Genomic DNA, 55,961 nt, shown 5'->3' with positions numbered 1-55,961 from the left:
CGTAGCTTTCCTCGATCACGATCATCGAAGCCGCCTTGCTGCCGAGGCCGTCCCTGAAGCCTTTCAGGTAGTCCTTGCCGTAATCATCGTTCTGGTAGAGCACCGCGATCCTGGCGTTCGGATGGTTCTTCAGGATGTACCTGGCGTAGATGATCGACTCGCTCTGGTAATTGGGCTGCCAGCCCATGGTCCAGGGGAAATCTTTCGGATCGTTCCACTTGGTGGCGCCGGTGGCGACGAAGAGCTGCGGCACCTTCTTCTGGTTCATGTATTTCTGGATCGCCGAGTTCGGCGGCGTGCCGAGCGAATTAAAGATGAAGAGCACCTCGTCGCTCTCGACCAGCTTGCGCGCCTGCTCCACCGTCTTCGGCGGAGAGTAGGCGTCGTCATAGGAGATGAAGTTGATCTTGCGGCCGTTGATGCCGCCCTCGGCATTGATCTTGTTGAAATAGGCCGCCTCCGTCTTGCCGATCACGCCATAAGCGGAGGCCGGTCCGCTGTAGGGCATGATGTTGCCGATCTTGATCTCGGTGTCGGTGGCGCCGACGTCGTATGCCTTCTGGGCAAGCGCGTGGCCGCTGCTCACGGCCAGCAATGCGACGGCGGCCGCAAAGGCCCCCAGCCGCAAATGGATGGCAGACATTGGGATCTCCTTGGGATCATGGTGGACGTGTCATGTTTTTTGGATTGGGAGCACTTTCCGGCTCCTGCCGGCATTGAATACCTTCCACCTGGTCCCGGCAACAAAAAGCCCCCGCGATGGAATCGCGGGGGCTGCAAACGGCGGATGCCGCCGCGGCTCCCTCAATGCCCGAGCGCGCCGCTCATGATGCGGCCGAACAACTCCCACTTGTCTCCCTTGAAGCGCATCATCTGCAGTTGCTTGATGGGCGCGAAGTCGGTCGGCGATGTGTTGATGGTGATGCCGGGCAGCAGCGTGTCGGGCGCAAACTCCCTCAGGCTCGCGGCCTGCTTCATGATGTTGGCACGGGTGAGATCGTCGCCGCACATCTGCAGCACCTTCACCATGGTTTGCGCCGCGCCATAGCCATAGACCGCCGCGTCGTCGCGCCGATCGGCTTCCGGATAATATTCCTGAAGGAACGCAAAGAATCGCTTCATGCCGGGATCGTTGTCCCATTGCGGGTCGGCGCCATCCTTGGCATAGGCCGCCGACAGGACGCCCTGCACATTCTCAAAGCCGGCCGGCTTCATCGCACCGCCGACGGAAGCGGAGACATTGGACACGATCTGCACCGGCTTCCAGTTGAGTTCCGCGACGTTCTTCATCGCCTGAGCTGCGAATTTCGGCATGGCGACGTTGATGAAGACGTCGACGCCGGCGGCCTTCAGCTTGACGATGTGGCTCTCCATCGACGGCTCTGACGTCTCGTAGCTCTCTTCGGCGACGATCATCGCCGCCTTCTCGCCGAATCCGTCCCTCAAGCCCCTGAGGTAGTCCTTGCCGAAATCGTCGTTCTGATAGAGCACGCCGACCTTGGCGTCCGGCCTCTCTTTCATGATGTATTTGGCATAGATGCGCGCCTCGCTCTGGTAGTTCGGCTGCCAGCCCATGGTCCACGGAAACTCTTTTGGCTGGTCCCACTTGCTGGCGCCGGAGGCGACGAAGAGCTGCGGCACTCCCTTGCCGTTCATGTATTTCTGGATCGCGAGGTTGGTGACCGTGCCGAGCGAGTTGAAGATCAGAAGCACTTTATCGCTCTCCACGAGCTTGCGCGCCTGCTCCACCGTCTTCGACGGGTTGTAGCCGTCGTCGTAGCTGAGAAAAACGATCTTGCGACCGTTGATGCCGCCCTCGGCGTTGACCTTGTTGAAATAGGCAGCCTCGGTCTTGCCGATCACGCCATAGCCGGAAGCCGGTCCGCTATAGGGCATGATGTTGCCTATTCTGATCTCGGTGTCGCTGGCGCCGGTATCGTACTTCTTCTGGGCGAGCGCACCGCCGGTGGTGGCGATGATCAGGGCGAGCACGGCTGAAAGGGCAGTCAATCGCAAAGGCACGGCAGTCATTCGTTTCCTTCATCCTCGAGATCATGATCCGATTAGACGGAATCGGATCATGATCTCATCTCTTTGTTTGAGCATGATCTTTTCGGAAAACCGGTTCCCACTTTTCCGGATCATGCTCTGGTGGATGCGTTTCTTGGAACCCCCACGGCGGGCATTGAATGCGGTTCTCGCACCGTCCGTCAACAAAAAGCCCCACGGCTTGCGCCGCGGGGCTTTGCGCTGGTCTCTTGCACTGCAACCTTAGTCGGCGGGGACGTCGCCGCTGATGATTTCGCCGAACAGTTCCCATTTCTGTCCCTTGAAGCGCATCATCTGAAGCTGGCTGATCGGGGCAAAGTCGGTGGCGCTGGTGTTGATCTTGACGCCGGGCAGCAGCGTGTCAGGCGTAAAATCCTTCAGGCTGGCGGCCCGTTTCATCACGTTGGCCCGGGTGAGATCGTCGCCGCACATCTCCAGCACCTTCGCCAGGGTTTGTGCAGCGCCGTAGCCGTAAACCAAACCGCTCTCGGTCTTGTCGGCACCCGGCATGTACTTGTCGAGGAATTCATTCCACTTTTTCATGCCGGGATCGTTGTTCCATTGCGGGTCGCTGCCGTCCTTGGCGTAGGCCGCCGAGAACACGCCCTGGGCGTTCTCAAATCCCGCCGGCTGCATCACGCTGCCGACCGAGATTGAGACGTTGGTGACGATCTGCAACGGCTTCCAGCCGAGCTCGGCGGTCTTCTTGATGGTCTGGGCGGCGAATTTCGGCGTGGCGTAGATCAGCAGCACGTCCGGATTGGCGGCCTTGATCTTGACGATGTGGGAATCGATCGTCGGCTCGGAGATCTCGTAGCTCTCCTCGAGGATGATCATCGAGGCACCCTTGGCGCCGAGGCCGTCCTTGGTGCCCTTGAGGTAATCCTTACCGAAATCGTCGTTCTGGTAGAGGATCGCGACCTTGGCGTCCGGCTTCTCCTTCATCAGCCATTTTGCGTAGATCTGCGCTTCGCTCTGGTAGCTCGGCTGCCAGCCTATGGTCCAAGGGAAGTTCTTCGGGTCGTTCCACTTGGTCGCGCCGGTGGCGACGAACAGTTGCGGGATCTTCTTGGAGTTGAGGTATTTCTGGATCGCGGTGTTCGAGGGCGTGCCGAGCGGATTGAAGACAACAAGGACTTCGTCGCTCTCGACCAGCTTGCGCACCTGCTCGACCGCCTTCGGCGGCGAGTAGGCGTCATCATAGGTGATGAAATTGACCTTGCGGCCGTTGATGCCGCCCTGATCGTTGATCATCCGGAAATAGGCGGCCTCAGTCTTGCCGATCGAGCCGTAGGCGGACGCAGGTCCGCTATAAGGGATGATGTTTCCGATCTTGATCTCGGTGTCGGAGGCGCCGGTATCGTATGTCTTCTGGGCGAAGGCACTGCCGGAAGCGGCAGCAAAAGCGATGACCGCCGCCGAAAGCACGGCGGTCCGTGGTTTGAAGGGCATTGTCTCTCCTAAAGTCTCTTTTCTTGGTTCTTCAGTTCTTCTTGAGTTTCGCCGCCAGTTGCTGGGCAATGAGGGCGACCTGCCGGGCGCCATGCGGCACCAGGTAGATGACGAGGAACAGGAGCACGCCGAACACGGCGCCGGAGAGACCCTTGGAAATGCCTTCCGCAATATTCGGCACGAAGATGATGAACGCGGAGCCGACGATCGAACCCGGCAGCCAGCCGACGCCGCCGACCACCATGCCGACGAACAGCGAGATCGCGAGCGTGATGGTGTAGCCGTCAGGCGCCACGAACTGCACCGCGATCGCGCCGAGGCCGCCGGCGATGCCGGTGATCCCGGCACTCACGCCGAATGCCAGTGTCTTGTACAGCGCGACGTTAACGCCCATGGCGGAGGCCGCGATCTCGTTGTCGCGGATCGACATGAGGGCGCGGCCCGAGCGCGAGCGCAACAGGTTCACCGAGGCGACATAGATCCCGATCGAGACCGCCAGTGTGAAGTAATAGAGCCACATGTCCTGTGACAACGGCAGGCCGAATGGCGCATCCGGCTTGGTCACCACAAGGCCCTGCACGCCGCCGGTCCAGTGCTCGAGGAAGCCGAGCTTGAGGAGCTGCGGCATGGCGAGCGCCAGAGCAAAGGTCGCGAGCGCGAGGTAGATGCCAGACAGCCGCAGCGCCGGCTGGCCGAACAGGAAACCCGCACCGAAGCAGACGACGCCCGCGACCGGCAGGGTCAGCGCGTAGTTGACGTTGAAGTGCTCCATCAGGATCGCCGTGACATAGGCGCCGATGGCATAGAACGCGCTCTGGCCGAGCGAGAACTGCCCGCTGCCGCCGGTCAGGATGTTGAGCGCCAGCACCGCGAGGGCGTAGATCAGGAGCATCGTCATCTGGAAGATGACGAAGTTCTTGACGAACAAGGGCGTCAGGATCAGGGCCGCCAGCACCACCAGCGAGGTGCCGTAGCCGAGCGTCATGGCACGCTTCGGAACCGCCTCGACGGCCGGGGCTTCGGTTACAACTTCTTCAGCCGCGCTCATGATCAGACTCGCTTCACGATGGGCCGGCCAAACAGCCCGGCCGGTTTGACGACCAACACGGTGATGATCAGCGCAAGCGCGATCGGCAGCTTGAGCTCGTTGCCGACGCCTGGAATGTAGGTGCCGGCAAGGTTCTCGAACACGCCGACCAGGAAGCCGCCGATCACGGCGCCGAGCGGCGAGCTAAGGCCGCCGAGCACCGCGGAGGCGAAGCCGTAGATCAGGACGCCACCCATCATGTTCGGCTCCAGGAACACCACCGGCGCAATCAGCATGCCGGCGATGGCGCCGATGGCGGAGGCCATGCCCCAGCCGAGCGCGATCATCCAGCTCGTGTTGATGCCGACCAGCCGCGCCGATTCAGGCAGCGAGGCAGCCGCCCGCATCGCAAGGCCAATGCGGGTGAACTGGAAGAAGAAATAGAGCCCGGCGAGCAGCAGCAGGGTGACGCCGACCATGCCGGCCTGGTGGGTCGAGATAAGCTGGCTGCCGAGGAACGGCGAGGAGCCGAACGGCGTCGGATATTGCTTGATGGTGAAATCCCAGATCAGGCCCGCGACCGAGTTGACGATCGCAAACAGCGCGATGAAGCCGGCGACGTTGGTCAAGACCGGCGCCTTCGCCAAGGGCTTGAACAACAGCCGCTCGATCAGGATGCCACCGGCGAAGGAAAGGATGACGGTGAGGATGAACGCCCCCCAATAGGGCACGCCCCATTGCATCATCTGCCAGGACATGAAAGTCGAGAACATCGCCATTTCGCCTTGCGCGAAATTGAGATGGTCGATCGCCTGGTAGATCATCACGACGGCGAGCGCCATGCAGGCGTAGATCGCGCCCGTGGCGATGCCGGCCAGGACTTGGTTGGCAAAAAGCTCCATGGTCCTCGCTCCCTCAGTAGCCCAGATAGGATTTACGGACGTCTTCGTTGTTGGCGACGTCCTTGGCGTTGCCGGACATCACGATGCGTCCGGTTTCGATCACATAGGCCTGATCGGCGAGCTCGAGCGCGAGCTGCGCGTTCTGCTCGACCACCAGGATGGTGACCTTGTCCTCGCGGTTGATCTTGCCGAGGATGCGGAACAGGTCGCGCACCACCAGCGGCGCCAGGCCGAACGACGGCTCATCCAGCAGCATCAGCCGCGGCCGCAGCATCAGCGCGCGCGCGACCGCGAGCATCTGCTGCTCGCCGCCCGACAGCGTGCCGGCCTGTTGCGTATAGCGCTGCTTGAGCACCGGGAAGTGGTCGTACATGCGCTCGATGTCGGCGACGATGTTCTTCTTGTCGCCGCGCGTGATGGCGCCGAGCTGCAGATTCTCCTCCACCGTCATGTTGGTGAAGGTGCCGCGGCCCTGCGGCACATGGGCGATGCCGAGGCGGACCACGTTCTCGGTCGAACGATTGCCGATCGGCTTGCCCTCGAATTCGACCGCGCCGGTCGAGCGCACCATGTTGCAGATCGCCCGCAGCGTGGTGGTCTTGCCGGCGCCGTTGGCCCCGAGCAGCGTGGTGAGCGAGCCTTCGTTCAGGGAAAAGCTGAGGCCGTGAAGCGCCTGGACCTGGCCGTAATAGGCGCGCAGATCCTTGACGTTGAGCATCGTCGTCATTGGTCCTTGCTCCCGAGATAGGCCTTGATGACGTCGGGGTCGGCCTGGACCTGGCTAGGGGTTCCCTCCGCGAGCTTGCGGCCGAAATTGAGCGCGACGACATGGTCGGCGGTCGACATCACCATGCCCATGTGGTGCTCGACCAGGAGCACGGTGATCTTGCGCTCGTCGCGGATCTTGCGGACGAGGTCGCCGAGCACATAGACCTCTTCATGGTTGAGGCCGCCGGCCGGCTCGTCCAGCAAAAGGATCTTCGGATCGGCCGCGAGCGCGCGGGCCAGTTCGACGCGCTTCTGGGTGCCGAACGGCAGGCCCGAAACGATGCTGTGCGCGACGTCTTCGAGGTCGAGATAGGCCAGGATATCGTGCACCTTCTTGTTGACCGAAGCCTCGGTGCGCCTGATCCAGGCGAGCTTGAGCGAGTCGCTGATGATGTCGCTGGAGGTGCGCGCGTGCGTCCCGACGCGAACATTGTCGAGCACCGAGAGATTGGGAAACAGCGCGACGTTCTGGAACGTACGACCGATGCCGATCTCGGCGATCTTGTGCGGTGGGCGGCTAAGGATGCTCGCGCCTTCCATCAGGATGTCGCCGGAGCTCGGCTGATAGAGCCGTGAGAGGCAATTGAAGAGCGTCGTCTTGCCGGCGCCGTTCGGTCCGATCAGTCCCAGGATCTGGCCCTGATGCATGTCGAAGGAGACGCCGTTCAACGCGACGATGCCGCCGAACACGACGCTGACGTCGCGAACCGCGAGCAGTGGCGCATGACCCTGCGCGAGTTGTGCCTGCGTCATCTCGTCTCGCCCGCCCGCTTGAGAGGGCGGAGAGCGCCGCGCGAATGATCGCGCCGGCGATGAAGAAGGCTGTCAGATGCCCTCGGCCACACGTGCAACTTTCCCTCCTGATCTCGACTTTTTGCTTTCAGCTTTTCTGGATTGCGGCGCTACCCCACCAAGCGCCTGCTCGATGTTCCTTACCATCGCGACAAGGCGAGGTCCAATATCGTCGAGCAACCGGTCTTCCGTAAAGCGGAATGCCGGCGCGCCGCAATTGAACGCATACGGACCGGTTCCGTCATTAAGCTGCAATGCGACGCCGACGGCGTGAACATCGTCCTGCCATTCGCCAGCAGAAATTGCAAAACCGCGCTTCGCTACCAATTCGCCCGAGCGCTCGATGCCGTCGCGTATCTTTGGCCAGCGGCTGCCGTAGTGGTCGCGAAGCTCGCGCAGCAAAGCGGCACGCTCATCGTCCGGCAGCGCCCAGATATAGGCGCGTCCCATCGCGGTGGTCGCTATTGGTATCCGCGAACCGACATCGAGCTGAACGCCGAGCGTCAGTCCATTCCGACTCTGTCCGAAATAGATCATGCTAAGCCGGTCGCGCCCGCCCACCGCAACCGCACCGCCGGTCGCGCGCATCACGTCCTCGCGATAGGGCTCGGACAAATGCCGGACGCCGAGATTGGCAAGCGCGGCATAACCCAGCGCCATGGCAGAGGGCGCGAGCTGGTACTTCTCGAAACGCGGGACGGGTGTAAGGTAACCGAGCTTGGTCAACGTGTAGGTCAACCGTGAAATGGTTGGCTTCGGCAAATTGGTGCGGGCCGCAATCTCCTGATTGCCGAGAAGCCCGTCATTGGGACGGAATGCGCGCAGGACTTCCAATCCACGGGAAAGCGCGACCACAAAATTGCGATCGGTCGCCGCCTTCTTTCCTGAACGCTTCATTCCCTGTCACTTTGTCGATCTCGTTGACAAGGGACGTGCTTCAAAATAACCCTCCCTGTCAAGATGTGGAATTTAATTTCGCAGTGCGAAATTAGCCACTAAACGCAAGAACTGCAAGAACGCCTTGCAAAAGAACACACTGCAAAAGAACACAGCATCCAAGGAGAGTCTCGTGAGCGAAGTCGTAAAACTCGAGCGGCATGACGACATTGGCATCGTCACGGTTAACAATCCTCCGGTCAATGCGCTGAGTGCCGCGGTACGCGGCGGCATCCTGGAATGCATCAAGAGCGCGATTGCCGATGCCGAAGTGAAGGCGATCGTGCTGACCTGCGCCGGCCGCACCTTCATCGCCGGCGCCGACATCACCGAATTCGGCAAGCCGCCGAAGCCGCCCGGCCTCAACGAGGTGCTGGAGGTGATGGAGAATTCACCGAAGCCGATCGTTGCCGCGATCCACGGCACCGCGCTCGGCGGCGGCCTCGAGGTTGCTCTGGCATGCCACTATCGCGTGGCGACCAAGGACGCCCGGCTCGGCCTGCCCGAAGTCAAGCTTGGCCTGCTACCCGGCGCGGGCGGCACCCAGCGGCTGCCGCGCGCGGTCGGACCGGAACTTGCGGTCAAGATGATCGTCGGCGGTGATCCGATCGGCGCCGCGGAAGCGCTCAAGAGCGGGTTGATCGAAGAGATCGTCGAGGGACCGGCCGCCGGCGGCGAAGCTTTCGCGCGCAAGCTGCTGGCGGAGAAGCGCCCATTGCGCAAGTTGCGCGACGACGACTCCAAGCTCGCTGCGGCGAAAGCCGACCGCTCGATCTTCACCAATGCCGTCGCCGCGATGACCAAGCGCGCACGCGGTCTGGAAGCGCCGTTCGCCGCCGCCGACGCGGTCGGTGCTGCGATCGACCTTCCGTTCGATGAAGGCCTGAAGAAGGAGCGCGAGACCTTCCTGAAGCTGGTCGCCAGCGACCAGTCCAAGGCGCAGCGCTATGCCTTCTTTGCCGAACGCGAAGCCGCGAAGATCGCTGGTGTACCAGATGGCACGAAGTCGCGGCCGGTCGAGCGTGTCGCGATCATCGGCGCCGGCACCATGGGCGGCGGCATCGCGATGTCGTTTGCCAATGCCGGCATTCCTGTGACGCTGATCGAGACCAGCGAGGAGCAGCTCAAGCGCGGCCTGGGCGTGATGCAGAAGAACTATGAGGCGACAGCGGCCCGTGGTGGTATCCCAGCAGATGCGCCCGCCAAGCGGATGGCGCTCATCACCGGCGTGGTCGGCCTCGAGAATGTCAAGGACGCCGACCTCGTCATCGAGGCGGTGTTCGAGACCATGGCGGTCAAGAAGGAAGTGTTCGGCAAGCTCGATCAATATGCCAAGCCGGGCGCCGTGCTCGCCTCCAACACGTCCTACCTGAACATCGACGACATCGCGAAGGAGACGAAACGGCCGCAGGACGTGCTCGGCATGCACTTCTTCTCGCCCGCGAACGTTATGAAGCTGTGCGAGATCGTGCGCGCGGAGAAGACTGCGCCCGATGCGCTGGTGACGGCAGTCTCGATCGCGCGCAAAATTGCAAAAGTGCCGGCGGTGGTCGGCGTCTGCGATGGCTTCGTCGGCAACCGCATGCTGGCCCAGCGCGGCAAGCAGGCCGAAAAGCTGTTGTTCGAGGGCGCGCTCCCGCAGCAGGTCGATGCCGTGGTGACCAAGTTCGGCATGCCGATGGGCCCGTTCGCGATGGGCGACCTCGCCGGCCTCGACATCGGCTGGCGCTCGCGCAAGGACCGCGGCATCAAGTCGGAGATCGCGGACGCGCTGTGCGAGGCCGGCCGCTTCGGCCAGAAGACCGGCAAGGGCTATTACAAATATGAAGCCGGCTCGCGCGCGGCACTGCCCGATCCGGAAGTCGAGAAGCTGATTGACGAGACGCTCGCGCGCCTCGGCCGCAAGAAGCGCGTCGTCAGCGACGACGAGATCCTCGAGCGCATGATGTACCCGATGATCAACGAGGGTGCGCGCATCCTGGAGGAGGGCATCGCGGCGCGGCCTTCCGACATCGACGTGGTCTGGCTCTATGGCTATGGCTGGCCGATCTACCGCGGCGGCCCGATGTTCTGGGCCGACACGGTGGGCCTGAAGCACATCGCCGATCGCCTCGCCTTCTATGCCAAGGAGACCAACGATCCCTCGCTCGAGCCGGCGCCGCTGCTCAAGCGCCTCGCCGACGAAGGCAAGACGTTTGCTTCGCTCGCCGCGGCGTCGAAGGCGGCTTGATGGGCCGTGTGCTCACTCGTTGTCGTTCCGGGGCGCGCGCAGCGCGAACCCGGAACCTCGAGATTCCGGGTTCGCGACTTCGTCGCGCCCCGGAATGACGGCGTATCTGGCTGGAGCATCATGACCCATCCCGGCGAACAGTTTTATCCGAAGGGCGTGCGTTGGGACGACCCGATCGCGCGCGGCACATTGCCTGATTTGCTGTCGACCGCCGCCGCAGCCTACGGCCCGAGGACGGTGATCGAATTCCGCGACCGGCCGATCGCCTATGCGGAACTGGAAGCGCTGGTCGAAACCGCGGCTGCCGCGTTCCTGCGCGCCGGCTACGGCAGGGATACCTCGGTGGCGCTGTTCCTCGGCAACACGCCTGACCATCCCATCAACTTCTTCGGCGCGCTGAAGGCGGGTGCCCGCGTCGTACATCTCTCGCCGCTCGACGGCGAGATCGCGCTCTCGCACAAGCTCTCGGATTCCGGCGCGCGTATCCTTATCACCAGCAATCTCTCGGCGCTGTTGCCGACGGCGCTGAAGTTCCTCGACAAGGGCCTGCTCGATCGGCTGATCGTCTGCGAGGACGATCATTGGGGCAAGATCGGCACACCCCAGACCGCGTTGCCCGACAATCCCGCCATCATCACCTATCGCCAGTTCGTCGACGGCGCGACCAGGCCGGCCAAATGGCCTGAGGTCAGCGCCGACGACGTCGCGCTGCTGCAATATACCGGCGGCACCACCGGCCTGCCGAAGGGCGCGATGCTGAGCCACGGCAACCTGACTGCAGCCGTGTCGATCTATGAAGTCTGGGGCAAGGCGGCCCGCGCGGAGCGCGACGCGATCGAGCGCGTGATCTGCGTGCTGCCGCTGTTCCACATCTATGCGCTGACGGTCGTGCTGCTGTCATCGATCCGGCACGGCCATCTGATCTCGCTGCACCAGCGCTTCGACGTCCAGGCCGTGATGCGCGACATCGAGGAGAAGCGCGCCACTGTGTTCCCGGGCGTGCCCACGATGTGGATCGCGATCGCCGCCCTGCCCGATCTCGACAAGCGCGACCTATCCTCGCTGGTGAGCTGCGGTTCCGGCGGCGCGCCGCTGCCGGTGGAAGTCGCCAAGATCTTCGAGCGCCGGGTCGGCATGAAGCTGCGCAGCGGCTGGGGCATGACGGAGACTTGTTCCCCGGGGACCGGTCATGTGAAGGAAGGGCCGGACAAGCCCGGCTCGATCGGCCTGATGCTGCCGGGCATCGAGCTCGATGTGGTCTCGCTGGATGATCCGAAGCAGGTCTTGCCCGTGGGCGAAGTCGGCGAGATCCGGATTCGCGGGCCGAATGTCACCAAGGGCTACTGGAACCGGCCGAAGGAAACCGCGGAAGCCTTTGTCGGCGACCGCTTCCTCACCGGCGACATCGGCTACATGGATGCGGACGGCTATTTCTACCTGGTCGACCGCAAGAAGGACATGATCATCTCCGGCGGCTTCAACGTCTATCCGCAGATGATCGAGCAGGCGATCTATACGCATCCGTCGGTGCAGGAAGTGATCGTGATCGGCATCTCCGACGACTACCGGGGCGAGGCTGCGAAAGCCTTCATCAAGCTGCGCGACGGAGCGGCGTCGTTCACGATCGACGATCTGCGCGCCTTCCTCACCGGCAAGCTCGGCAAGCATGAACTGCCGGCGGCGCTCGAATTCGTCGAGGAATTGCCGCGCACGCCGGTCGGAAAACTTTCCCGCCACGAATTGCGTCAGCAGAAGGCCGCTTCGGACAGCGCAACGAAACAACAACCAGAAACCGCAACAGGAGGTCGTTCATGACCGACGCCGTTATCGTCTCCACCGCCCGCACGCCGATCGGCAAGGCCTATCGCGGCGCACTCAACGTCACCGAAGGCGCGACCCTGCTTGGACACGCCATCGGCGAGGCGGTCGCCCGCGCCAAGGTCGACCCGAAGGAGATCGAGGACGTCGTGATGGGCGCAGCCCTGCAACAGGGCTCAACCGGCGGCAACATCGCGCGCAAGGCGCTGCTCCGCGCCGGCCTTCCGGTGACCGTCGCCGGCACCACCATCGACCGGCAATGTGCCTCCGGCCTGCAGGCGATTGCGCTTGCCGCGCGCTCGGTGCTGTTCGACGGCGTCGAGATCGCGGTCGGCGGCGGTGGTGAATCGATCAGCCTGGTGCAGAACGACAAGATCAATACGTTCCACGCGCAGGACCCGGCACTCCTGAAGATCAAGGGCGAGGTCTACATGCCCATGATCGACACCGCCGAAGTGGTCGCCAAGCGCTACAACATCTCGCGCGAGAAACAGGACGAATATTCGCTGGAGAGCCAGCGCCGCACCGCAGCCGCCCAGCAGGGCGGCAAGTTCAAGGACGAGCTGGCGCCGATCACCACCCAGATGGCGGTGACCGACAAGGCGACCGGCGCGGTCTCGTTCAAGGAGGTGACGCTGTCGCAGGATGAGGGTCCGCGGCCCGACACCACGGCCGAAGGCCTTGCCGGCCTGAAGCCGGTGCGCGGCGAAGGTTTTACCATCACCGCCGGCAACGCCAGCCAGCTTTCCGATGGCGCCAGTGCGACCGTCATCATGAGCGACAAGGAAGCGGCCAAGCGCGGCTTGACGCCGCTCGGCATCTTCCGTGGTTTCGTCTCCGCCGGCTGCGAGCCCGACGAGATGGGGATCGGCCCGGTCTTCGCCGTGCCGCGCCTGCTCAAGCGCCATGGCCTGAAGGTCGAGGACATCGACCTCTGGGAGCTCAACGAGGCCTTCGCGGTGCAGGTGCTCTATTGCCGCGACAAGCTCGGCATCGATCCGGAGAAGCTCAACGTCAATGGCGGCGCGATCGCGGTCGGCCATCCCTACGGCATGTCGGGCGCCCGGCTGACGGGCCACGCCCTGATCGAAGGCCGCCGCCGCAAGGCGAAATATGCTGTCGTGACCATGTGCGTCGGCGGCGGCATGGGCGCGGCCGGCTTGTTCGAGGTGGTGCACTAAGGCTCATTGCGTCATTCCGGACGGGCGCGAAGCGGCCGATCCGGAATCCAGAGGTTTGTTACTTCGAGATTCCGGGTTCGCGCTAACGCGCGCCCCGGAATGACAGATAATTCATCACAAGGAGGATCCGATGGATCTCGCTTTCACCAAGGAAGAAGTGGCATTTCGCGAGGAAGTGCGGGCGTTCTTCAGGGACAATGTGCCGCCGGACACGCGGCGGAAGATGCAGGAGGGCCGTCACCTCTCCAAGGATGAGATGGTCACCTGGTGGCGCATCCTGAACAAGAAGGGTTGGGGTGTCTCGCACTGGCCGAAGGAATATGGCGGCACCGGCTGGACATCCGTGCAGCACTACATCTTCAACGAGGAGCTGCAAGCCTATCCGGCGCCGCAGCCGCTCGCCTTCGGCGTCAGCATGGTCGGTCCGGTGATCTACACCTTCGGCAACGAGGAGCAGAAGAAGCAATACCTGCCGCGCATCGCCAGTGTCGACGACTGGTGGTGCCAGGGCTTCTCGGAGCCGGGCTCGGGCTCGGACCTCGCCTCGCTCCGCACCAAGGCCGAGCGCAAGGGCGACAAGTGGATCATCAACGGCCAGAAGACCTGGACCACGCTGGCGCAGCATGCCGACATGATCTTCTGCCTGTGCCGCACCGATCCCAGCGCCAAGAAGCAGATGGGCATCTCCTTCATCGTGTTCAGCATGAAGTCGAAGGGCGTCACCGTTCGGCCGATCCAGACCATCGATGGCGGCTGTGAAGTCAACGAAGTGTTCTTCGACAATGTCGAGGTTCCGATCGAGAACCTGATCGGCGAGGAGAACAAGGGCTGGGACTACGCCAAATTCCTGCTCGGCAACGAGCGCACCGGTATTGCGCGGGTCGGCGTCTCCAAGGAACGGCTGCGCCGCATCAAGGAGCTCGCCTCCAAGGTCGAATCCGGGGGCCGGCCGGTGATCCAGGATCCGACCTTCCGCGAAAAACTCTCGGCCTGCGAGATCGAGCTGAAGGCGCTGGAATTGACCCAGCTTCGCGTCGTCGCCGACGAAGGCAAGCATGGCAAGGGCAAGCCCAACCCGGCATCGTCGGTGCTCAAGATCAAGGGCTCGGAGATCCAGCAGACCACGACAGAGCTGTTGATGGAAGTGATCGGCCCGTTCGCCGCGCCCTATGACGTGCATGGCGACGACGGCTCGAACGAGGCCATGGATTGGACCGCCCAGATCGCGCCGAGCTACTTCAACAACCGCAAGGTCTCGATCTACGGCGGCTCCAACGAGATCCAGCGCAACATCATCGCCAAGGCGGTGCTGGGGCTTTGAGGCCGCAAACTCAACTGTCGTCCCCCGCGCAGGCGGGGGACTCAGTACGCCGCGGCGATCGTGGTTCACGATGACCGCCGGTGGGTACTGGATCCCCGCCTTCGCGGGGATGACGATGGGAGATCAGGGCAGCAACGATGCCCGCGTGATTTTGGAGAAACGGTAACATGGATTTTGATTTGTCCGAGGAGCAGCGGCTTCTCAAGGAAAGCATCGACGGCCTGCTGACGGATTCCTACGATTTCGAGCAGCGCAAGAAGTACATGCAGGAGAAGGGCGGCTGGAGCAAAGCCGTCTGGAGCAAGCTCGCCGAGCAGGGCCTGCTCGGCCTGCCCTTCACTGAGGCCGATGGCGGGTTCGGCGCTGGCGGCGTCGAGACCATGATCGTGATGGAAGCGCTCGGCAAGGCGCTGGTGCTCGAGCCTTATCTTGCGACCGTGGTGATCGGCGGCGGCTTCCTGCGCCATGGCGGCTCGGCCGAGCAGAAGGCCGCGCATATCCCTGGGATCATCGACGGCAGCAAGACGTTTGCCTTCGCGCAGCTCGAGAAGAACTCGCGTTACGACCTGTTCGACGTCGCCACGACCGCCAAGAAGAAGGGCTCGGCTTACGTCATCGACGGCGAGAAGTTCGTCGTCCTCAACGGCGAGAACGCCGACACGCTGATCGTGACCGCGCGCACCAAGGGCGAGCGGCGCGACAGAAACGGCATCGGCGTGTTCCTGGTGCCGGCCGACGCCAAGGGCATCAGCAGGAAGGGCTATCCGACCCAGGACGGCCTGCACGCCGCGGATATCACCTTCACCGGCGTGGAAGTCGGCAGCGATGCCGCGATCGGCAACCCCGAGGATGCGCTTGATCTGATCGAGCGCGTGGTCGACGAAGCCCGCGTCGCGCTGTGCGCGGAGGCGGTCGGCGCGATGGACGAGTCGCTCAAGGAGACCGTCGAGTACATCAAGACGCGCAAGCAGTTCGGCGTCGCGATCGGTTCGTTCCAGAGCCTGCAGCACCGCGCCTCCGACATGTTCGTCGCGGCCGAGCAGGCCCGTTCGATGTCGATGTTCGCGACCATGGCTGGTGACTTCGCGGACGCCAAGGAGCGCGCGAGCGCGATTGCGGCGGCCAAGGTGCAGATCGGCAAGTCGCTGAAGTTCGTCGGCCAGCAGTCGATCCAGCTCCATGGCGGCATCGGCATGACCATGGAGGCCAAGATCGGCCACTACTTCAAGCGTCTCACCATGATCGAGAACACCTTTGGCGACACCGAGTATCACCTGCGCCGTGTCGCTGACGCGGGCGGGTTGATCTAGTCTCCGCCCGCTCGTGACTTGGGAGGCTGCAGCCGCACAATGACCGTCATGCCCGGGCATCCACGTCTTGGCGGCAAAACAAGAGCGTGGATGGCCGGGTCAAGCCCGGCCATGACGGTGTGGCAAAATGCGAACAGAACAGAAGAGGGAAACAACAATGAAGAACACCCCGTTCGATCTCACCGGAAAGGTCGCTGTCATCACCGGCTCGAGCCGCGGCATCGGCCGTGCCTCCGCCGAACTGCTGGCGAAGCTCGGAGCCAAGGTGGTGATCTCCTCGCGCAAGGCCGACGCCTGCAAGGAAGTGGCCGACGGCATCAACAGTAACGGCGGCGATGCGCATGTGATCCCCTGCAACATCTCGCGCCGCGAGGAGGTCGAGGCGCTGATCTCGGGCGCGACCAAGCATTACGGCAAGATCGACATCCTCGTCTGCAACGCTGCGGTGAACCCGTATTACGGCCCGCTGCTCGACATCAAGGACGAGGCGTTCGACAAGATCATGGGCTCCAACGTCAAGAGCAACATCTGGCTCTGCGCGCTGGCGATCCCGCAAATGGCCGAGCGCGGCAATGGCTCCGTCGTGATCATCTCCTCGATCGGGGGATTGCGCGGCTCGACCGTGATCGGCGCCTATGGCATCTCGAAGGCGGCCGACTTCGCGCTCTGCCGCAGCCTCGCCGGCGAATGGGGACCGAAGGGCGTGCGCGTCAATTGCGTCGCGCCGGGGCTGGTCAAGACCGATTTCGCCCGCGCGCTCTGGGAAGACGCGGAGCTTCTGAAACGGCGCACCGCCACCACCCCGCTCCGCCGCATCGGCGAACCCGACGAGATCGCCGGCGCGGTGGCCTATCTCGCCTCCGACGCCTCCACCTTCATGACCGGCCAGACCATCGTCATCGACGGCGGCGTCACCACGGCGGCGGTGTAGCGGCTCTCCCTCGCCCCGCTCTTGCGGGGAGAGGGTCGGGGTGAAGGGCTGCCTCCACGAATTCCGAACACCGTGAATGCGGCGCGTCCCCTCACCCGGCGCTGCGCGCCGACCTCTCCCCGCAAGAGCGGGGCGAGGTTAAGCAGCCCGCCCGACCTGAGATATTGACCTTCCCGCGCCAATCCGCTCCCTTGGCGCAACAAGCAATCACGTCCGGGAAGGAGCGCCATGTCCTTTGTGCTGGCCATCGATCAGGGCACCACGTCCTCGCGCGCCATCGTGTTCCGCAGCGATATCTCCATCGCGGCGGTGGCGCAGCAGGAGTTCCCGCAGCATTTCCCTGCTTCCGGCTGGGTCGAGCATGAGCCGGAGGACATCTGGACCTCGACCATCGCCACCTGCCGCAATGCGCTGGAGAAGGCGGGCCTGAAGGCGAAAGACATCGCCGCGATCGGCATCACCAACCAGCGCGAAACCACTGTGGTGTGGGACCGCGCTACGGGTCAGGCGGTGCACCGCGCCATCGTCTGGCAGGACCGCCGCACCGCGGACTTCTGCGCCAGACTGAAGGCCGAAGGCCATGAGCCTGTGATCTCGGCCAAGACCGGCTTGATCATCGACCCCTATTTCTCGGGGACAAAGGTCGCCTGGATCCTTGACGGCGTGCCCGGCGCGAGAGAGCGCGCCGAGCGCGGCGAGCTCCTGTTCGGCACCGTCGATTGCTACCTGCTGTGGCGGCTCACCGGCGGCAAGGTGCACGCGACCGACGCCACCAACGCCTCGCGCACCCTGCTGTTCAACATCCACACCGGCGAGTGGGATGACGAGCTCTTGAAGATCCTCGGCGTACCGCGCTCGATGCTTCCGGAGGTGAAGGACTCCTCCGCCAAATTCGGCGACAGCGTCCCCGACCTGTTCGGCGGCAGCATCGCCATCGCAGGCATCGCCGGCGACCAGCAGGCCGCAACCATCGGGCAAGCCTGTTTCGAGCCCGGCATGATCAAATCGACCTATGGCACCGGCTGCTTTGCGCTGCTCAACACCGGCACGACGCCGGTGAAGTCAAAGAACAAGCTGCTGACCACGATCGCCTACCAGCTCGGAGGCAAACGCACCTACGCGCTGGAAGGCTCGATCTTCGTCGCCGGAAGCGCGGTGCAGTGGCTGCGCGATGGGCTCGGTATCATCAGGCAGGCCGCCGAGACCGGGCCGCTCGCCGACAAATCCGATTCGATGCAGAGCGTCTATCTGGTGCCGGCCTTTGTCGGCATGGGCGCGCCCTACTGGAATCCACGCGTGCGCGGCGCACTGTTCGGCCTCACCCGCAACACCGGCCCGGCCGAGCTCGCGCATGCCGCGCTGGAAAGCGTCTGCTACCAGACCTACGATCTCTGGGCCGCGATGCGCGCCGACTGGCCGGATTCGACGGCAGCCAATATCGTGCTCCGCGTCGACGGCGGCATGACCGCGTCCGACTGGACCATGCAGCGATTGGCCGACCTGCTCGACGCCCCGGTCGACCGCCCGATGATCCAGGAGACCACGGCGTTAGGGGCCGCCTATCTGGCCGGCCTGCAGGCGGGCGTGTATCCCGAGCCGACAAGATTCGCGGACAATTGGCGATTGGAGCACCGCTTCAAGCCCGCGATGAGCCAGGCCACGCGCGAACGCAAGCTCGCGGGTTGGGCGCGCGCGGTGAAGGGCGTGCTGGCGAGCGACGAGGGGGAGTGAGCAGCCCTCTCTTCTCCGCCGTCACCACTTACTCCACCGTCATCACCCGCGAAGGCGGGTGATCCAGTATTCCAGAGGCAGTAGTGATTGAGCCGCGAGGCCGCGGCTTACTGGATACTCCGCCTTCGCGGAGTATGACGGAGCAAGGGGTTGGACCTCAATTCGCCATCATGCGTTGCGGCAGCCAGGTGGCGAGCAGCGGGAAGGCGATCAGGATCACGAGACGGATCAGGTCGGTGACGACGAAGGGGATCACGCCCTTGAAGATCGTGGAGAAAGAGACGTCCTTCACCACGCTCTTGATCACGAACACGTTCATGCCGACAGGCGGATGGATCAGGCCGAGCTCGACCGTCATCACGATGATGACGCCGAACCAGATCGGATCAAAACCAAGGTGCATGATGACCGGGAAGATGATCGGCACGGTCAGGATGATCATCGCCATGGCGTCCATCAGGCAGCCGAGCACGAGATACATCACCATGATGACGGCGAGGATGCCGTAGCTGCCGAGCCCAAGGCTGGTGAGGAACTCCGTGACCTTCTGCGGGGTCTGAGTCACCGTGAGGAAATAGCCGAAGATCAGCGCGCCGATCAGCACGGTGAACACAGCGGCCGCGGTGCGCGTCGCCTGCAACAGCGAGTTCAGGATCTTCTCCTTGTCCAATCGTCCGGTGAGAATGCCGATCAGGAACGCGCCGGTGGCGCCGACGCCGCCGGCCTCCGTCGGCGTGAAGCGCGGCAGGAATGGCAGGCCGTAGAGGCCGCCAATGACAAAGATGAAGAGCAGCACCGGCGCCCAGATGTCGCGCAGGCCGGCGAAGCGCTCGCGCCACGGCATCCGTTTGCCCGTCGGCAGGAATCCGGGCCTGAAATAGCCGATCAGCGCGATGGTGATCATGTACATGGTCATCGCGAGCAGGCCCGGGATGATGCCGGCGATGAAGAGCTTTCCGATGTCCTGCTCGGTGATGATGCCGTAGACCGCGAGCACAGTCGACGGCGGCAGCATTGCGCCCAGCGTGCCGCCCGCCGCGATCACGCCAGTGGCAAAGGATTGCGGATAGCCGAAACGGCGCATCTCCGGATAGGCCACGGCCGAGAACGTCGCGGCGGTCGCGACCGAGGAACCGCAGATCGCGGCGAAGCCGCCGCAGGCGGCGACAGTGGCGATGCCGAGCCCGCCGCGGAGATGGCCGACAAAGCCGTTGGCGGCGCGGAACAATTCGCGGCTCATGCCGGAATTGCTGACGAAGGTCCCCATCAACAGGAACATCGGGATCACGCCGAAGGTGTAATCGGTCACCGTGCGCATCGAGGTCTGGCCGACCAGTTTCAGCGCCGGCGTGGCGCCGACCAGATAGCTGAAACCGCAGACGCCGACGAGGCCCATCGCCATGCCGACTGGCACGCGCAGCAGCATCAGCGCGAACAGCGCGACAAAGCCGAGGATGGCGACGGCGTCGGTGCTCATCGGCGCTTACTCCGTCGCCTTGATCTTGGGATCGTGCATCTCTTCCGGGTGGAAGATCAATCTGTAAGTGCGGATCGCGATCAAGAGCACGGCGGAGACGTCGCCGATCCAGGCGAGCGCGAAGAACGGCCAGGTCGGCATATGCAGATCGAAGGTCAGGACATTGTCGTTATAGGTGCCGCGCACCTTGTCGAACAACGTCCAGGTCTGCACGGTGACGACGAACAGCAGCACCAGTGTCGCGAACACGTCGATGAGGCGCTGGTATCTCGGCCCGACATTGGCCCAGACCAGGTCGACGGTGATGTGGGTGCCGCGATAGGACGTCGCGGCGATGCCCCAGAAAATCAGGATGCCGAGCAGCATCCGCCCGATGTCGAAGGAATCGGGAATCGAGTAGTTCAGCGTGTTTCGCAAGAGCACCGCGAGGAAGATATTGGCGGCGACGATGCCGACGAATCCGGCCGCGATCCATTCGATCGTGTCGATGAAACGGTCCATGTAAGCGCGTTTCATATACGGGGCGTCCTATGGCTTGGTATCGATCGTCTATCCGCAAGCTCGGTTCACCTCTCCCGCTTGCAGGAGAGGTCGGCATTAACGCCGGGTGAGGGCTCTCTCCACGCGGACGGTCCCATCGCGGAGACACCCTCACCCCGGCCCTCTCCGGCAAGCGGGAGAGGGAGAACTACTGCGCGAGCGCGTTGTACTTCGTGAGCGAGGCCTTCAGGTCGGCCATCGCGGCGTCCGCGTCGACGCCGGTCTTCTTGACGCCGTCGGCCCAGGTCTTGACCAGCGGCTCGGCCGCCTTCTTCCACAGCGCGGTCTGCTCCGGCGTCAGCTTGTAGACCTCGTGACCGGACTCGGCTTTCACCTTGTCGATGCCGGCGTCCTCGAACTTGCCCCAGTGCTCGCCGACGATGCCCGCCATCTCGGTCGAGCAGTTCTTGTCGATGGCTGCCTTCTGGCGGTCGGACATCGCGTTGTACTTGTCCTTGTTGATCACGAAGACGAAGGTCGTGACGTAGAGCGGCGCTTCCATGTCGTATTTCGTCACCTTGTCGATGCCGAACAGCACCAGCGAGCCCCAGGGAAAGGTGACGCCGTCGGCCACGCCGCGCTCGATGATATCCCGCACTTCAGGCGCGGAGGACTGCACATTGGTGCCGCCCAGCGAGGTGACGAAATTGGCCATGGTGGCATGGGCGGGGCGGATCTTCAGGCCTTTGACGTCCTCAGGCACGACGATCTTCTTGGTGCGCGAATGGAACGAAGACGGCGAATGGACGAAGGCGAGGCAGTATTTGACGTCCTTCATCTCCTTCTCGGCATATTTGCGGTACCAGGCATCAAGTCCCATCGAGCCGCCCTTGGCGTCCGAAATCAGGAACGGCAATTCGCCGGCGCCGACGATCGGGAAGCGGCCGGGCTGGTAGCCCGGATTGACATAGGTGACATCGGCGATACCGTCGCGCGCCATGTCGTAATGGTCGAAGGCCTTGCCGAGTTGCTGCGCCGGGAACACCTTGCCCTTGATGGTGCCGCCGGAGTCCTTTTCCACGGCCGTGGCCCAGTCCTCCAGCGACTTCTGCAGCGGATGGGACGCCGGCACCCAATGCGAGATCTTCAGGTCGAAATTCTTCTCCTGCCCGAACGCAGGGGTCACGCTGGCGGCCAGCAGCAACGCCAGAACCGTCTTCCTCATCGGCATCCTCTCCCTCTTTGCAGGCCTTTGGCGGCCCTTTGCGATTATTGTTATATGATATAATCACCATTGCAAGCTGACGACAGCGACCCGCCAGGCGGTATAAGCTAAAGCCTACAATATCGGGAGGAGCAAATATTGCGGTCAAAGGTAGCAATCATAGGCGCAGGTCCGGCAGGATTGTTGCTTGGGCAACTACTTCACGCCTACGGGATCGACAACGTGATCCTGGAACGGCAGACGCCGGACTATGTGCTGGCGCGGATCCGCGCCGGCCTGCTGGAGGAGGGCACGGTCAGCCTGCTCGACGAGGTCGGCGCAGGCCAGCGCGCCCATCGCGAGGGGCTGATCCATCACGGCTTGGAACTCGCCTTCGGCGGCGCCCGCCATCGCATCGACATGCACGCGGCGACCGGCAAGACGGTCATGATCTACGGCCAGACCGAGGTGACGCTCGACCTGATGAACGCGCGGCAGCAGGCCGGGCTCACCACCATCTATCAGGCCGCCGATGTCCAGCCGCATGATTTCGACACCGACCATCCGCGCGTCTCTTACGTGAAGGACGGCAAAGCAGGCGAGATCATCTGCGACTTCATCGCGGGCTGCGACGGTTTCCACGGCGTCAGCCGCGCCAGCGTGCCGGATTCCGCGATCAAGACGTATGAGCGGGTCTATCCGTTCGGCTGGCTCGGCATCCTCTCGGATACCCCTCCGGTTTCGCACGAGCTGATCTACAATAACCATGAGCGGGGCTTTGCGCTGTGCACGATGCGCTCGATGCACCGCAGCCGCTATTACGTGCAGTGTCCGCTCGACGATCACATCGACCAATGGCCCGACGAACGTTTCTGGGACGAGCTGAAGCGGCGGCTCGACCAGAAGGCGGCGGACGAACTCGTCACCGGTCCCTCGATCGAAAAAAGCATCGCGCCGCTGCGCAGCTTCGTCGCCGAGCCGATGCGCTTCGGCAGGATGTTCCTGGCCGGCGACGCCTCGCACATCGTGCCGCCGACCGGCGCCAAGGGGCTGAACCTCGCCGCCAGCGACGTGCACTACCTGTCGCAGGGCCTACGTGAGTACTACGACGAGAAATCTTCCGCCGGCATCGATGGCTATTCCGCCAGAGCGCTGGCGCGGGTCTGGAAGGCGGTGCGCTTCTCCTGGTGGATGACCTCGATGCTGCACAAATTCCCGGACCAGGGCGAGTTCGGCGCACGGATCCAGCTCGCCGAGCTGGAATATCTCGTGAGTTCCCAGGCGGCGTCGACGTCGCTGTCGGAGAACTACGTCGGATTGCCGCTATAAAATTGTAGGGTGGGCAAAGCGCAGCGTGCCCACCATCAGCACTCCGCTCGCGATGGTGGGCACGCTGCGCTTTGCCCACCCTACGGGCTACGCCGTCATTGCGAGGAGCGAAGCGACGAAGCAATCCATGCGCCCACGCGGGGAGAAATGGATTGCTTCGCTTCGCTCGCAATGACGACGGAGTGTTTCAAACATCCGCGCAGATGCCGTTTAAAACTTTGTATGCGGTGAAACTGTCATCGACATCGCGTTCAATGGCGCCGAGATCATCAGACATACGGGCCGACCATGAGCACGGATACATCAGTCATTGCCGACATTCCGGAAGGCTTTGAGCCTCACTTCCGCAAGAGCCCGCTCACCGATCCCTGGGAGCCGCTTTATTCGAAGCGCATCGACAGGGCGGTGATCATGGGGCTCAGGCTCGCAAAGGCGCACACCAACTCGCGCGGCCTGATCCATGGCGGATTGATCGCGGCGCTCTCCGACAACGCGATGGGCTATAGCTGCGCCCAAGTGATGGGCTGGACATCCTCGCTGGTAACGGTCTCGCTTGCGGTCGATTTCATTGGCACCGCGGAGATCGGTCAGTGGCTCGCGGTCGAGACCGACGTGATCAAGACCGGCAGCACGATCTGCTTTGCGCAGAGCCTGGTGAAGGCGGACGACGTCATCATCGCGCGGGCGAATGGGACGTTCCGGGTGATGCCGAAGAAGGACGTCGTTCCGGAACGCGCGTAGCGCGAACCCGGCACGATTACCGTCATCCGAACCGCCAGTCCGCGGTCTCGGCGACGAGATCGATGAAGGTGCGCACCTTGGCCGAGAGCAAGCGCGAGGTCGGATAGACGATGTGGATTGGCAGCGGCGGCTCTTCGAATTTCGCCAGCACGATCCTGAGCCGCCCTGCCTTCAGCGAAGCAGCCGCCTGATAGGCGAGCACACGCGTCAGCCCGCCGCCGGCTTCGGCGTATTGAATCGCGGCATCGGCGCTGTTGGATGAAAAGCGCGGGCTCGACGAAACGCGGACCTCCCGCCCTTCCTCGACGAAGCGCCAATCCGGCGCCGCCGACATGGCGCCGAACTGAATGGTGTCGTGCGCTGATATATCCGAGGGCCGCTTCGGCTCGCCGCGAGCATTCAGATATTGCTTCGACGCCACCACGATGCGCCGCATCTCGCCGACATGGCGTACAACCAGCGTCGAATCCGGCAGGTGCCCGATCCTGACGGCAAGGTCGACGCCCTCCTCCACCAGGTTGATCATGCGGTCGGACAGCCTGAGGTCCACGCCAACGTCGGGGTAGCGCTTCAGATAGGCCGTGACCATGGGACTGACATGCAGGCGGCCGAAGCCGACCGGCGCCGAGATCACCAATCGCCCGGCCGGGCGCGTGCGTTCGCCCTCGACCGCCTCCTCTGCCTCTTCGAGATCGGCAAGGATGCGCCTGATACGCTCGAGATAGCGCGAGCCGGCATCGGTCAGGGTCACGGACCGCGTGGTCCGCTGCAACAGCCGCGCGCCGAGCCGCTCCTCCAGCGCCGCGATCAGCCGGGTCACGGCCGATGGCGACAGCCCGAGCTTTCGAGCGGCGGGGGCGAAGCCCTGCAGATCGGCCACGGCGACGAAGGCCTGCATGGCATCAATACGGTCCATCGCATTATTGCATAATGCGCAATAGTGAAGTGTCAATCGCCTTGATTGTTCGACCGGGGAACGGTCCCATCTTCCACGGTGAAACGACGCTTTGGCGCTCCATGCCAAGAGGCTCAAATGTCAGACACCCAGACCTATCCGAGTGACGTCGCTTTCACGCCGGCGGTGAAGGCGATCCAGGCGCGCAAAGGTTCGCGCGAGGCCTATGCCCAAGTCGAACGGCGCGGCTGGCGCACCGAGATCGACGAGAATCTCGCGGCCTTCCTCGCCAACGCCAACAGCTTCTATTTCGCGACGGCGTCTGCCGATGGCCAGCCCTATATCCAGCACCGCGGCGGACCGAAGGGGTTCATCAAGATCCTGGACGCCAGCACCATCGCGTTCGCCGACTTCAGCGGCAACCGGCAGTACATCACCCAAGGCAATCTGTCGGAGAATCCGAAGGCGTATATCTTCGTGATGGATTACGCGCATCGCAGACGCGTCAAGCTCTGGGGGGAAGCGCGCCTGGTCGACGACGACCCGGCGCTGACGCAATCGCTGATGCCCAAGGATTACAGGGCGCGGGCTGAGCAGGTGATCCTGTTCAAGATATCCACCTGGGACACCAACTGTCCGCAGCACATCCCACAGAAGTTCGATGCCGCCGATGTCGCTGCGGCATTGGCCGCACGCGACGCACGCATCGCCGAGCTCGAGGCGGAGCTGGCTGCATTGAAAGCCGAGCCCCGGAGCTTCGGTTCTGATTGAATCAGAACCGAAGCTCTGGTCTTTTGTTTTGACGCGTTTTCTTCACGCGAACCGGTATCCACTTCGCTCGAAAACGCTGCGAGCTGCAACCTCATCGTAGCTAGGCCGCTTCGCGCACGGGCGACCAGGCGAACCCCGGATAATATTGCCCCATCATCCGGTCGACATAGTCAGTGAGATTCCTGAACTTCTCGGTCCGCGCGCGTAGCGGAGAATCGAAGAACGGGGTCAGGATTCCCGCAAGCGCCCCGAACGCGGTGGCATCCGTGCCGCACGGTGTGTCGCCCATCAGATACGGCTTGTCGCCGAGTTGCACGGAAAGCGCGAACAGCGACCGGATGGCAAGGTCGATATCCTCGTCGGGCGCATGGCGGCCGAGGCCAGACAGCAAATAGTTCTCCGCGACACGGAACTGCGCGTCCTCGCGCAGTTTCTCGCGCAGATGCTCCGGCGCGCCGTCGAAGAAATGCGCAGGCCCCTTGGCGAAATTGATTTCATCCACCCAGCGTGCGCCGACCAGGGCCCAATAGACATGGTGCTCGATCATCCGTTCGAACGCCCAGGCCTGCGCGCGCGCCTGTAGGCTCAAGGGCGCATCGAAGTCAAAGCCGTATTTGCCTTCGATATGCGCGCGGATGAAAGTGGAATCGGCGATGGTCTCCGCTTCGTCACGGATATAGGGCAATTGCCCCTTGGGCGAACTCGGCGGCATCGCCCTCTCCTTGCAATAGGCAAGCCCGGCCATTTTCAATTGGACCTCGGTCTTGGTCACGAAGGGGCTGATTTCCGGCAAGCCGAACCCCGGGCCGAAGCCATGGAGAATAATCATCTGGAGCCTCCCAATTTCCAAAAAACGGCACCGAGCCTAGCGGCCCCCTGCTGCCACCATGGTGTCAGCAGGGGTAAAATGGGTCGCCAAACGAACCCGTTTCACGAGGCGGCGGCTGCGGAAGACCACGTGCCTCCCGCCCGCCGTCAACAGGGCGGCGATCGAACGCAGGGCCAGTTCGATGAGCGCCCAGCGGAGGTCGCAGGAGACGGTGTGGATTGTGACGAGCTGTTCCAACGCAAAGGTTTGGGCTCGCCTGAACCTTTCAAGACGGCTATCGAGGCCGGCCTTACTAAGATGATTCAGCATGGACAAATTCCCTTCAGTTGAGATGTTGTCCCGTTATAACCACCCCCTGCTGCCAACATTCTGTCAGCAGCGGCGAGGCCGACCTCGGGAAAATCGACGGCCTGGAACTGACTAGCCAAGAGACCAGCGAGAGAGACCGACCAAAGAGAGCTGCCATGAGACGCGCCGACCGGCTGTTTCAGATCATCCAGGTGCTTCGGCGCACCCGCAAACCGCTGACTGCGGATGCGATCGCCGCCGAGCTCGAGACATCCAAGCGCACGATCTATCGCGACATCGCGACCCTGATCGAGCAGCGCGTGCCGATTCGCGGCGAAGCCGGCATGGGCTATATCCTGGAAAAAGGATTCGACCTGCCGCCCTTGATGCTCACGCCCGACGAGATCGAGGCCTGCGTGCTCGGCGCGAGCTGGGTCACGGGCCACGCCGATCCGGCGCTGGCGCGCGCCGCGCAGGATTTGATGGCGAAGATCGCCGATACCGTGCCGGAGCGGTTGCGGCCGTTCGTGCTCGAACCCGCAAGCCGCGCCCGTTCAGCCTGGAACCGAGAGCCCGACCGCATCGACATGGTGCGGACACGCGCGCAGATCCACGACGGCAAGAAGATCACCCTCAACTATCGCGATGAACGCGGCCGCGACACCGAACGCACGATCTGGCCGATCGCGGTCGGCTATCACGAGGCGGTGCGGATCCTGGCGGCATGGTGCGAGCTGCGAAAGGATTTCCGCAGCTTCCGCACCGACCGCGTGCTCGACGCGGTCTATCATGAGGAGAAATATCCTGAGAGGCGCGACCTGTTGCGGGCGCGCTGGCGCCGCAGCCTGGTCTGGGAAGCGCCGAAGGACATCTGATGGCGATCGAAAATGCGACCGAGAATCCCTGCCAGGCCTGCGGCGCGTGCTGCTTCTACTCGGAGAACTGGCCCCGCTTCACCACCGAAGACGACGCGGCGCTCGACCTGATCCCGCTAGAATACGTCAATGCAAGGCAATCCGGCATGCGCTGCGACGGCGACCGCTGCTCGGCACTGTCAGGCAAGATCGGCGTGGCCACGAGCTGCGCGATCTATGCGATACGGCCCGAGGTCTGCCGCACCTGCCTGCCCGGCGATGCGGAATGCGCGATGGCGCGACGCCGGCACGGACTGCCGGTGTTGGCAGGTGAACCGTAGCCCGGATACGGCAGGAGTCCCTCATGGTGAGGAGGCGCGAAGCGCCGTCTCGAACCATGAGGCCCAGATCTCGCCCGCGGCCCATCCCTCGAGACGCCGCTTTGCGGCTCCTCGGGATGAGGGAGAGTTCGTGACTAGGTGGAGCTTAGACCGTCACAGTCTCGGCAACCTCTTCCTCGTCGAGGTCGTCGACGATCGGCGCGAAGGTCGCCAGCGGCTTAGTCGACAGCGTGATCGGCTTGCGGCCGCCATGCGAGGGCGCTGCGGAGCGGGCCGGCTGGCGGGACAGTTTATAAAGGTTGTTGCCGACGTGGCCGCCGAAATAAGCGAGCTCGCGTTCGCTGCAGCTTGCGGCGATCGCCACTGCCAGCGAATGCAGATGATGGCGGCGATAGCAGAACAGCGCCAGCATTGCCCGGACATCGGACGAGACGCTTTCGACGAGGGCCTGAAGGCCAGCAGGATTGGCGCGGTACATCTGTCCGAGCAGCTCCTCGCGGACCGGGCAAACGTCGTTCTCGAAGGCATTGCGGCTTGAAAACATTGCAGTTCTCCCTGGTCCGGAAGATGCCGTGCAATTCTCTAACGAAGGGTTAACCACGGGCGCCAGTAGTCATCCGGGGCGATTGCGATTTTTGAGCGAATCAGAACGGCCTCCGCTGACGCTCGGGAGCGCCCCGTCATTCCGATGCGCAGCATCGAGCCCGGAATCCATTTCACTGCTTGAACATGCGGCCCAATGGATTCCGGGATCGCGCCGGCGCGCCCCGGAATGACGACACCTCCGCCTGCCGGCACAAGAGAACGCGGACGCAACTCAGTTCACGGCCATGAAGATCGAAAGGCCGAAGCCCGTCAGGTGATGCAGCGCCTGATCGACGCCGATCAGTGACCAGAACCACGGGTGCTCGGTCGTGACGCCGAAGGTCGAGGTGGTGATTCCCTTGGCGCGATCCACCGCAAGGTGGATGAAGAAATCGATGAAGGCGACGAACCAGAATCTTGGCGCGATCACCAGGATCAGGAGCAACGAGGTCGCAAGGTGCACGAGACAATGCGCAAACAAAGGCAGCGCCCAGCCGATCTTCTGATCCTTGCCGATCGCCATCCAGGAATTCTGCAGAAAGAAATCCGCCACGATGTGCTTGGCGGTTAGCAGCAGCATCCATCCTACCAGCGCTGCAACCGGGACCGACGACGACATGGATGGAAACGACAAAGCTGACGCCCTTCGCTGCGACTGATGGAAAATGATGGAGAGAAACCGGACCTGGGCGTCAGCGCAACTTCTTCTTAAACCCGCAATATTCAAAACTTGCGGCCATTTATGGCATCTCCCGCGCCCGAATGCACCTCTCGGTCCTCCGAAATTCATATGGTGTGGCCCTACGGCGATAGTGCTGCGGCATCGCCGCGCAGGCCACAAAGGTTAACAGTCGACGGCCATCTGTAGTCGGGACAAAGCCGGACATCGTTCAGGCCCGCAGCATCGCTCGCCCAACATGATCGCGACCTCCTGAACGCGACGGAGTTGCGTTGCAGCAAAAAAACTCGCAAAAACAAATAGATAAATACTCCAAACAGAGCAAACGAAACAGGCGTTTCAAGAAGATTTTGCGAGGTCACGCGAACCGCCCCCGCGTCGCCGTGCAGGGACCGGCTGCCGGGTCTGAGCGCCGCCATTCCCGGGCTCAGCCACCAGTACACCCGCCTCCAGGCGTCCGTGATACGAAGCGTCAAGCGATCACCGACCGGGCGGCATCATTCGGTGGCATCGAGCTGACGACCTTCGCGCTCCATATGCAGATAGTTGGCGTTGAACAGGCCGGCATTCATCAGGCGCCGAAGATCCGGCACGACAAGCGTCTTGCCTTTCAAGACGATTAGGTTCGCCGAACGCAATTCCTGCAGGGTGCGGTTGACATGCACCTTGGACAGCCCGCTGGCGTCGGCGAGATCGGCCTGCGTCAAGGGGAAGTCGCAACCGTCGCCGTTGGTGAGACCGGCAAGACGTAGGCGGAAGAACAGCTCGCACAAAAGATGCGCCATGCGCTCCAGCGCCGTGCGCTGACCCAGGTTCAACGTCCATTCGCGCTGGATCGCGGCATCGACCAGGCTTTCCCACCAGAGCGCCGTCACGATGCGCGGATATCCGACGCTGATCTCCTCGAAGAAATCGCGCGACAGGTCGGCGATGGTGCAGTCCGTGATCGAGCCGATCGAATGGTCCATCTCGCGCAGGATGAAGACGTTGAGATCGCAGCTATCGCCCGGCAGGAAAAAGGACACCACCTGCCGTCGCCCGTCCTCCAACTGCTTGTAGCGGCATGCCCAGCCGGCAACGACCAATTGCACGTCCTTGGGCCTCTCGCCTTCGCGCACGATATCGACCCGGGGACCGAACTTGCGCAGCCGTTCCGATGCCGCGCGGGTGAGGTACGCGCGATCGGCCGACGACAGCCGCACAAACTGCTCAAGCTTACGAACGAGTGGACTCAAAGGGACAGTCTCCCCGCTAATAAGTCGAGTAAGGATAGGACCGATTTCAATAACCTATGTTATTCACTCTCAAGTAGCTAATTATATATCATACTCTATCAGGTTGCGAGTAGTGACGCCTAAAATGCGAGTTTCTTCAAGGACCCCAGCACATGTTAATGCGCACGCGGAACCCTGTCTGTGACGATCGGCGGTGGTGCAGTCGGGGAAATGTGATGCAGGAATACCGGGCCTATCTGTTGGGAATCGACGGCCACATTCGCGAGCGGATGGAGCTGGAAAGCGAGACGGACGAGGAGGCGGTCGCCAGGGCACGCCAGCACTTCAATGGCGGTACGATCGAGGTCTGGCAGGGGGTGCGTATCGTCGCCAAACTGGACGATGGCTCCGAATGAGTGGACGCACTCGCATCAAGCCGTTGTGAAGCGCCGCGCCGCAAGAAACCCAACGCGAGTTCGTTCCTATCCCGTCGGCGCGTCGCCGCTGTCGTCAGCACCCATGCCCGAACCCGGCGTCTTGTTGTCCTCGGTGAGCTTGGGATCGCGGGTCGCTTCCTTCGAAACCGAATGCTTCGGATCCGTCTTGTGCACGGTCTGAGCGCGCCGCTTGTCGGCAGGCTGCTCTTCGCCCTTGTTGTCCCTGACGATGCCTTGGCTCGAACGTGTCATCGGCTGCTTCCCTAAAGCATGATCCGGAAAAATGGAAACCGGTTTTCCGAAAAGATCATGCGCAAACAAAGAGATGAGATCATGATCCGATTCCGTCTAATCGGATCATGATCGAATGCCTCGACGGCCCCGGCGACCTCTTTCGCCGGGGCCTGTCATCGGAGTGCTTCCGCCATCCTCCGGGGACGGATAGCGGAAGCAACAGGCTTACGTCCGGCCGCGGCAAACGTTCCAGTCGCCGAAGATTTGCATCTTTGGTTTGATCGGCTTTCATAGGTTAAGGACGCTGTCGAGGCGTCAGACTAGCTTCGCTTCCAGATCGGAGGCGGCATGAAGAAGAAGCGAAACAGATCGCGGCCGACCGAGCCATTCGAGGTCCGTTTGCAGAAATTCGCCCGTGATGCCCGCGCCGCTGCGCGCCGGTTGCCGCTTGGCCGCGAGCGCGATGCGTTAATGAAGAAAGCCAGGCAGACCGAGAATGTACTCGATGTCAGCGCCATGCTGGCCGTCCGCCATGCCGATGCGGCCAATGAGAGGTGAGATCAGGGAGGGGCAAATGATCGAGGGCAAATTTGATTCGAAGACCTTGGCAATCATGAACGCCGCCTTGGATCGGATCTGTGAGCAAACGCAGCATGGCGAACGGCACTCGGTTCGCAAGAGAATCGCCAGACGGATCATCAGATCCGCCGAGGGCGGCAAGACCACGCTGACGGACCTGATCGCCGCGGGCGAGCGAGCGCTCAGCAATCTGGCTCCCGCCGCGAAATAACGGCTTTCGCAGGAACGCTATCCACTTTTCCGGATCATGCTCTAGCCGGCCGTGGCACTGGCTCCGGCAGGCATTCGGGCGCGGATTTCCGCGATCTTGCGCTTCAGCGCCGCCTGCCGCGGATCGGGCATCGCTGCCGCGCGTGCCTCTGCAATGGCCCCGGCGAGATCAGGCAAGGCGAGCATGCCATCGAAGGTCGGTTTGGCAAGGTCGTCGATGATCGTGTGCCAGTCGGCGAGCCCGTGGCGGTAGCTCGCGCCATAGCCTTCGATCATCGTCGCCGTCCGGATGACCGCGAGAGCAGCGGCGGGCTGCTTGGCCAGGCTGCGGTTGATCATGTGCAGCCAGCGCTCCACCCAGACCCGCTCCTTGGCGTAGCGAATCGAGAACAGGCGCCAGCGCTTGAGGCCGGCCTCGAGCTTCAGGCGACGGACGCTGAAGCGGTTTTTGGTGGAGAATTTGACCTTGACCGTCCTTCGTGCCCAGCCCTGCCACTCCAAAATATCGAGCACCGGCGCGGCGACCGCGGCAGGCAGAGCATCAACCAACTCGTCGAATCGGAATCTCCTGATATCCACCGATCCAGCCCGCGCACCCTTCTGCTCGAGCTCGAGCAGTTTCAATTGCGCGATCCGGATCGGATCCTCATAGGCCATGCGCTGCATCATCAACTGCGCGATCTCGGCGAGCATCACCTCGTCGACGTCGCGCCTGCCGACGAAGCGCCGCAAGCGGTCGACATAGAGCTGGGCGTAGCCGGCGCTCTGATAGTCGATCAGGAGGTGGATGGCATCGCTCGCGACGGCTGCGACGCTCTCCGGCAATCCCTCGGGAAGCACCGGCGGCGTGCTGTCCTCGTCGCCGAGGAAATCGGCGAACAGATAACGCAACGAGGACAGGATGCCGTCGTCGTCCGCCACGGTCGCACTCTCGCTCGTCATGCCGGCTTCGGCTCTACCGCCGCCACCTGCTGGGCCAGCCGCTGCTCCAGCGTATCGATATTCTGGAACAGCCGCGCGCTGGCAAGCCTGAGGAAGTAGAAGCCGAAGGCCGGGTTCTGCACATAGAGCTGCTCGACCTGGTCGTAGCTCACCGAAAGGATGACGCCGCCCTGGACGCATTCCAGCGTTTGCGTGCGGACGTTGGACGGCGACAGCATGCCGAGCTCGCCGACAATAGCGCCGACCGGCAGCTCGATGCCGGACTCGACCAGGCGGAAGCGGCCGCTGACGATGTAGAACATGCTGTCGGCCTTCTCGTCCTTGTAGAACAGGACTTCGCCAGCGCCGCATTTGCGCTCGGTCATGAACGGCTTCAGCCATTCCATCGAGAGATCGCTGTTGACGGATTTCCTGACGTCGCGGACGAGCTGCAGCATCTGGTGCAGGCGATAGGTATTGACCAGCAGCATGACTATCTGGACCAGAATGACCAGATAATTATGGATCGGGATGGCCGTGATGATCAGGACAATGTTTGCGAGAATGCCGAAAACGCGCAAGGGAATCATTGTCCGCATCGTGGTGGTCGCGATCACGAAGATCGACGCGAACAAGGTGCCGGCAGTCCCTGCGTGCTGAACAAGATGTGAGGTATCCATAGGAAACCAACCAATTTCTAAGCATTGAATGTCGCCGCGATTTCATAATCCGGGGCCGCCCCGCACGGCAGCCTCTCCCTGATATACGGGAAATGTCGCTCTTTTGTTCGCGAATCTCACGACTTTGTCAGGCCAATCAGGCGCCGGCCAGGGCGCCTGGCATGCCCAGACGGGTGAGACCGAGGCGGAATGCAGCCATTTGCCAGTCGTCATTGACGGGCTGGGCAAGGAAAGGCACCTTCCGGCAACCGGTGTGGATTAGCACGTCCGCGAAGCAGCCAACAGGCCCGGACTCGCCGCGACGTCGACGCCAAACCGGCGCGAGTTGGAGAACCAAAAATGGAGCGAACCATGTCTGACGCGGCAGAGACCGCAACCCCGCCGCTGCTCGAGATTTCGGGCCCTCGCGCCACCATCCGCCTCAACCGTCCGAAGCACATGAACCGGCTGCAGGCGGAAGATCTCGTCGAGCTGGTGAGACTGTTCGACCGCGTCGAGGCAGATCCCGCCGTCCGCGTGCTGGTGCTGACCGGCACCGGCCGCGCCTTTTCCGCCGGCTACGATCTCAATTCGGTGGCGGCGCGCGCCGGCGCTGCCGGCGACGAGCAGAGCACGGGTTCCGCGTTCGAGGGCGTGGCAAACCGGCTCGAAGATCTGCGCGTGCCCACGATCTGCCGGCTCAACGGCGGCGTCTATGGCGGCTCGACCGATCTGGCGCTCGCCTGCGATTTCCGCATCGGCGTCGACACCGCGGAGATGTTCATGCCGGCCGCAAAGCTCGGCCTGCATTATTACCCGAGCGGGATCAGGCGTTACGTGTCGCGGCTTGGCGTCAACAATGCCAAGATGCTGTTCCTGACGGGACGGAAGATCGGCGCGCCGGAGATGCTGCAGATCGGCTATCTCACCGCCATGGTGGGCGAGAGCGAGCTGGACCAGGAGGTCGACCGGCTCGCGAGCCTGCTCGCCGCCAATGCACCTCGCGCCATGGCCGGCATGAAGCGCGCCATCAATGAGTTCGCTCACGGCGAGTTCGACAAGGAAGCCGCCGACGCCCGTCATCGCGAGAGCCTGCGCGGAACGGAGATCAAGGAAGGCATCAAGGCGCGCGCAGAGAAACGGCCGGCGAAGTTCTGACCGCCGGCTGGCCGCCGTGCGCAAACGTCAGTGGCACAAAATCCGCAACCAGCCGGTCGAGGGCGGCGACTGGGTCGGCTGCGCCCGGGCTCTGCTTGAACACGGCCTGCCGCGCGCTGTGCCAATTCCCGGAGATTCCGGACGTGTCCTGATCGGGGGCGTCAAGAAGACGTTCTCCGAGGAGGTGATCGAAGAACTGCTTGGCCACCACACCTGACGTCCAATGTGCAGCTCTTCACCGGATTCGCCCGGAGCAGGAGGTTAACCAAGTTTTAGCGCTAGCCATGTCGATGATCCGGCTGGGGCACTTGTGAACACCGAGGGAGAAAGTTCCTCCATGCTCAGAAACGGTACCTATGCGGCGTGGTTCAAGACCCCGCTGGGCCAGGGCACCGGCATCGCCCATGTCGAAGACGGCAGGATCTGGGGTCATGACAGCATCACGACCTATAACGGCTCCTGCGAAATCGACGGGGATCGCTTCACCGCCACATTATCGGTCAAGAGACACACCGAAGGACATGCAACCGTCTTCGGCGCCGATGACCTTACGCTTCGGCTTGAAGGAACGTGCGCCGACAAGTTGGGGCGTTACACAGCGACCGCGGAGCAGGTGCCTGGGGTGCTCCTTGAAGGAACGCTGATCCTCAGCGAACCACAGCCGCCCGCACCGGAGCCGATCGGGCCGACACCAAAATTCGACCCTGACAAGCTGCCGAAAATTCCACCGCGCACCCGCTGATCGGTCGCCCGATCACCTGCGTCGACGGATTACTCGTCCAAGAACGTCACGGCATCCGCAACGGTCGCCCTTGAGGTCCGATAGCTGTTCACCTTGTGGCCATGGTCGGCGTAGCCGAAGGAGATGCCGCAGACGACGCGGCGGTCGTCGGGCAGATTGAAGTGACGGCGGATCAGGCCGGAATGGCGGGCGAGCGCGGCCTGCGGGATGGTGCCGAGCCCGAGCGCCTGGGCGGCCAGCATGAAATTAGAGACATAGGCGCCGCAATCGATCGCACCATAAATGCCGAGCGGCTCGTTGGTGTGGATAACAGCGACATGCGGCGCGCCGAAGAAATTGTAGTTCTCCAGCGCCTGCTTTGCATACGCGGCCTTGTCGCCTCTGATAATGCCGAGCGTGTTGTAGAGCTGGAAGCCGCTTTCGCGGCGCCGCTCCAGATAAACCCCGACATATTCGCGCGGCGGCGCGAAGTCATGGTCGTCCTTGGTGCCGGAAGCCGCCTCGGCATAGATCAATTTGCGGAAGCGTTCCTTGGCCTCGCCGCTCGCGATCAGGACCTGCCAGGGCTGGCTGTTGCACCAGGACGCGGTGCGCTGCGCCACGTTGAGCACATGCTCGATGATCTCCCGCGGCACTTCGCGCGGCAGGAAGGCGCGCACGGAGTAGCGCTCGTTCAGCAGCTCCTCGAGCACGCCGATGCGATCTTCGGTCGTGTAACGCGGGCTCGGCGTTTTCGCATCCATGGTCAGCGTCCTTTGGTTGGGATCTTGTTGAACGGCACGTCCTTGTCGACCCTGATGTCGCCGGGCAGGCCAAGCACGCGTTCAGCGATGATGTTGCGGAGGATTTCATCGGTGCCGCCGGCGATCCGCATCGATGGCGAGGTGAGCAGCATCTGCTGGAACTGGCCGTTCGCGACTTCCTCCGAAGCGCCCGTGAGCGCGCCGGCGGCGCCTTCCAGATCCATCGCGTAAGTCGCGATGTCCTGCAGCATCGAGCCCGCGACGAGCTTGCCGATCGAGTTCTCCGGCCCGGGCCGCTCGCCCTTGGAGAGCGAGGAGATCGCGCGGTAGCTGGTGTATTTCAGTCCGCTTGCCTTCACGGCCCAGCTCGCAAGCTTCGAGCGCACGGCGGGATCGTCGATCGCGAGCCCGTCGTCCGTCATCAAATTGGAGCAGAACTCGAACATTTCGGGGAAGCCGGTTGCCAGCCGCGCGCCGATCGACATGCGTTCGTTCATCAAGGTGGTCAGCGAGACGTTCCAGCCGTCGCCGACTGCGCCAAGCCGCTGGCTGTCCGGGATCACCACATCGGTGAAATAGACCTCATTGAACTCCTGCATGCCGTTGGCCTGCTTGATCGGGCGCACTTCGACGCCTTTGCTCTTCATGTCCAGGAAGAACATGGTGAGCCCCTTGTGCTTTGGCACGTTGGGATCGGTGCGCGTGATCAAAAGCCCGTAATCGGAATAATGCGCGCCCGAGGTCCAGATCTTCTGGCCGTTGATGATCCAGTTGTCGCCCTGCTTTTCCGCGCGCGTGCGAAGCCCTGCGACGTCGGAGCCGCCGGCCGGTTCGGAGAAGAGCTGGCACCAGATCTCTTCGCCCGACGCAAGCTTCGGCAGATAGCGGCGCTTATGCTCCTCGCTGCCATAGGCCATCACGGTCGGCCCGCACATGCCCTCGCCGATCTGGAACGGCTGGGTCAATTTGCCGTAGATGCCCTCTTCCTGCTGCCAGATCACGCGCTCGATCGGGGTCGCGCCGCGGCCGCCATATTCCTTCGGCCAGTGCAGGCAGGCCCAGCCGGCCTCCGCCTTCTTCTTCTGCCAGGCCTTGCCGACGTCGACGATCTCGGCCTTCTCCAGCCGAATGCGGCCGAGCGAGGATTTCGACAGTTCCGCCTCATATTCCTTGGGCGCATTGGCCTCGACCCATTTGCGCGCCTCGGCGCGGAAGGCGGCTTCCTGCGGGGTGTCGTCGAAATTCATTGGCGCTTCCTTTGTTCTTGTCATTCCGGGGCACGCGAAGCGTGAACTATGATGCGCAATTGCACATCGGAGAATCTCGACCCACAACCTCCGGATTCCGGGTTCGCCGCTGCGCGGCGCCCCGGAATGACGGCTAGGCTCTTCCCTTGGTCGGTATCTGGTTGAACGGCACGTCCTTGTCGACCCTGATGTCGCCGGGCAATCCCAGCACGCGTTCGGCGATGATGTTGCGCATGATCTCGTCGGTGCCCCCTTCGACGCGGGTGCCGGGCGCGCGCAGCAGCATCGCCTGGAATTTGCCGGCGAGCTCGGCATCCTCCGGCCCGCTCACGACGCCGGCGGCGCCCTGCAGGTCGAGCGCGTACATCGCGACTTCCTGGATCATCGATCCCGCCACCAGCTTGCCGATGGAATTCTCCGGACCCGGCCGCTCGCCCTTCGACAGCGCCGAGATCGCGCGCATGCTGGTGTATTTCAGCCCGCTCGCCTTGACCGCATAGTTGGCAAGCCGCGAGCGAACGCTGCGGTCTTCGATGGCGGGGCCATCCTCCAGCATCAGGTTATTGCAGAACTCGAACAGCTCAGGGAAACCAGTCGCGACACCGGCGCCGATCGACATGCGCTCATTCATCAGCGTGGTCAGCGAGACGTTCCAGCCGTCATTGATCTCGCCGAGCCGCTGATGATCGGGAATCCTGACGTCGGTGAAATAGACCTCGTTGAAGTCGGACTGCCCGCTCGCCTGCTTGATCGGCCGCACTTCGACACCAGGGCTCTTCATGTCCAGGAAGAACATCGTCAGGCCCTTGTGCTTGGGCACGGTCGGATCAGTGCGGGTCAGCAGGATGCCGTAGTCGGAATAGTGCGCGCCTGAGGTCCAGATCTTCTGGCCATTGATGATCCAGTCGTCGCCCTTCTTTTCCGCCCGGGTACGAAGCCCCGCGACGTCGGAGCCGCCGGCGGGTTCGGAGAAAAGCTGGCACCAGATCTTTTCGCCAGAGGCCAGCGGCGGCAGATAGTGGCGCTTATGTTCCTCGCGAGCGAATGCCATCATGGTCGGGCCGCACATGCCGTGGCCGATGATGAACATGGCGGAGAGCCTGCCGAACGGCCCCTCCTCCTGCTGCCAGATCACGCGCTCGATCGGCGAGGCACCGCGGCCGCCATATTCCTTCGGCCAGTGCAGGCAGGCCCAGCCGGCATCCGCCTTCTTCTTCTGCCAGGCCTTTGCGACCTCGAGGATGTTGGCATCCTTGAGCTGGGTGCGGCCGAGCGAGGATTTGCGCAGCTCGTCCTCATATTGCTTCGGCGCGTTCGCCGCGATCCAGGCTCTTGCCTCGGCGCGGAACGCAGCTTCCTGCGGGGTGTCGTCGAAGTTCATGGACGTCGTCCTTTTTTGACCCGTCATTCCGGACGATCCGCGCTTCGCGGATCGATCCGCAATCCAGAGGTTAGTTACGTCGAGATTCCGGGTTCGCGCTTCGCGCGCCCCGGAATGACGAGCAAGAATTTACGCCGCGTTCTTCTTGCGCATGCGGTCGATCAGGGCATCCTCCCAATAAGAGAGGCTGCCGAGGCCGAGCGCGGTAGCGTTGGCGCGGCGATAGTACATGTGGCAGTCGAACTCCCAGGTGAAACCCATGCCGCCATGGACCTGGATGTTGTTCTTGGCGCAATGCTGGAACGCCTGCGTCGCGCTGATCCGCGCGGCCGCGGCGGCTTCCGGCAACTCCGCGGCATTGGTCGAGAGCGCCCAGGCGCCGTAGTAGCAATTGGAGCGCGCCAAGGTCGCCGAGACATACATGTCGGCGAGGATGTGCTTCACCGCCTGGAACGAACCGATCGGCCGGCCAAAGGCGATGCGATCGAGCGCATAATCGCGCCCCATCTCCAGCGCGCGGTCGGCGCCGCCGACCTGCTCGAACGCCAGCAGCACCGCGGCGCGGTCGAGCACTTGCGTGATGATGCCCCAGCCTTCGCCGGTGGCTCCGAGCGGCTCGGCCTTGGTGTTGGTGAAGGTGATCTCGGCCTGGCCGCGGGTCGGATCGATGTTGGTCAATTCCTTGACATCGACGCCGCCGCCCTTGAGGTCGACCAGGAACAGCGAAATATCTGCATCGCGTCCCGTCGAGCCGGTGCGCGCGGCGACCACCGCGAAATCAGCGATAGCCCCATCCGGCACTGGCTTCTTGGTGCCGTTAAGCGCACCGCTAGATGCAGCGAGCTTGATTGCCTTTGGCGACGGACTGCCTTTGCCCTCGAACAGCGCCAGCGTGCCGATGGCTTCGCCCGCGGCGATCTTCGGTAGCCATTTCTGCTTCTGCGCATCGCTGCCGGCGAGCATCAACGCTTCGGCCGCGAGATAGACAGTCGAGGAGAACGGCACCGGCGCCAGCGCCCGGCCCATCTCTTCCGCGATCACGCAGAGCTCAAGATGGCCCGCGCCCGCGCCGCCGAACTGTTCGGGGATCGCAACGCCGAGGAAACCCATCTCGGCGAGGCCCTTCCAGAGGTCCTTGTCGTAGGCGGCCTTGCCATCGAGCACAGTGCGCACCGCTTTCGGCGGACATTGCTCGCTAAGGAATTTCCGCGCCTCGTCGCGCATCTGCTTCTGTTCGTCGGAGAAATCGAAATTCATGGCGTTTCACTCGGGTTGATGATGCGTGACAAGAGACTGTCATTCCGGGGCGCGCGTAAGCGCGAGCCCGGAATCCATCGCGCCGCGTGCGCAAGCGGAGAAATGGATTCCGGGCTCGATGCTATCGCATCGCCCCGGAATGACGAGGGGAGAGAGGTGATCTTCATTGCAGCACGATCACGTCTTCGCATGGTTGATTAGCATAGAGCCGCTCCACCAGCGCCGCGCGGCGCTCGAGGCCGGCGCGCTGGTTGATGTAGCCCTTGTCGGTGAGTTCGTTGCCGTCGATCGAGGGCGGCTCGACCATCAGCATCGCGCGCGAGATGCGCCGGCTGCTGGCGCCGGCGACGGAAGCATTGTGCGCCTCCAGTCCGCGCCTGAAACAGTCGATCACCTCCGGATGCTTCACCGCATCGTCGAAGGTTGCGTTGGGATCGCCCATGATCTGCCGGCAGGCATGAAGATTGGGCCAGCCGAGCAGGCCGATAAAGGGGCGATCCTGGCCGGCCACCAGCGCGTCGTGCGCCACCGGCGTTGCGGCGGCGATCGCATCGGTGCGGAGCGAGCCGACATGCACGAAGGTGCCGGTCGTGAGCTTGAAATCCTCGACCACGCGGCCGGCGAAGATGATGCCCTGCACGGGATCATTGGGGTCGACGAACACGCCGGCGTCGCCGATGCAGTAGAAGCCCTCCTCGTCGAACACCGATTTGGTGAGCTCGGGCTGGCCGAAATAGCCGGGCGTGACGTTGACGCCGCGCAGGCGCAATTCATACTTCGCGCCGCACGGCACCATCTTCAGCTCGACGCCAGGAAACGGCAGTCCGATCAGGCCGACGCGCTCGGTGTCCCAATAGGTGCCAGTCGAAGTCGGCGCGGTCTCAGTCGATCCCCATCCGGTATAGAACACGATGCGCTCACCGGTGGAGCGCACCGCCAGCGCCTGCATGCGGTCGTAGAGATCGTCCGGCAGCCGCGCGCCGCCATAGGCCATCACGGAGAGATTCCGGAAGAAGCTGCGGCACAGCACATCGTCCCTTTCCATCGCGGCCGCCAGCGCGGCATAGCCGGCGGGGACGTTGGCGTAGTAGGTCGGCGAGATCTCGCGCAGGTTACGGATCGTCTCGTCGAACTGGCCCGGCATCGGCCGGCCGTCGTCGATATAGAGCGTGCCGCCGTCGATCAGCACCGGGTTGAACAGCGCGTTGCCGCCCATGGTGTGATTCCAGGGCATCCAGTCGAGATAGGTCGCCAGCGGACTATTGGAATCGCGCGGCCGCACCTGCATCATCATCGCGGCATTGGCGCACATCATCTCCTGGGTGTTGATGACGGCCTTCGGCATGCCGGTCGAGCCCGAGGTGAACAATAGCTTGCCGACCGTTTGCGGCGTGATCTGCGCGATCGAGGTTTCGACATCATCAGTGACGGGCGTTGCCGCAAGCTCCGCGAAGCTGACGCTCTTGATGCCGTCGCAAGGGCGCGCGACGTGGACGACGGTGACGCCATCAAGATCAAGCGCGCGCAGCGCCTTTTCGAAGGTCGGCCCGTCCTGCACCATGATCACGGCCGGCTTGACCAGGTCGAACAGATATTTGAGCTTGAGATGATCCTGGCTCATCAGCGAATAGGCCGGCGATACCGGCGCCGCCGGCAGCCGCGCCTGCATCGCCGCCTGCGTCATCAGCGCGTGCTCAATCGAATTCCCTGATAGAATCGTGATCGGACGGCCGGGATCGAGCTTCAGATTGAGCAAGCCTTGCGTGAGCGCATCCACCGTGCGCTTGGCGTCGGCGTAGGACAGGTTGCGCCATTGCCGCTCCGGGCCGGTGCGCTGGGCGAGCCAGGTGCGATCCGGCGCCTGCTTCGCCCATTTCGCGAGCGACGCAGGAATATGTGTCTCATAAGGGCCGAGCGGAATGCGCGACTTCAGGACGATCGCGCCGTCGTCTCGCCGCTCGATCGCGATGTCGCGCGGCAGCCATTCGATCTTGCGAAAGCCCGGCTTTTCAAGCACCGCGGCTGCATTCCCATCCATTTTGCGTCTCCCGGAATTTCTTGTCCTTTGCGGATCTTTGTCGCTATCGCCTGATATACACAGGCCTTCGTTTTTCGAGAAAGGCCCTGATACCTTCTGCAAAATCTTCCGAACGGCTGCACACGACCTGGTTGCGGTCCTCCATCGCGATCACCGATTCCAGCGAAGGCGCATCGACGCTCATGTTGAGGCATTCCTTCGAGAGGCGGAGACCCACTGGCGACGCCGTCAGCATCGCCTCGACATAAGGCTCGGCCGCCGCATCAAGCTCGCCCTCTTCGACCACCTCCGACACGAGACCGACCGCGAGCGCGCGCTCCGCGCCAATGAAGCGGCCGGTCAGGATCAGTTCAGACGCAACGGAAACGCCAACCAGGCGCGGCAGGAAATAGCTGGTGCCGATGTCGCAGCCACCGAGGCCGAGCTTGATGAAGGCGCAATTCATCCGCGCCGATTTGGCCGCAATCCGGATATCGGAAGCGAGCGCCAGCGCAAAGCCGCCACCGGCGGCCGCGCCCTGGATCAGCGCGATGATCGGCTGCGGGCAGCGCCGCATCAGCATCACGATATCAGCGATGCGCCGCTGCGAGTCCAGGGACTCGGTGACTCCAGGCGGCTCCTGCTGCCCGGCGCGACGCTGCATCGCGTGCTTGAGGTCAAGGCCGGCGCAGAAGTTCTGGCCGGCGCCCTTCAGCACCACGACACGGGTGTCGCGGTTGCGCTGCAGGCTTTGGAAGTAGACATTCAGCGCATCGATGAGCGAGGGATCGAGCGCGTTCAGGCTCTCGGGGCGATTGAGCGTCACCCAATCGACGCCGTCGTGATGTTCGATCAGAAGCGGTTGCGTCACGCTTAACTCCTGCCTCACCCGAACGCGATGCCAGTTACTGCGCCCTCTCCCCTTGTGGGAGAGGGCTGCACCGGCATTAGCGGTGCATTCGATACGGTGAGGGGTTGCCAGCCGGAGAGAACCCCTCATCCGTCGCGGATTTCATCCGCGCCACCTTCTCCCACAAGGGGAGAAGGGAAGCCTACCGTGGAGCCATGCGGATGGCGCCGTCGAGGCGGATGGTTTCGCCGTTGAGCATCGCGTTCTCGACGATATGCACGGCCAGCGCACCGTATTCATCGGGCTCGCCGAGGCGGGCCGGATGCGGCACCTGATCGCCGAGGCTCTTGCGGGCTTCCTCGTTCAGACCCATCAGGAGGGGCGTGAAGAAGATGCCGGGCGCGATCGTGTTGACGCGGATCTTCAGGCTGGCGAGATCGCGCGCCGCCGGCAGGGTCAGGCCGACAATGCCGCCCTTCGAGGCGGAATACGCGATCTGGCCGATCTGGCCTTCATAGGCCGCCACCGACGCCGTGTTGACGACGACGCCGCGCTCCTCGCCGATCGGCTGGGCGGTCGCAAGCCGCTCCGCGAACAGGCGCAGCACATTGAAGGTACCGATCAGGTTGACATTGATGATGCGGGTGAACTTTTCCAGCGGATAGACGCCGTCCTTGCCGACGATGCGCTGCGAACCGCCGATGCCGGCGCAGTTCATCAGCACGCGCGCAGTGCCATGCGCGGCTTCCGCCTTGGCGATCGCGGCCTTCACCTGCTCCTCGCTGGTCACGTCGGCATGAAGCGCGACGCCCTTCACTTCCGCCGCGACCTTCTCGGCGTTCTCCTTGTTCTGGTCGAGCACACCGATCTTGGCGCCTTTGGCGGCCATGGCGCGCGCGGTGGCGGCCCCGAGGCCAGAGCCACCGCCGGTGATGAGAACAGCAACGTCTTTCAACTGCATGGTAGAACTCTCCTTGGGTGTTAGTTTCTTAGATCGCGAATAGCGAATGGCGAGTAGCGAATAGTGCGCTTTCGTCCATTCGCCATTCGCTACTCACTATTCGCCTCTTCCTTCGCCAACATTCCGCCGAAGATCAGCGCTTCCATATGCTTGATGTATTCGCGGCAGACCTCGTCGGTGACCGGACCGACGCCGGTCGCGCGCGACATCGCGTGACGGCCGAAGAACAGGTGATCGCAGGCGCCGATCAGGCTGGTGTAGAACAGCACGGGATCGACCTCGCGGAACTTACCGGCTTGCACACCCTCATTGAGCAGGCGGCGATGGAAATCCAGCAGCGGCGCGACGAAGAACTTCGACACTTCGTCGGCGGCCTCAGGACTGCTCTCGTGCAGGAGATAATGGATCAGCCGGTTCATATAGGGGAACTGGTGATAGGCGCGGATGATGCCGCCGATGTGCAGGCGCAGCTTCGCGGTCGGCGAGATCGGCTGCGCCAGCAAATATTCGAGCTGCGACATCTCGGTTGCGGCATCGCGTGCGAGCAGCGCCAGCAATAGCCCGTCCTTGTTGCCGAAATGATATTTCACCAGCGCGGCGTTGACGCCGGACTTCTGGGCAATGTCGGACAGCGACACCTCGATCGAGGCGCGCTCGATCATCAATTCGCTCGCGGCGACCAATAGCTTGTCCGCCGTGGCGTTTCTGCCGGCCGGAAGGCGCGTTGGTATACTGGTATTTAGCTGTGCTGCCATCTTCCCTGCCGGAACATCCGCCGGGCAGATAACCCGATGCCGCGCCGCATCTCAAGAGTTAATTGATTGATTGACTAAATCCGTGACGGCCCTTTTAATCCCGCCATCTTTGAAACGCCCATCCAGAACACTCAGGGAGACTAAGACATGGCCGAGGCCTATATCGTCGCCGCCGCTCGCACCGCCGGCGGCCGCAAGGGGGGACGTCTTGCCGGCTGGCATCCGGCCGACCTGGCCGCGACCGTGCTGGACGCGCTGGTCGATCGTTCCGGCGTCGATCCCGCTTTGGTCGAGGACGTGATCATGGGCTGCGTGATGCAGGCCGGCGAGCAATCCAACAACATCGCGCGCAACGCGGTGATGGCCTCGAAGCTGCCGGAAAGCGTGCCCGGCACCTCGATCGACCGGCAGTGCGGTTCCTCGCAGCAGGCGCTGCACTTCGCCGCGCAGGCCGTGATGTCCGGCTCGATGGACATCGTGATCGCCGCCGGGGTGGAATCGATGACGCGGGTGCCGATGGGCCTTGCCTCGTCGCTGCCGCAGAAGAACGGTTTTGGCTACTACAAGAGCCCAAACATCGAGAAGCGCTATCCCAACATCATGTTCAGCCAGTTCACCGGCGCGGAGATGATGGCGGAGAAATACGGCCTCTCCAAAGACCAGCTCGATGAATATGCCTACGGCAGCCACCAGCGCGCGATTGCGGCCACGCAAGCCGGCCACTTCAAGGACGAGATCGTGCCGGTGCAGATCACCCGCGCCGACGGCACCACGGACACCCACCACATCGACGAAGGCATCCGCTTCGACGCCAGCCGCGAGGGCATCAAGGGCGTCAAGCTGATCGCCGAGAACGGCAAGCTGACCGCGGCGAGCTCGAGCCAGATCTGCGACGGCGCCTCCGGCGTGCTCGTCGTCAACGAGAAGGGGCTGAAGCAGCTCGGCGTCAAGCCAATGGCGCGCATCCACCACATGAGCATGCTGGGCCATGATCCCGTGATCATGCTTGAGGCGCCGCTGCCCGCCACCGAACGCGCGCTGAAGAAAGCCGGCATGACAATCGACGACATCGACCTGTTTGAGGTCAACGAAGCCTTCGCCTCGGTGCCGACAGCGTGGCTGAAGACCACCGGCGCCGATCCCGCCCGTCTCAACGTCAACGGCGGCGCGATCGCGCTCGGCCATCCGCTCGGCGGCTCCGGCACCAAATTGATGACCACGCTCATCAACGCGCTCAAGCAGCGCAACAAGCGCTACGGCCTGCAGACCATGTGCGAAGGCGGCGGCATGGCGAATGTGACGATTGTGGAACGACTCTAACAAACAAAACTAACAGCCAGTCAGCAAGGGGCGAATAGCGAGTAGCGAGTGGCGAATAGGGACAAACTGACCTTCCTCTATTCGCCACTCCCTATTCGCTATTCGCCCTTTCGCGTCTTGAGGAAACGTTCGTGACCCACCCCACCGTCCACGCCCGCACGCATCCGGACAAGATCGCCTACCAGATGGCCGGAACCGGCAAGGCGATCAGCTATCGCGAGCTCGACGAACTCTCCAACCAGGGCGCGCATCTGTTCCGTTCGCTCGGACTGAAGGCCGGCGACCACATCGCTTTCCTGATGGAGAACCGGCTCGCCTTCATGGAAATCTGCTGGGCGGCGCAGCGCGCGGGACTCTATTACACCGCGATCAGCCGTTACCTGAAGCAGGACGAGATCGCCTATATCATCAAGGACTGCGGCGCCAAGCTCTTCATCACCTCGCCGAAATGTGCCGAGCAGGTGAAGGGCCTCATCAACGGCGAGCCGGGCGAACCGTTGTGGTTCATGCTCGACGAGCTGCAGCCGGGTTTTCGCTCCTTCGACAAGGAAGCGGTCGTGCAGCCGACCACGCCGATTGCGGACGAGGTCGCCGGCTACGACATGCTCTATTCTTCCGGCACCACCGGCCGGCCCAAGGGCATCAAGAAGCAGTTCGAGGGTAACCCGATCAACGTCCCGAACCCGTTCCTGCGGGTGCTGTGCGCCGACATGTGCGGCATGAACGCGGACACCATCTATCTGTCGCCGGCGCCGCTCTATCACGCCGCTCCCCTGCGCTTCAACATGATGGCGATCGTGCTCGGCGGCACCTCGATCATCATGGAGTCGTTCGACGCGGAGGAATTCCTCAAGCTGGTCGAGAAGCACAAGGTGACGCAGTCGCAGCTCGTGCCGACCATGTTCGTGCGCATGCTGAAACTGGCGGATGAGGTGCGCACGCGCTACGCCGTCTCCTCGCTGAAGGGTGCGATCCATGCCGCCGCGCCTTGCCCGGTCGATGTCAAAGCCCAGATGATCGAGTGGTGGGGGCCGATCCTGATCGAGTATTACGCGGGCTCCGAGGGCAATGGCGTCACAGTGTCGACCTCGCAGCAATGGCTGGAGCACCGCGGCACGGTCGGCCGCGCTGTCGTCGGCAAGGTGAAGATCCTCGACGAGGACGACGAGGAGCTGCCGGTTGGCGAGATCGGCACGGTCTATTTCGCCGACGCGCCCGCGTTCACCTATCACAACGATCCCGAGAAGACGAAGCGCGCCTATAACGCCAAGGGCTGGTCGACGCTCGGCGATGTCGGCTATCTCGACAAGGAAGGCTTCCTCTATCTCACCGACCGCAAGAGCTACATGATCATCTCCGGCGGCGTGAACATCTATCCGCAGGAGACCGAGGATGTGCTGATCACGCATCCTGCTGTTTCCGACGTCGCGGTGTTCGGCGTCCCGAACGAGGAGATGGGCGAAGAGGTCAAGGCCGTGGTGCAGCCGCACGACATGGCTGCGGCCAGCAAGGAACTCGAGGCCGAACTGATCCAGTTCTGCAAGTCGCGGCTGTCTGCGATCAAATGCCCGCGCTCGATCGATTTCGAAGCCGAGCTGCCGCGCACGCCGACCGGCAAGCTGGTGAAGCGCCATCTCCGCGACCGCTATTGGCCGGCGCCGGCGAGGGCATAAGCCGTAGGGTGGGCAAAGCGCATCGTGCCCACCTTTCGCTTTGCCCACCCTACGGCAGCCCACGAGCGGACTTGTCCCGGGCGTCCACGTCTTTACAGTCGCGCGCACAATAAGACGTGGATGGAAACGCCATGACCGACCTCCCCGACATTCCGCTCCCCTTAGGCATACGCTCCCGCTATGTCGACGATATCAACGGCCTGCGCATGCATGTGCTCGAGGCCGGTTTCGAGACCAAAGGTCGGCCTTGCCTCCTGCTGCTGCACGGCTTTCCCGAGCTCGCCTTTTCCTGGCGCAAGGTGATGCCTGTGCTGGCCGAGGCCGGCTATCACGTGATCGCGCCGGACCAGCGCGGCTATGGTCGCACCACGGGCTGGGATGGCGACTATGACGGCGACCTCGCGTCGTTTCGTCTCCCCAATCTGGTGCGCGATGCGTTGGGGCTGGTGTCGGCGTTCGGCTACAAACACGTCGATGCCGTGATCGGGCACGATTTCGGCTCGTCCGTCGCGGCGTGGTGCGCGCTGATCCGGCCGGATGTGTTCCGGGCGGTGACAATGATGAGCGCGCCGTTCGGCGGCCCGCCATCGCTGCCGTTCGACACCGCGGATGCGCCGGCGAAACCTGCGACGGAGGACCCGGTGCATCGCGAGCTCGCGGCATTGCCGCGACCGCGCAAGCACTACCAATGGTACTACTCGACGCGCGAGGCCAATACCGACATGTACCGCGCACCGCAGGGCGTGCATGATTTCCTGCGCGCCTATTACCACCACAAGAGCGCGGACTGGAAAGACAACAAGCCCTACCCGCTGCAGTCCTGGTCCGCGGGCGAACTGGCAAAGCTGCCGACCTATTACATCATGGATCTCGCCGAGGGCATGGCCGTCACGGTGGCGAAAGAGATGCCGTCGGCCGCCGACATCGCCGCCAACAAGTGGCTGCCGGATCACGAGCTTGCCTTCTACAGCGCCGAGTACGAACGCAACGGCTTCCAGGGTGGCCTGCAATGGTATCGCTGCGGCACCTCCGGCGCGTTCGTCCCGGAGTTGCAGACATGGTCGGGCCGCGCCATCGACGTGCCCTCCTGCTTCATCTCCGGCAGGCAGGACTGGGGCACCTACCAGCGGCCTGGCGTGTTCGAGACGATGCAATCGAAGGCCTGCAACAACATGATCGGCTGCCATCTGGTCGATGGCGCCGGCCATTGGGTGCAGCAGGAGCAGCCGCCGGAGGTCAGCCGGCTCCTGCTCGCATTCCTGCGCGACGCGCGCGGCGGAAGGTGATTGACGCGGTAGCCAAGGCCTCCTAAGTAGTTTAGAATAATTCTAAACTAGATGAGAAGGCGGCTCCGTGAAGAACTTTGCCGATCTGACCGAGCGCGAAGTGCTGGCGGTTGCGATCGCCTCCGAGGAGGAGGACAGCCGCATCTACATGACCTTCGCAGAGGACCTCGCCGAACGTTATCCAGATACTGCAAAGATCTTCGAGCAGATGGCCGAGGAGGAACGCGGCCACCGGCATCGGCTGCTTGAGCTCTACGAGGAGCGGTTCGGCCCGCATCTGCCGCCAATCCGCCGCGAGGACGTAAGGGGCTTTCTGCGCCGCCGCCCGGTCTGGCTGACCAAGAACCTGCCGCTCGACACCATCCGCAAGGAAGTCGGGACCATGGAGCTGGAGGCCGAGCGCTTCTATGCCAAGGCCGCCGAACAGGCCCAGGATGTCGGCGTGCGCCGCCTGCTCGGCGATCTCGCCGAGGAAGAGCGACACCACGAGAACCTGGCCGTCCGGCTGACCGACGATATCCTGAAGCCCGACGTGCGCGCCGAGGAGGACCGGACCCGGCGGCGCATGTTCGTCTTGCAATATGTGCAGCCCGGACTCGCCGGACTGATGGACGGTTCGGTCTCGACATTGGCGCCGCTGTTCGCCGCCGCCTTTGCCACCCACCAGAACTGGCAGACTTTCCTGGTCGGCCTCGCCGCCTCGATCGGTGCCGGGATCAGCATGGGATTTGCCGAGGCGCTGTCCGACGATGGTTCGCTGACCGGGCGCGGCTCGCCGTGGCTGCGCGGCCTCACCTGCGGATTGATGACGACGCTCGGCGGCCTCGGCCACACCCTACCCTATCTCGTTCCCGATACCTGGCCGAACGCGTTCTGGATTGCGACCGCTATCGCCAGCATCATCGTGTTCTTCGAATTGTGGGCGATCGCCTTCATCCGCTCGCGCTACATGGACACGCCGTTCCTGCAGGCGGTGTTCCAGATCGTGCTCGGCGGCGCCATCGTTCTCGGTGTCGGGATTCTGATCGGCGCCGCGTAGCTCAGCAATCCCTGTCAAGCACTGGTACCGTCAGATCGGCGATGATCGTCGGCGCATCACGCCGTGACGTCTCACGCTTGCGGCGGTCATGCAAAGTGACCATCATTGTTGCAGCACCGCCATCACATCAGGAGTTCGCCTTGGCCAAATCGCAATGGAGCTTCAAGACTGCGATCGAGATATCGGCGGCGCTTGCCGCAAAGCAAGTATCCGCGGTCGAACTGACGCAAGATGCGATCGGCCGGATCGAGCGTCACGATGCGAAAATCAATGCGGTCTGCGTGCGCGATTTCGATCGCGCGTCGGCGGCGGCGCGCGCCGCCGATGCCGCACTTGCCCGCGGCGAACAAAAGCCGCTGCTCGGTATCCCCATCACGGCGAAGGAATCCTACAACGTCGCCGGGCTGCCGACGACCTGGGGCATTCCCGAACAGAAGAATTTCACGCCGACCGAGGACGCACTCTCGGTCGCGCGGGTCAAGGATGCCGGCGCGGTCATCCTCGGCAAGACCAATGTGCCGCTCGTCCTCGGCGACTGGCAGAGCTACAACGACATCTACGGCACCACCAACAACCCCTACGATCTCGGCCGCACACCGGGCGGCTCGTCCGGCGGATCATCGGCCGCGCTCGCCGCAGGTTACGGGCCGCTCTCGCTCGGCTCCGACATCGGCGGCTCATTGCGGGTGCCGGCATTTCATTGCGGCGTCTATGCGCACAAGCCGAGCTACGCGCTGGCGCCGTCGCGCGGTCACGCGCCGCCTCCCTTGCCACCGCTGCCGTTCAACCGCGATCTCTCGGTGATCGGGCCGATGGCGCGCAGCGCAGCCGATCTGACGCTGCTGCTCGATGCGATCGCTGGCCCCGATCCGCTCGACGCCAACGCCTACCGGCTCGAACTGCCGGCGCCGCGACATGCCGCGCTGAAAGACTTCCGCGTGCTGCTGATCGACACAGATCCGGTGATGCCGACGGATTCGGTGGTACGCGGCTCGATCGAAAGACTCGCCGCCAACCTCGCCAAGGCAGGCGTCAAGGTCGAGCGCCAGAGCAAGCTGTTGCCGGACTTCGCCGCATCGACCCGGCTCTATATGCGGATACTGATGTCGTTCCTCGCCGCTTCCTTCGCGCCCGACGTCTATGAGGGGGCCAAGCAGGCCGCCGCGGCGCTACCGGAGAGCGATACCAGCCTTGCCGCCGAACGGCTGCGCGGCATCGCGCTCAGTCATCGCGACTGGGTAATGGCCGACGGCGGCCGCACCCGGCTCCGCGCACAATGGCGCGAATTTTTCAAGACATTCGATGCCGTGATCTGCCCTATCATGCCGACGCCGGCCTATCCGCACGACCATTCGCCCGAGCAGGAGAAACGCCGCATCATGATCGACGGCAAGGAACACGTCTATCCAGACCAGCTCGCCTGGCCCGGAATCGCGACGCTGCCCGGGCTTCCGTCAACAGCGATACCGACCGGCTTCGCGCCGGATGGATTGCCGATCGGCGTACAGATCGTTGGGCCCTGGCTCGAGGATCGCACGCCGCTGAAACTGGCTGAACTGATCGAGCGCGAATTCGGCGGCTTCGTGCCGCCAAAGATGTTTGATGACTGACGTCATCACGAGCCACCGGGTCGGCGCGAAGCGCCGCCCGATGACAGGCTCCGCGAAGCAATCCACCCATCCACGTTCGCGGAGGCATGGATTGCTTCGTCGCTTCGCTTCTCGCAATGACGGGAACAAGGAGGAATACAAATGACCAACGACATCGACGAACTCACCGCGCTCAATCGCGACTATGTCGCCTCGGTGCAGAATTGCGACGTCAGGCGCTTCGATGAGATCCTGGCGCCGGAGTTCTATTGCACAAATCCCGACAAATCGCTGGTCGACCGCGTCGGCTTCCTTGAGCAGACCGCGAGGCCGGTGGCGATCAGGAACCTGCAGGCGCATGATGTAAAGATCCGCATCATGGGCGACTTCGCCATCATCCATGGGGCGACCAGCTACACCGCGCCGGACGGGCAGCAGGCGCAGGGGCGATACACTGATTGCTGGGCGAAGCAGAACGGGAAATGGCTCGCGGTATCGGCGCATGTGACGCGGTGACGCGTAGCCGTCATTGCCGGGCTTGACCCGGCAATCCATCGCTAACAAGGACGTCTTTGCGAAGATGGATGGATGCCCGAGTCAAGCCCGGGCATGACGGAAAGAGAGTGCCTCAGCTATCAAACATGATCACGCTGCGGAGCGTCTTGCCGGCTTTCATGTTGGCGAAGCCTTCGTTGATCTCGGACAGTTTCAGCTTGGCCGAGATCCAGTCCTCCAGGTGCAATTTGCCGCGCATGTAGAACTCAACCAGCCGCGGCATGTCGACGCGGAAATGGTTGGAGCCCATCGACGATCCCTGGATCCGGCGCTCCCTAAGAAAATCGAAGCCGTGCAGCTCGATCTTCTGGCCGAACGGGATCATGCCGACGATGGTCGCGGTGCCGCCGGGTGCGAGCATGCCGAAGGCCTGCTCCGCAGTTTCCTTGCGGCCCAGCACCTCGAAGGAATGATGCACGCCGCCGCCGGTGAGCTCACGCACCTGCTGCACCACGTCGCCATTCCTGGGGTCGATAATGTCGGTGGCGCCGAGCTTGGTCGCGAGCTGCAATTTCGCCGGATTGGTGTCGATCGCGATGATGCGGCCAGCACCCGCGATCTCGGCGCCGTTGATCGCGGCCACGCCGACGCCGCCGCAACCGATCACCGCCACCGTCTCGCCGGCCTGCACCCTGGCGGTGTTCACGACAGCGCCATAGCCGGTGATGACGCCGCAGCCGATCAAGGCCGCGAGCTCCAGCGGCATGTCCTTGCGGATCTTCACGATCGCATTCTCATGCACCAGCATCTGCTCGGCAAAGGACGAGAGATTGAGGAACTGGTTCAATTTCTCCGGCCTGTTCCACTGCAGCCGGTTGGAAGCGCCTGGCAGCATCTTCACGGTGGTGTCAGTGCAAAGCACCGTACGTCCGGTGGTGCAGTTGTCGCAGGTGCCGCAGAACACCGAGAGGCAGGTCACGACGTGATCGCCGGGCTTCACATAATTCACGTCGGAGCCGACCTTCTCCACCACACCCGCGGATTCATGGCCGAGCACGGCGGGCAGCGGATGCGGGTAGAGTCCCTCCATGAAGTGCAGATCGGAATGACAGAGGCCGGCGACGGAAGTGCGGATCAGCACTTCGCGCGGTCCGGGATTAGGCAGGCTGACGTCCTCGATCACGAGCGGCTTGTTGACTTCGTACAGGACGGCGGCCTTCATCGGTGTTTCCCCTCTGTTGTTTATCGTTGCGTCTATCTTGTCGCGACGCTCTCTCCACCTCTCCCGAAGGGAGAGGTGGAAGCGGCAGCCTACGCTGCGGCAAGCAATTCGCCAACCTCGGCCATGCCGACGGCGCGGTCGCCGAGCAGGTGATCGGTGATGGCGCGCGATACGGTATTTTCCGTCAGCCGGAACGGATCATGGGCGGCAACGCGATGGTCGATCACCAGGCGCGACAGCAATAGCCGCCGTGCATCGCCCCGCATCTCATCGATGCGCCCGCCTTCCCAGGCGAGCGTCACCGCGCTTGCGACGTGGTAGAGCAGGCTGGTGGCGCGCCGTGCTTCCGCTTCGTTGTCCATGCGGCCGGCGACTTCGCGCGCAAAGCCGATGGAGCGATCGGTGAGTTCATGCAGGCGGCTGCGCCAGGCCTGCGGCACATTGGCGCTGTCGTCGAGCCGCGCGTGCAGGTCCGCGGCAAGCGCCGCATCGGCGCCATGCCGGCCAACCGCGCGCTTCAACGCGTCGATCGCGACGATGTTGCCGGTGCCTTCCCAGATCGAGCCGAGATACGCGTCGCGCAGCAGCCGCGCGGTGACGAATTCCTCGATGTAACCGATGCCGCCGCGCATCTCCATCGCATCGCCGCAGACCTTTCGCGCATCGCGGGTGGCACGGAATTTCAAGGTCGGCGTCAGGATGCGCAGCAGCGCCGCCGCGTCCTGACTGCCCGCTTCGGCACGGTCAAGCGCATCCGCCGTTAAGAAGCTCATCGACAGCGCCTGCTCGGTCGCGAGCATGATCTTCATCAATTGCCGCCGCGCCAGCGGCAGGTCGATGATGCGGCTGCCGAACACGACGCGGCCCTTCGCCACTGTCATCGCATCATGATACGCACGGCGCATCAGCGCGGTCGACTTGACGCCGTTGGAGAGCCTGGACGAGTTGACCATCTCGGCCATCTGCACGAAGCCGCGGTCGAGCTTGCCGACCGCATATGCGATCGCGCCCTCGAGCTTGATCTCGCCCGAGGCCATCGAGCGTGTGCCGAGCTTGTCCTTCAGCCGCACGATCCGGTAGCGGTTCTGCGAGCCGTCATCGAGGAAGCGTGGCATCAGGAACAGGCCGACGCCGCGCGTGCCGGGGCCGGCGCCTTCCGGCCGCGCCAGCAGCATCACGACCTTGGCGTCCGCATTCGAGCAGAACCATTTCTCGCCATAGAGGCGCCAGTGATCGCCTTCCTGCACCGCAGTCGTGGTCAGCGTGCCGACGTCGGAGCCGCCTTCCTTCTCGGTCATGAACTGACCGCCTTGCGTCAGCTTGCTCATGTCGGTCTGGGTCAGGCCGTCCAAGTATTTTGCCTTCAGCGCCTCGCTGCCGAAATTCGCCAGCAGCTTCGCGCAGCCGTCGGTGACGTTGATCGGGCAACCCATGCCGAATTCGGTCTGGTTGAACAGGAAGGTGAAGGCGTGTTTTGCCACCACAGGATATTTGTCCGGCCAGCCCAAAATGCCCTTGCGGATCGACATCGCATGGATGCCGAACTCACCGAACGCGGCCTTCTCCAATTCGCGATAGGCCGGATGGTATTCGATCCACTGGACGTCGCGGCCGAACTTGTCGCGCTGGTGCAACACCGGCACGTGGCGGTCGGCAAGCCGCGCGCATTCGTCGAGGTAGCCGCCGGCGAGCGCGCCCAGCCGATCGAGATGCGGTTCGATATGACGAAGCAGCGCGTCGGGCAGATGCAGTCGCAGCAGGTCCTGAAGCGCCGGATCGTCCCGGTAGAAATTCATGCCCGAGGTATCGGGCGCGAGCAGGTCCGGCTGGTTGGCGATATCGGCGTTCGGATGTTGTTGCAGTGGCTGCATTGAAATCTCTGGTTCGTTTCCTCATCTGTTGGATGAGACTATCGCACATCGAATGCCGGGATGTCGCCCCATACGGTTGCGGCGAGAGAGCCAATTTCGCCGCAGCTTCCTGCCAAAGCAAAATCTTCTCCGGCAGCTCAAGGAAAGCTCATGGAAACCCCGAAATACAAGATTGCCCTGATCGTCGGTGTCGGCGAAGGCCTCAGCGCCTCGCTGGCGCGGTTATTTTCGCGCGAAGGAATTCGCGTGGCGCTGGCCGCACGGCAAATCGAAAAACTCGGCGCACTCTGCACCGAAACCGGCGCGCGTGCCTTTGCCTGCAACGCAACGGACGCCGACGAGGTTGAACGTCTGTTCGGCCTGGTCGAGCGCGAGATCGGAACGCCCGATCTCGTGGTCTATAACGCGAGCGCGCGGGCGCGCGGCCCGCTGATCGACCTCATGCCGCCCGATGTCGTCAACGCAATCGCGGTCTCGGCCTTCGGCGGCTTCCTGGTGGCGCAGCAGGCAGCAAAGCGCATGCTGCCGAACAAGCATGGCGCGATCCTGTTCACGGGGGCTTCGGCCAGCGTCAAAGGCTATGCACAATCGTCGTCGTTCGCGATGGGCAAGTTCGCTCTGCGCGGACTGGCGCAGAGCATGGCGCGCGAACTATCGCCAGAGGGCATTCATGTCGCGCATTTCGTTATCGACGGCGGCATCCGCAGCAAGACGCGCCCTGATCCGGAGGACCGTCCGGATTCGATGCTCGATCCCGATGCGATTGCGCTGAGTTACTGGAACGTGCTGCAGCAACCGCGCAGCGCCTGGACCTGGGAGATGGAGGTGCGTCCTTGGGTGGAGAAGTTCTAGCGCGCGCTGTCGTCCCGGCCCCGAGCCGGGACCCATATGTGGACGGCCCCCGTGGCACAAGAGCTTTTGAGGTGATCGGATCGCTGCATCCATATGTCCGGCCTGTTTGATGCGATCGGATGATCGCTGGCCAAGATGGGATGCGCGAGGCGAGCTCCAAACAACCTGGCGACCTGCTGGCGGCCAATGGGTCCCACGGAATGTCTCGCCTCGTTGATTGATCGATCGCTCCATCTGCTCTTGCAGCTTCCGGGTCGGCCGGCGCGCGAGCCCGCCGGTCGGCCAATCTTTGTCAGGCGGCGGTTGCCGGCATGGCATTCATCCGCGC

General features: G+C 63.2%; 55 protein-coding genes (1 of these 55 running past the window's edge). 25 read left to right on the top strand and 30 right to left on the bottom strand.

What is annotated here, in order from left to right:
- The 8 genes from ACZYOF_RS10080 to ACZYOF_RS10045 form a co-directional block, all read right to left on the bottom strand.
- Positions 1–643, bottom strand: partial view of an ABC transporter substrate-binding protein gene (locus tag ACZYOF_RS10080; RefSeq protein WP_394567142.1) — the 5' portion only. The gene continues 587 nt to the left of window position 1, outside the view; only the first 643 of its 1,230 coding nucleotides appear in the window; its start codon is at positions 641–643; the stop codon falls past the left edge of the window.
- Between the two features lie 161 nt (positions 644–804).
- Entirely contained in the window at positions 805–2,031 is a 1,227-nt protein-coding gene (locus ACZYOF_RS10075) for an ABC transporter substrate-binding protein (protein WP_282529468.1), read from the bottom strand.
- A 240-nt stretch (positions 2,032–2,271) separates the two neighbouring features.
- Positions 2,272–3,501 carry an ABC transporter substrate-binding protein gene (locus tag ACZYOF_RS10070; protein WP_463715654.1) on the bottom strand — a complete coding sequence of 410 codons (1,230 nt, stop codon included), beginning with the start codon at positions 3,499–3,501 and terminating at the stop codon, positions 2,272–2,274.
- A 31-nt stretch (positions 3,502–3,532) separates the two neighbouring features.
- A complete protein-coding gene (locus ACZYOF_RS10065; protein WP_130580594.1) occupies positions 3,533–4,549 on the bottom strand; it encodes a branched-chain amino acid ABC transporter permease in 1,017 nt (338 codons plus the stop codon).
- A 2-nt stretch (positions 4,550–4,551) separates the two neighbouring features.
- Positions 4,552–5,430, bottom strand: coding sequence for a branched-chain amino acid ABC transporter permease (locus tag ACZYOF_RS10060; protein WP_130580593.1), 879 nt, complete (start codon positions 5,428–5,430; stop codon positions 4,552–4,554).
- A gap of 13 nt (positions 5,431–5,443) precedes the next feature.
- Entirely contained in the window at positions 5,444–6,157 is a 714-nt protein-coding gene (locus ACZYOF_RS10055) for an ABC transporter ATP-binding protein (protein ID WP_282529470.1), read from the bottom strand.
- On the bottom strand, positions 6,154–6,951 hold the full coding sequence (locus ACZYOF_RS10050; protein WP_282529471.1) for an ABC transporter ATP-binding protein: 798 nt from the start codon (positions 6,949–6,951) through the stop codon (positions 6,154–6,156). The genes ACZYOF_RS10055 and ACZYOF_RS10050 overlap by 4 nt, the downstream gene beginning before the upstream one ends.
- Positions 6,952–7,023: 72 nt before the next feature.
- Positions 7,024–7,887 (bottom strand): IclR family transcriptional regulator, encoded by an 864-nt coding sequence (locus tag ACZYOF_RS10045; RefSeq protein ID WP_130580590.1) that lies wholly within the window; start codon positions 7,885–7,887, stop codon positions 7,024–7,026.
- A gap of 172 nt (positions 7,888–8,059) precedes the next feature.
- Here ACZYOF_RS10045 and ACZYOF_RS10040 point away from each other — a divergent pair, with 172 nt between their 5' ends.
- The 7 genes from ACZYOF_RS10040 (at position 8,060) to glpK (ending at position 18,448) form a co-directional block, all read left to right on the top strand.
- On the top strand, positions 8,060–10,156 hold the full coding sequence (locus ACZYOF_RS10040) for a 3-hydroxyacyl-CoA dehydrogenase NAD-binding domain-containing protein (protein ID WP_463715653.1): 2,097 nt from the start codon (positions 8,060–8,062) through the stop codon (positions 10,154–10,156).
- Between the two features lie 120 nt (positions 10,157–10,276).
- On the top strand, positions 10,277–11,971 hold the full coding sequence (pimA, locus tag ACZYOF_RS10035; protein WP_130580588.1) for a dicarboxylate--CoA ligase PimA: 1,695 nt from the start codon (positions 10,277–10,279) through the stop codon (positions 11,969–11,971).
- The gene (locus tag ACZYOF_RS10030) at positions 11,968–13,155 is read left to right on the top strand and encodes an acetyl-CoA C-acyltransferase (protein ID WP_463715652.1); all 1,188 of its coding nucleotides are present in this window, start codon (positions 11,968–11,970) and stop codon (positions 13,153–13,155) included. Before pimA ends, ACZYOF_RS10030 begins: the two co-directional genes overlap by 4 nt.
- A gap of 130 nt (positions 13,156–13,285) precedes the next feature.
- Entirely contained in the window at positions 13,286–14,476 is a 1,191-nt protein-coding gene (pimC, locus tag ACZYOF_RS10025) for a pimeloyl-CoA dehydrogenase large subunit (RefSeq protein ID WP_463715651.1), read from the top strand.
- A 167-nt stretch (positions 14,477–14,643) separates the two neighbouring features.
- Positions 14,644–15,786, top strand: coding sequence for a pimeloyl-CoA dehydrogenase small subunit (pimD, locus tag ACZYOF_RS10020; protein WP_463715650.1), 1,143 nt, complete (start codon positions 14,644–14,646; stop codon positions 15,784–15,786).
- Positions 15,787–15,943: 157 nt separating this feature from the next.
- The gene (locus ACZYOF_RS10015; protein WP_282529478.1) at positions 15,944–16,717 is read left to right on the top strand and encodes an SDR family NAD(P)-dependent oxidoreductase; all 774 of its coding nucleotides are present in this window, start codon (positions 15,944–15,946) and stop codon (positions 16,715–16,717) included.
- A 228-nt stretch (positions 16,718–16,945) separates the two neighbouring features.
- Positions 16,946–18,448, top strand: a complete 1,503-nt coding sequence (gene glpK / locus ACZYOF_RS10010) for a glycerol kinase GlpK (RefSeq protein ID WP_463715649.1) — start codon at positions 16,946–16,948, stop codon at positions 18,446–18,448.
- A 157-nt stretch (positions 18,449–18,605) separates the two neighbouring features.
- On the opposite strand, the gene ACZYOF_RS10005 is transcribed toward glpK, so the two are convergent.
- From ACZYOF_RS10005 to ACZYOF_RS09995, 3 genes are all read right to left on the bottom strand, one after another.
- On the bottom strand, positions 18,606–19,925 hold the full coding sequence (locus ACZYOF_RS10005) for a TRAP transporter large permease (protein WP_463715648.1): 1,320 nt from the start codon (positions 19,923–19,925) through the stop codon (positions 18,606–18,608).
- 6 nt (positions 19,926–19,931) lie between these two features.
- Positions 19,932–20,441 (bottom strand): TRAP transporter small permease, encoded by a 510-nt coding sequence (locus ACZYOF_RS10000; RefSeq protein WP_130580581.1) that lies wholly within the window; start codon positions 20,439–20,441, stop codon positions 19,932–19,934.
- A gap of 172 nt (positions 20,442–20,613) precedes the next feature.
- Entirely contained in the window at positions 20,614–21,630 is a 1,017-nt protein-coding gene (locus tag ACZYOF_RS09995) for a TRAP transporter substrate-binding protein (RefSeq protein ID WP_463715647.1), read from the bottom strand.
- A gap of 138 nt (positions 21,631–21,768) precedes the next feature.
- On the opposite strand from ACZYOF_RS09995, the gene pobA reads away from it, so the two are divergent.
- Positions 21,769–22,938 carry a 4-hydroxybenzoate 3-monooxygenase gene (pobA, locus tag ACZYOF_RS09990; protein WP_463715646.1) on the top strand — a complete coding sequence of 390 codons (1,170 nt, stop codon included), beginning with the start codon at positions 21,769–21,771 and terminating at the stop codon, positions 22,936–22,938.
- A 288-nt stretch (positions 22,939–23,226) separates the two neighbouring features.
- Entirely contained in the window at positions 23,227–23,679 is a 453-nt protein-coding gene (locus ACZYOF_RS09985) for a PaaI family thioesterase (protein ID WP_282529483.1), read from the top strand.
- A gap of 22 nt (positions 23,680–23,701) precedes the next feature.
- Here ACZYOF_RS09985 and ACZYOF_RS09980 read toward each other — a convergent pair whose 3' ends face one another.
- Positions 23,702–24,595 carry a LysR family transcriptional regulator gene (locus tag ACZYOF_RS09980; RefSeq protein WP_463715645.1) on the bottom strand — a complete coding sequence of 298 codons (894 nt, stop codon included), beginning with the start codon at positions 24,593–24,595 and terminating at the stop codon, positions 23,702–23,704.
- Between the two features lie 117 nt (positions 24,596–24,712).
- Here ACZYOF_RS09980 and ACZYOF_RS09975 point away from each other — a divergent pair, with 117 nt between their 5' ends.
- On the top strand, positions 24,713–25,345 hold the full coding sequence (locus ACZYOF_RS09975; protein ID WP_463715644.1) for a pyridoxamine 5'-phosphate oxidase family protein: 633 nt from the start codon (positions 24,713–24,715) through the stop codon (positions 25,343–25,345).
- A gap of 100 nt (positions 25,346–25,445) precedes the next feature.
- Here ACZYOF_RS09975 and ACZYOF_RS09970 read toward each other — a convergent pair whose 3' ends face one another.
- Both ACZYOF_RS09970 and ACZYOF_RS09965 read right to left on the bottom strand, forming a co-directional pair.
- Entirely contained in the window at positions 25,446–26,174 is a 729-nt protein-coding gene (locus ACZYOF_RS09970; protein WP_463715643.1) for a glutathione S-transferase family protein, read from the bottom strand.
- Between the two features lie 36 nt (positions 26,175–26,210).
- Entirely contained in the window at positions 26,211–26,483 is a 273-nt protein-coding gene (locus ACZYOF_RS09965; RefSeq protein ID WP_282529487.1) for a hypothetical protein, read from the bottom strand.
- Positions 26,484–26,638: 155 nt separating this feature from the next.
- On the opposite strand from ACZYOF_RS09965, the gene ACZYOF_RS09960 reads away from it, so the two are divergent.
- Positions 26,639–27,337 carry a helix-turn-helix transcriptional regulator gene (locus tag ACZYOF_RS09960; RefSeq protein WP_463715642.1) on the top strand — a complete coding sequence of 233 codons (699 nt, stop codon included), beginning with the start codon at positions 26,639–26,641 and terminating at the stop codon, positions 27,335–27,337.
- Positions 27,337–27,657 carry a YkgJ family cysteine cluster protein gene (locus ACZYOF_RS09955; RefSeq protein ID WP_463715641.1) on the top strand — a complete coding sequence of 107 codons (321 nt, stop codon included), beginning with the start codon at positions 27,337–27,339 and terminating at the stop codon, positions 27,655–27,657. Before ACZYOF_RS09960 ends, ACZYOF_RS09955 begins: the two co-directional genes overlap by 1 nt.
- 145 nt (positions 27,658–27,802) lie before the next feature.
- On the opposite strand, the gene ACZYOF_RS09950 is transcribed toward ACZYOF_RS09955, so the two are convergent.
- The 3 genes from ACZYOF_RS09950 to ACZYOF_RS09940 all read right to left on the bottom strand — a co-directional run bounded on the left by ACZYOF_RS09950 (position 27,803) and on the right by ACZYOF_RS09940 (position 30,156).
- Complete coding sequence (locus ACZYOF_RS09950; protein WP_394568481.1) at positions 27,803–28,201, bottom strand: hypothetical protein; 399 nt, start codon at positions 28,199–28,201, stop codon at positions 27,803–27,805.
- A 273-nt stretch (positions 28,202–28,474) separates the two neighbouring features.
- Positions 28,475–28,822 (bottom strand): DUF3307 domain-containing protein, encoded by a 348-nt coding sequence (locus ACZYOF_RS09945; RefSeq protein WP_207234537.1) that lies wholly within the window; start codon positions 28,820–28,822, stop codon positions 28,475–28,477.
- A 596-nt stretch (positions 28,823–29,418) separates the two neighbouring features.
- Positions 29,419–30,156, bottom strand: a complete 738-nt coding sequence (locus tag ACZYOF_RS09940) for a Crp/Fnr family transcriptional regulator (protein ID WP_282529492.1) — start codon at positions 30,154–30,156, stop codon at positions 29,419–29,421.
- 215 nt (positions 30,157–30,371) lie between these two features.
- Between ACZYOF_RS09940 and ACZYOF_RS09935 the strand changes: the two genes are divergently transcribed.
- A complete protein-coding gene (locus ACZYOF_RS09935) occupies positions 30,372–30,551 on the top strand; it encodes a hypothetical protein (protein ID WP_130580878.1) in 180 nt (59 codons plus the stop codon).
- Positions 30,552–30,617: 66 nt separating this feature from the next.
- Here the strand turns inward: ACZYOF_RS09935 and ACZYOF_RS09930 are convergent, their stop codons facing one another.
- On the bottom strand, positions 30,618–30,824 hold the full coding sequence (locus tag ACZYOF_RS09930) for a hypothetical protein (RefSeq protein WP_130580877.1): 207 nt from the start codon (positions 30,822–30,824) through the stop codon (positions 30,618–30,620).
- A 330-nt stretch (positions 30,825–31,154) separates the two neighbouring features.
- Between ACZYOF_RS09930 and ACZYOF_RS09925 the strand changes: the two genes are divergently transcribed.
- Both ACZYOF_RS09925 and ACZYOF_RS09920 read left to right on the top strand, forming a co-directional pair.
- Complete coding sequence (locus tag ACZYOF_RS09925; RefSeq protein WP_130580876.1) at positions 31,155–31,364, top strand: hypothetical protein; 210 nt, start codon at positions 31,155–31,157, stop codon at positions 31,362–31,364.
- 16 nt (positions 31,365–31,380) lie between these two features.
- The gene (locus ACZYOF_RS09920; RefSeq protein WP_130580875.1) at positions 31,381–31,596 is read left to right on the top strand and encodes a hypothetical protein; all 216 of its coding nucleotides are present in this window, start codon (positions 31,381–31,383) and stop codon (positions 31,594–31,596) included.
- 41 nt (positions 31,597–31,637) lie between these two features.
- On the opposite strand, the gene ACZYOF_RS09915 is transcribed toward ACZYOF_RS09920, so the two are convergent.
- Together ACZYOF_RS09915 and ACZYOF_RS09910 are read right to left on the bottom strand one after the other, a co-directional pair.
- The gene (locus ACZYOF_RS09915; RefSeq protein ID WP_463715640.1) at positions 31,638–32,537 is read right to left on the bottom strand and encodes a DUF6537 domain-containing protein; all 900 of its coding nucleotides are present in this window, start codon (positions 32,535–32,537) and stop codon (positions 31,638–31,640) included.
- Positions 32,534–33,196, bottom strand: a complete 663-nt coding sequence (locus ACZYOF_RS09910) for a Crp/Fnr family transcriptional regulator (RefSeq protein ID WP_130580873.1) — start codon at positions 33,194–33,196, stop codon at positions 32,534–32,536. Before ACZYOF_RS09910 ends, ACZYOF_RS09915 begins: the two co-directional genes overlap by 4 nt.
- Positions 33,197–33,547: 351 nt before the next feature.
- Here ACZYOF_RS09910 and ACZYOF_RS09905 point away from each other — a divergent pair, with 351 nt between their 5' ends.
- The 3 genes from ACZYOF_RS09905 (at position 33,548) to ACZYOF_RS09895 (ending at position 35,075) form a co-directional block, all read left to right on the top strand.
- Positions 33,548–34,333: an enoyl-CoA hydratase/isomerase family protein gene (locus tag ACZYOF_RS09905; protein WP_463715639.1), complete on the top strand. Its 786-nt coding sequence runs from the start codon at positions 33,548–33,550 to the stop codon at positions 34,331–34,333.
- Between the two features lie 16 nt (positions 34,334–34,349).
- A complete protein-coding gene (locus ACZYOF_RS09900) occupies positions 34,350–34,550 on the top strand; it encodes a hypothetical protein (protein WP_463715638.1) in 201 nt (66 codons plus the stop codon).
- A gap of 120 nt (positions 34,551–34,670) precedes the next feature.
- Positions 34,671–35,075, top strand: a complete 405-nt coding sequence (locus ACZYOF_RS09895) for a hypothetical protein (protein ID WP_463715637.1) — start codon at positions 34,671–34,673, stop codon at positions 35,073–35,075.
- 29 nt (positions 35,076–35,104) lie between these two features.
- Here the strand turns inward: ACZYOF_RS09895 and ACZYOF_RS09890 are convergent, their stop codons facing one another.
- The 8 genes from ACZYOF_RS09890 to ACZYOF_RS09855 all read right to left on the bottom strand — a co-directional run bounded on the left by ACZYOF_RS09890 (position 35,105) and on the right by ACZYOF_RS09855 (position 44,286).
- A complete protein-coding gene (locus ACZYOF_RS09890) occupies positions 35,105–35,818 on the bottom strand; it encodes a nitroreductase (RefSeq protein ID WP_130580870.1) in 714 nt (237 codons plus the stop codon).
- A gap of 2 nt (positions 35,819–35,820) precedes the next feature.
- Positions 35,821–37,065: an acyl-CoA dehydrogenase gene (locus ACZYOF_RS09885; RefSeq protein WP_130580869.1), complete on the bottom strand. Its 1,245-nt coding sequence runs from the start codon at positions 37,063–37,065 to the stop codon at positions 35,821–35,823.
- Between the two features lie 133 nt (positions 37,066–37,198).
- Positions 37,199–38,446 carry an acyl-CoA dehydrogenase gene (locus tag ACZYOF_RS09880; RefSeq protein ID WP_463715636.1) on the bottom strand — a complete coding sequence of 416 codons (1,248 nt, stop codon included), beginning with the start codon at positions 38,444–38,446 and terminating at the stop codon, positions 37,199–37,201.
- Between the two features lie 129 nt (positions 38,447–38,575).
- Positions 38,576–39,703, bottom strand: coding sequence for an acyl-CoA dehydrogenase family protein (locus tag ACZYOF_RS09875; protein WP_463715635.1), 1,128 nt, complete (start codon positions 39,701–39,703; stop codon positions 38,576–38,578).
- A 163-nt stretch (positions 39,704–39,866) separates the two neighbouring features.
- The gene (locus ACZYOF_RS09870) at positions 39,867–41,741 is read right to left on the bottom strand and encodes an AMP-binding protein (protein WP_463715634.1); all 1,875 of its coding nucleotides are present in this window, start codon (positions 41,739–41,741) and stop codon (positions 39,867–39,869) included.
- A gap of 43 nt (positions 41,742–41,784) precedes the next feature.
- Positions 41,785–42,591 (bottom strand): enoyl-CoA hydratase/isomerase family protein, encoded by an 807-nt coding sequence (locus ACZYOF_RS09865; protein WP_463715633.1) that lies wholly within the window; start codon positions 42,589–42,591, stop codon positions 41,785–41,787.
- A gap of 181 nt (positions 42,592–42,772) precedes the next feature.
- Complete coding sequence (locus ACZYOF_RS09860) at positions 42,773–43,531, bottom strand: SDR family NAD(P)-dependent oxidoreductase (RefSeq protein WP_463715632.1); 759 nt, start codon at positions 43,529–43,531, stop codon at positions 42,773–42,775.
- A gap of 89 nt (positions 43,532–43,620) precedes the next feature.
- Positions 43,621–44,286 (bottom strand): TetR family transcriptional regulator, encoded by a 666-nt coding sequence (locus ACZYOF_RS09855; protein ID WP_463715631.1) that lies wholly within the window; start codon positions 44,284–44,286, stop codon positions 43,621–43,623.
- Positions 44,287–44,433: 147 nt separating this feature from the next.
- Here ACZYOF_RS09855 and ACZYOF_RS09850 point away from each other — a divergent pair, with 147 nt between their 5' ends.
- The 6 genes from ACZYOF_RS09850 to ACZYOF_RS09825 all read left to right on the top strand — a co-directional run bounded on the left by ACZYOF_RS09850 (position 44,434) and on the right by ACZYOF_RS09825 (position 51,709).
- A complete protein-coding gene (locus ACZYOF_RS09850) occupies positions 44,434–45,606 on the top strand; it encodes an acetyl-CoA C-acetyltransferase (protein WP_282529503.1) in 1,173 nt (390 codons plus the stop codon).
- Between the two features lie 131 nt (positions 45,607–45,737).
- A complete protein-coding gene (locus tag ACZYOF_RS09845; protein WP_463715630.1) occupies positions 45,738–47,279 on the top strand; it encodes an acyl-CoA synthetase in 1,542 nt (513 codons plus the stop codon).
- A gap of 131 nt (positions 47,280–47,410) precedes the next feature.
- On the top strand, positions 47,411–48,565 hold the full coding sequence (locus ACZYOF_RS09840; protein WP_463715629.1) for an alpha/beta fold hydrolase: 1,155 nt from the start codon (positions 47,411–47,413) through the stop codon (positions 48,563–48,565).
- Between the two features lie 67 nt (positions 48,566–48,632).
- Positions 48,633–49,604, top strand: a complete 972-nt coding sequence (mbfA, locus tag ACZYOF_RS09835) for an iron exporter MbfA (protein WP_463715628.1) — start codon at positions 48,633–48,635, stop codon at positions 49,602–49,604.
- A 140-nt stretch (positions 49,605–49,744) separates the two neighbouring features.
- On the top strand, positions 49,745–51,214 hold the full coding sequence (locus ACZYOF_RS09830) for an amidase (protein WP_463715627.1): 1,470 nt from the start codon (positions 49,745–49,747) through the stop codon (positions 51,212–51,214).
- Between the two features lie 141 nt (positions 51,215–51,355).
- Positions 51,356–51,709 (top strand): nuclear transport factor 2 family protein, encoded by a 354-nt coding sequence (locus ACZYOF_RS09825; RefSeq protein WP_463715626.1) that lies wholly within the window; start codon positions 51,356–51,358, stop codon positions 51,707–51,709.
- Between the two features lie 112 nt (positions 51,710–51,821).
- On the opposite strand, the gene ACZYOF_RS09820 is transcribed toward ACZYOF_RS09825, so the two are convergent.
- Positions 51,822–52,910, bottom strand: coding sequence for a Zn-dependent alcohol dehydrogenase (locus tag ACZYOF_RS09820; RefSeq protein ID WP_463715625.1), 1,089 nt, complete (start codon positions 52,908–52,910; stop codon positions 51,822–51,824).
- 89 nt (positions 52,911–52,999) lie between these two features.
- Complete coding sequence (locus ACZYOF_RS09815) at positions 53,000–54,781, bottom strand: acyl-CoA dehydrogenase family protein (protein ID WP_463715624.1); 1,782 nt, start codon at positions 54,779–54,781, stop codon at positions 53,000–53,002.
- A 150-nt stretch (positions 54,782–54,931) separates the two neighbouring features.
- Between ACZYOF_RS09815 and ACZYOF_RS09810 the strand changes: the two genes are divergently transcribed.
- A complete protein-coding gene (locus tag ACZYOF_RS09810; protein WP_463715623.1) occupies positions 54,932–55,633 on the top strand; it encodes an SDR family NAD(P)-dependent oxidoreductase in 702 nt (233 codons plus the stop codon).
- Positions 55,634–55,961 lie beyond the last annotated feature (328 nt).

This window comes from Bradyrhizobium sp. LeoA1Lang, assembly GCF_055413685.1.
Note: the sequence above shows the minus strand (reverse complement) of the source record. Positions and strands in the feature narration are given on the sequence as shown.

What these genes read in the sequence shown, in the direction of transcription:
- ACZYOF_RS10075 (WP_282529468.1), bottom strand. Translation starts at nt 2,031, where the DNA reads ATGACTGCCGTGCCTTTGCGATTGACTGCCCTTTCAGCCGTGCTCGCC.
- ACZYOF_RS10070 (WP_463715654.1), bottom strand. Translation starts at nt 3,501, where the DNA reads ATGCCCTTCAAACCACGGACCGCCGTGCTTTCGGCGGCGGTCATCGCT.
- ACZYOF_RS10065 (WP_130580594.1), bottom strand. Translation starts at nt 4,549, where the DNA reads ATGAGCGCGGCTGAAGAAGTTGTAACCGAAGCCCCGGCCGTCGAGGCG.
- ACZYOF_RS10060 (WP_130580593.1), bottom strand. Translation starts at nt 5,430, where the DNA reads ATGGAGCTTTTTGCCAACCAAGTCCTGGCCGGCATCGCCACGGGCGCG.
- ACZYOF_RS10055 (WP_282529470.1), bottom strand. Translation starts at nt 6,157, where the DNA reads ATGACGACGATGCTCAACGTCAAGGATCTGCGCGCCTATTACGGCCAG.
- ACZYOF_RS10050 (WP_282529471.1), bottom strand. Translation starts at nt 6,951, where the DNA reads ATGACGCAGGCACAACTCGCGCAGGGTCATGCGCCACTGCTCGCGGTT.
- ACZYOF_RS10045 (WP_130580590.1), bottom strand. Translation starts at nt 7,887, where the DNA reads ATGAAGCGTTCAGGAAAGAAGGCGGCGACCGATCGCAATTTTGTGGTC.
- pimA (WP_130580588.1), top strand. Translation starts at nt 10,277, where the DNA reads ATGACCCATCCCGGCGAACAGTTTTATCCGAAGGGCGTGCGTTGGGAC.
- ACZYOF_RS10030 (WP_463715652.1), top strand. Translation starts at nt 11,968, where the DNA reads ATGACCGACGCCGTTATCGTCTCCACCGCCCGCACGCCGATCGGCAAG.
- pimC (WP_463715651.1), top strand. Translation starts at nt 13,286, where the DNA reads ATGGATCTCGCTTTCACCAAGGAAGAAGTGGCATTTCGCGAGGAAGTG.
- pimD (WP_463715650.1), top strand. Translation starts at nt 14,644, where the DNA reads ATGGATTTTGATTTGTCCGAGGAGCAGCGGCTTCTCAAGGAAAGCATC.
- ACZYOF_RS10015 (WP_282529478.1), top strand. Translation starts at nt 15,944, where the DNA reads ATGAAGAACACCCCGTTCGATCTCACCGGAAAGGTCGCTGTCATCACC.
- glpK (WP_463715649.1), top strand. Translation starts at nt 16,946, where the DNA reads ATGTCCTTTGTGCTGGCCATCGATCAGGGCACCACGTCCTCGCGCGCC.
- ACZYOF_RS10005 (WP_463715648.1), bottom strand. Translation starts at nt 19,925, where the DNA reads ATGAGCACCGACGCCGTCGCCATCCTCGGCTTTGTCGCGCTGTTCGCG.
- ACZYOF_RS10000 (WP_130580581.1), bottom strand. Translation starts at nt 20,441, where the DNA reads ATGAAACGCGCTTACATGGACCGTTTCATCGACACGATCGAATGGATC.
- ACZYOF_RS09995 (WP_463715647.1), bottom strand. Translation starts at nt 21,630, where the DNA reads ATGAGGAAGACGGTTCTGGCGTTGCTGCTGGCCGCCAGCGTGACCCCT.
- ACZYOF_RS09985 (WP_282529483.1), top strand. Translation starts at nt 23,227, where the DNA reads ATGAGCACGGATACATCAGTCATTGCCGACATTCCGGAAGGCTTTGAG.
- ACZYOF_RS09980 (WP_463715645.1), bottom strand. Translation starts at nt 24,595, where the DNA reads ATGGACCGTATTGATGCCATGCAGGCCTTCGTCGCCGTGGCCGATCTG.
- ACZYOF_RS09975 (WP_463715644.1), top strand. Translation starts at nt 24,713, where the DNA reads ATGTCAGACACCCAGACCTATCCGAGTGACGTCGCTTTCACGCCGGCG.
- ACZYOF_RS09970 (WP_463715643.1), bottom strand. Translation starts at nt 26,174, where the DNA reads ATGATTATTCTCCATGGCTTCGGCCCGGGGTTCGGCTTGCCGGAAATC.
- ACZYOF_RS09965 (WP_282529487.1), bottom strand. Translation starts at nt 26,483, where the DNA reads ATGCTGAATCATCTTAGTAAGGCCGGCCTCGATAGCCGTCTTGAAAGG.
- ACZYOF_RS09960 (WP_463715642.1), top strand. Translation starts at nt 26,639, where the DNA reads ATGAGACGCGCCGACCGGCTGTTTCAGATCATCCAGGTGCTTCGGCGC.
- ACZYOF_RS09955 (WP_463715641.1), top strand. Translation starts at nt 27,337, where the DNA reads ATGGCGATCGAAAATGCGACCGAGAATCCCTGCCAGGCCTGCGGCGCG.
- ACZYOF_RS09950 (WP_394568481.1), bottom strand. Translation starts at nt 28,201, where the DNA reads ATGTTTTCAAGCCGCAATGCCTTCGAGAACGACGTTTGCCCGGTCCGC.
- ACZYOF_RS09945 (WP_207234537.1), bottom strand. Translation starts at nt 28,822, where the DNA reads ATGCTGCTGCTAACCGCCAAGCACATCGTGGCGGATTTCTTTCTGCAG.
- ACZYOF_RS09935 (WP_130580878.1), top strand. Translation starts at nt 30,372, where the DNA reads ATGCAGGAATACCGGGCCTATCTGTTGGGAATCGACGGCCACATTCGC.
- ACZYOF_RS09930 (WP_130580877.1), bottom strand. Translation starts at nt 30,824, where the DNA reads ATGACACGTTCGAGCCAAGGCATCGTCAGGGACAACAAGGGCGAAGAG.
- ACZYOF_RS09925 (WP_130580876.1), top strand. Translation starts at nt 31,155, where the DNA reads ATGAAGAAGAAGCGAAACAGATCGCGGCCGACCGAGCCATTCGAGGTC.
- ACZYOF_RS09920 (WP_130580875.1), top strand. Translation starts at nt 31,381, where the DNA reads ATGATCGAGGGCAAATTTGATTCGAAGACCTTGGCAATCATGAACGCC.
- ACZYOF_RS09915 (WP_463715640.1), bottom strand. Translation starts at nt 32,537, where the DNA reads ATGACGAGCGAGAGTGCGACCGTGGCGGACGACGACGGCATCCTGTCC.
- ACZYOF_RS09910 (WP_130580873.1), bottom strand. Translation starts at nt 33,196, where the DNA reads ATGGATACCTCACATCTTGTTCAGCACGCAGGGACTGCCGGCACCTTG.
- ACZYOF_RS09905 (WP_463715639.1), top strand. Translation starts at nt 33,548, where the DNA reads ATGTCTGACGCGGCAGAGACCGCAACCCCGCCGCTGCTCGAGATTTCG.
- ACZYOF_RS09895 (WP_463715637.1), top strand. Translation starts at nt 34,671, where the DNA reads ATGCTCAGAAACGGTACCTATGCGGCGTGGTTCAAGACCCCGCTGGGC.
- ACZYOF_RS09890 (WP_130580870.1), bottom strand. Translation starts at nt 35,818, where the DNA reads ATGGATGCGAAAACGCCGAGCCCGCGTTACACGACCGAAGATCGCATC.
- ACZYOF_RS09885 (WP_130580869.1), bottom strand. Translation starts at nt 37,065, where the DNA reads ATGAATTTCGACGACACCCCGCAGGAAGCCGCCTTCCGCGCCGAGGCG.
- ACZYOF_RS09880 (WP_463715636.1), bottom strand. Translation starts at nt 38,446, where the DNA reads ATGAACTTCGACGACACCCCGCAGGAAGCTGCGTTCCGCGCCGAGGCA.
- ACZYOF_RS09875 (WP_463715635.1), bottom strand. Translation starts at nt 39,703, where the DNA reads ATGAATTTCGATTTCTCCGACGAACAGAAGCAGATGCGCGACGAGGCG.
- ACZYOF_RS09870 (WP_463715634.1), bottom strand. Translation starts at nt 41,741, where the DNA reads ATGGATGGGAATGCAGCCGCGGTGCTTGAAAAGCCGGGCTTTCGCAAG.
- ACZYOF_RS09860 (WP_463715632.1), bottom strand. Translation starts at nt 43,531, where the DNA reads ATGCAGTTGAAAGACGTTGCTGTTCTCATCACCGGCGGTGGCTCTGGC.
- ACZYOF_RS09855 (WP_463715631.1), bottom strand. Translation starts at nt 44,286, where the DNA reads ATGGCAGCACAGCTAAATACCAGTATACCAACGCGCCTTCCGGCCGGC.
- ACZYOF_RS09850 (WP_282529503.1), top strand. Translation starts at nt 44,434, where the DNA reads ATGGCCGAGGCCTATATCGTCGCCGCCGCTCGCACCGCCGGCGGCCGC.
- ACZYOF_RS09840 (WP_463715629.1), top strand. Translation starts at nt 47,411, where the DNA reads ATGACCGACCTCCCCGACATTCCGCTCCCCTTAGGCATACGCTCCCGC.
- ACZYOF_RS09825 (WP_463715626.1), top strand. Translation starts at nt 51,356, where the DNA reads ATGACCAACGACATCGACGAACTCACCGCGCTCAATCGCGACTATGTC.
- ACZYOF_RS09820 (WP_463715625.1), bottom strand. Translation starts at nt 52,910, where the DNA reads ATGAAGGCCGCCGTCCTGTACGAAGTCAACAAGCCGCTCGTGATCGAG.
- ACZYOF_RS09815 (WP_463715624.1), bottom strand. Translation starts at nt 54,781, where the DNA reads ATGCAGCCACTGCAACAACATCCGAACGCCGATATCGCCAACCAGCCG.
- ACZYOF_RS09810 (WP_463715623.1), top strand. Translation starts at nt 54,932, where the DNA reads ATGGAAACCCCGAAATACAAGATTGCCCTGATCGTCGGTGTCGGCGAA.